The 57,671-nt window shown below is 65.9% G+C and carries 26 protein-coding genes and 1 riboswitch (1 of these 27 running past the window's edge); of the genes, 14 read left to right on the top strand and 12 right to left on the bottom strand.

What is annotated here, in order from left to right; all coding sequences use genetic code 11:
• Positions 1–300 precede the first annotated feature (300 nt).
• Positions 301–1,092: a histidinol-phosphatase gene (gene hisN, locus ACLEJW_RS03425; protein WP_313303144.1), complete on the bottom strand. Its 792-nt coding sequence runs from the start codon at positions 1,090–1,092 to the stop codon at positions 301–303.
• Between the two features lie 220 nt (positions 1,093–1,312).
• On the opposite strand from hisN, the gene ACLEJW_RS03430 reads away from it, so the two are divergent.
• The gene (locus ACLEJW_RS03430; RefSeq protein ID WP_313303146.1) at positions 1,313–1,951 is read left to right on the top strand and encodes a helix-turn-helix transcriptional regulator; all 639 of its coding nucleotides are present in this window, start codon (positions 1,313–1,315) and stop codon (positions 1,949–1,951) included.
• A gap of 15 nt (positions 1,952–1,966) precedes the next feature.
• On the opposite strand, the gene ACLEJW_RS03435 is transcribed toward ACLEJW_RS03430, so the two are convergent.
• The 5 genes from ACLEJW_RS03435 to ACLEJW_RS03455 form a co-directional block, all read right to left on the bottom strand.
• Positions 1,967–3,970, bottom strand: coding sequence for a MacB family efflux pump subunit (locus tag ACLEJW_RS03435; protein WP_440776976.1), 2,004 nt, complete (start codon positions 3,968–3,970; stop codon positions 1,967–1,969).
• A 2-nt stretch (positions 3,971–3,972) separates the two neighbouring features.
• The gene (gene macA, locus ACLEJW_RS03440; protein WP_440776977.1) at positions 3,973–5,127 is read right to left on the bottom strand and encodes a macrolide transporter subunit MacA; all 1,155 of its coding nucleotides are present in this window, start codon (positions 5,125–5,127) and stop codon (positions 3,973–3,975) included.
• A 90-nt stretch (positions 5,128–5,217) separates the two neighbouring features.
• Positions 5,218–16,533: an amino acid adenylation domain-containing protein gene (locus ACLEJW_RS03445; protein WP_440776978.1), complete on the bottom strand. Its 11,316-nt coding sequence runs from the start codon at positions 16,531–16,533 to the stop codon at positions 5,218–5,220.
• Complete coding sequence (locus tag ACLEJW_RS03450; RefSeq protein ID WP_440776979.1) at positions 16,530–38,798, bottom strand: non-ribosomal peptide synthase/polyketide synthase; 22,269 nt, start codon at positions 38,796–38,798, stop codon at positions 16,530–16,532. The genes ACLEJW_RS03445 and ACLEJW_RS03450 overlap by 4 nt, the downstream gene beginning before the upstream one ends.
• Before the next feature lie 966 nt (positions 38,799–39,764).
• Positions 39,765–39,941: a hypothetical protein gene (locus ACLEJW_RS03455; protein WP_440776980.1), complete on the bottom strand. Its 177-nt coding sequence runs from the start codon at positions 39,939–39,941 to the stop codon at positions 39,765–39,767.
• A gap of 141 nt (positions 39,942–40,082) precedes the next feature.
• Between ACLEJW_RS03455 and ACLEJW_RS03460 the strand changes: the two genes are divergently transcribed.
• From ACLEJW_RS03460 to ACLEJW_RS03475, 4 genes are read left to right on the top strand one after another with little or no spacing between them, the layout of a single operon-like run.
• Complete coding sequence (locus tag ACLEJW_RS03460) at positions 40,083–40,538, top strand: (2Fe-2S)-binding protein (protein WP_313294935.1); 456 nt, start codon at positions 40,083–40,085, stop codon at positions 40,536–40,538.
• Positions 40,538–42,787, top strand: a complete 2,250-nt coding sequence (locus ACLEJW_RS03465; protein WP_440776981.1) for a molybdopterin cofactor-binding domain-containing protein — start codon at positions 40,538–40,540, stop codon at positions 42,785–42,787. Before ACLEJW_RS03460 ends, ACLEJW_RS03465 begins: the two co-directional genes overlap by 1 nt.
• Positions 42,788–42,805: 18 nt before the next feature.
• Positions 42,806–44,152: a c-type cytochrome gene (locus tag ACLEJW_RS03470; protein WP_440776982.1), complete on the top strand. Its 1,347-nt coding sequence runs from the start codon at positions 42,806–42,808 to the stop codon at positions 44,150–44,152.
• A gap of 41 nt (positions 44,153–44,193) precedes the next feature.
• On the top strand, positions 44,194–45,207 hold the full coding sequence (locus ACLEJW_RS03475) for an XdhC family protein (protein WP_440776983.1): 1,014 nt from the start codon (positions 44,194–44,196) through the stop codon (positions 45,205–45,207).
• Between the two features lie 9 nt (positions 45,208–45,216).
• Here the strand turns inward: ACLEJW_RS03475 and ACLEJW_RS03480 are convergent, their stop codons facing one another.
• A complete protein-coding gene (locus ACLEJW_RS03480) occupies positions 45,217–46,026 on the bottom strand; it encodes a substrate-binding periplasmic protein (RefSeq protein WP_440776984.1) in 810 nt (269 codons plus the stop codon).
• Between the two features lie 179 nt (positions 46,027–46,205).
• Complete coding sequence (locus ACLEJW_RS03485; RefSeq protein ID WP_145186463.1) at positions 46,206–46,526, bottom strand: hypothetical protein; 321 nt, start codon at positions 46,524–46,526, stop codon at positions 46,206–46,208.
• A 182-nt stretch (positions 46,527–46,708) separates the two neighbouring features.
• On the opposite strand from ACLEJW_RS03485, the gene ACLEJW_RS03490 reads away from it, so the two are divergent.
• The 3 genes from ACLEJW_RS03490 (at position 46,709) to ACLEJW_RS03500 (ending at position 49,616) form a co-directional block, all read left to right on the top strand.
• Positions 46,709–48,226, top strand: coding sequence for an MDR family MFS transporter (locus ACLEJW_RS03490; protein ID WP_313294930.1), 1,518 nt, complete (start codon positions 46,709–46,711; stop codon positions 48,224–48,226).
• Between the two features lie 128 nt (positions 48,227–48,354).
• Positions 48,355–49,056 carry a DUF3053 domain-containing protein gene (locus ACLEJW_RS03495; RefSeq protein ID WP_145186469.1) on the top strand — a complete coding sequence of 234 codons (702 nt, stop codon included), beginning with the start codon at positions 48,355–48,357 and terminating at the stop codon, positions 49,054–49,056.
• A 173-nt stretch (positions 49,057–49,229) separates the two neighbouring features.
• A complete protein-coding gene (locus tag ACLEJW_RS03500; RefSeq protein ID WP_440776985.1) occupies positions 49,230–49,616 on the top strand; it encodes a hypothetical protein in 387 nt (128 codons plus the stop codon).
• An 18-nt stretch (positions 49,617–49,634) separates the two neighbouring features.
• Here ACLEJW_RS03500 and ACLEJW_RS03505 read toward each other — a convergent pair whose 3' ends face one another.
• Complete coding sequence (locus ACLEJW_RS03505; RefSeq protein WP_440776986.1) at positions 49,635–50,399, bottom strand: hypothetical protein; 765 nt, start codon at positions 50,397–50,399, stop codon at positions 49,635–49,637.
• A gap of 98 nt (positions 50,400–50,497) precedes the next feature.
• Positions 50,498–50,986: a cysteine hydrolase family protein gene (locus ACLEJW_RS03510; protein WP_313645864.1), complete on the bottom strand. Its 489-nt coding sequence runs from the start codon at positions 50,984–50,986 to the stop codon at positions 50,498–50,500.
• Between the two features lie 195 nt (positions 50,987–51,181).
• Between ACLEJW_RS03510 and ACLEJW_RS03515 the strand changes: the two genes are divergently transcribed.
• Entirely contained in the window at positions 51,182–52,117 is a 936-nt protein-coding gene (locus tag ACLEJW_RS03515; protein WP_440776987.1) for a LysR family transcriptional regulator, read from the top strand.
• Here the strand turns inward: ACLEJW_RS03515 and ACLEJW_RS03520 are convergent.
• Positions 52,114–53,304, bottom strand: a complete 1,191-nt coding sequence (locus tag ACLEJW_RS03520; protein WP_440776988.1) for an MFS transporter — start codon at positions 53,302–53,304, stop codon at positions 52,114–52,116. The genes ACLEJW_RS03515 and ACLEJW_RS03520 overlap by 4 nt on opposite strands.
• Positions 53,305–53,465: 161 nt before the next feature.
• Here ACLEJW_RS03520 and ACLEJW_RS03525 point away from each other — a divergent pair, with 161 nt between their 5' ends.
• The 5 genes from ACLEJW_RS03525 to ACLEJW_RS03545 all read left to right on the top strand — a co-directional run bounded on the left by ACLEJW_RS03525 (position 53,466) and on the right by ACLEJW_RS03545 (position 57,632).
• The gene (locus ACLEJW_RS03525; RefSeq protein ID WP_313455234.1) at positions 53,466–53,633 is read left to right on the top strand and encodes a DUF2986 domain-containing protein; all 168 of its coding nucleotides are present in this window, start codon (positions 53,466–53,468) and stop codon (positions 53,631–53,633) included.
• A 36-nt stretch (positions 53,634–53,669) separates the two neighbouring features.
• Positions 53,670–53,866, top strand: a riboswitch (cobalamin riboswitch).
• Between the two features lie 119 nt (positions 53,867–53,985).
• Positions 53,986–54,996 (top strand): ABC transporter substrate-binding protein, encoded by a 1,011-nt coding sequence (locus tag ACLEJW_RS03530; protein WP_440776989.1) that lies wholly within the window; start codon positions 53,986–53,988, stop codon positions 54,994–54,996.
• A complete protein-coding gene (locus ACLEJW_RS03535) occupies positions 54,993–55,433 on the top strand; it encodes a pseudoazurin (RefSeq protein WP_145186496.1) in 441 nt (146 codons plus the stop codon). Before ACLEJW_RS03530 ends, ACLEJW_RS03535 begins: the two co-directional genes overlap by 4 nt.
• A 155-nt stretch (positions 55,434–55,588) precedes the next feature.
• A complete protein-coding gene (locus ACLEJW_RS03540; protein ID WP_145186499.1) occupies positions 55,589–56,575 on the top strand; it encodes a DUF1852 domain-containing protein in 987 nt (328 codons plus the stop codon).
• A 28-nt stretch (positions 56,576–56,603) separates the two neighbouring features.
• On the top strand, positions 56,604–57,632 hold the full coding sequence (locus tag ACLEJW_RS03545; RefSeq protein WP_145186502.1) for a methionine synthase: 1,029 nt from the start codon (positions 56,604–56,606) through the stop codon (positions 57,630–57,632).
• A gap of 9 nt (positions 57,633–57,641) precedes the next feature.
• On the opposite strand, the gene ACLEJW_RS03550 is transcribed toward ACLEJW_RS03545, so the two are convergent.
• On the bottom strand, positions 57,642–57,671 hold the 3' end of the coding sequence (locus ACLEJW_RS03550; protein WP_313455241.1) for a hypothetical protein. The gene runs 849 nt beyond the window's last position; only the last 30 of its 879 coding nucleotides appear in the window; its start codon lies off the right edge, out of view; the stop codon is at positions 57,642–57,644.

The following is a 57,671-nucleotide window of genomic DNA, read 5'->3' on the forward strand; positions in this document are numbered from 1 at the left end:
GCACAGCTCGCGATGCGCCGCGCGAGCGGCGCTTGATCGCACAGGCCCCGGTCATCGATGCCTACATGGCAGCGCGGCTCGCCATTCGGCGGCTGCGCCGCGAATCGGTGCGGCCTGGCCTCGCAAGAACCCGAAACCACGGAACAGCGCGGCGGTTTCATGCTTGCCTTGGGATATTTGCTGCCTGTGCGATCGAGCGCCGCCCGTGCGGCGCATCGCGAGCTGCGCTCGCTCCTACGCGGCCAGTAACGCCGGTGTCCGCCCGCATCGACCGTGGCGCGCGATCGCATGGGCCGACCTCTACATGGCAGCGCGCAGCATCTGCACCACCTGCGCATGCAACGCCGGATCACCGCAGGCCACTACGCAGCCGCCATGCTGCGCGCTGCTGCCGTCCCAGGCCGTGATCACGCCGCCTGCACCCTCGATGATCGGCATCAGCGCCTGCACATCGTACGGTTGCAGGCTCGCTTCGACGATTACATCGACGAAGCCCGAGGCGAGCATGCAGTAGGCATAGCAGTCGCCACCATAACGCAGCAGCCGCGCGCGGCCGGCGACGGCTTCAAAGGCCGCTTTGCGTTCGGCGGTGTCGAACATGTCAGGCGTGGTGCACATCAGGGTCGCACTGGCCAGGTCCGCGCAAGGCCGCGTCTTCAGCGGCGTGCCGCTGCGCCAGGCGCCTGCTGGCGTGCCGACGAAGCGTTCGCCGGTGAATGGCTGGTTCATCACGCCAAGCAGCGGCCGGGTACCGTCATTCAGGGCAATCAGCGTGCCCCACAACGGCAGCCCGGTAATGAATGCACGGGTACCGTCTATCGGGTCGAGTACCCAGGTCAGCGGGCTGCTGCCCACGGCGATACCGGCCTCTTCACCCAAGATGCCGTGTTCTGGGTAGCGCCGCGCAATCAGCGCGCGCATGGCGTCTTCAGCGGCCTTGTCGGCGATGGTGACCGGGTCGTACAGACGCCCACCCTTGTCCTCGACCGCCAGGCTAGCGCGGAAATACGGCTGAATCGCCGCTGCCGCAGCATCGGCCAACTGCTCGGCGAACGCTTGGAATTCGCCGATCTGATCAGCACTCAGGGACATGGCACAGGCCTCATGGAGAAATGGGCCTGCATGATACCCGACATCAGCCAGGACGGTAGACGCCTGGCGCTTGACGCCATTATTCTGCCATTATCACCGTTTCATTTAACCGTCACTCAACCGTTGTACTAGGATATCGAGTAGCGCCCGCGGCAAGACGCCCAGGCGCGTGGCCGACTGCCCGGCGCACCCTGCGCCACCGAAACTCATGGATGACACAATGAATTCGCACCTGCTCTACCCGCAAATCGGCAAGGTCATTGCCAGCACCGGCAGCCGCCAGTTTCCGCGCATGCTGCACAGCCTGATCCAGGCGCACCTGACCATCGATGCCATGCAGATACGCCACGCTGCCACTGCCGCGTGCAGCGACGAATCGGCGTTGATAGACGAAACCGTGTTCACCGACCAGCGCGGCCTGGACGCCGATTTCAGTGACCCGTCGCGGCTACACCGAATCCGCCGCAAAGACGATTCGCGCTTTGAAATCCAAGTGCTGCGAGCAGGTTCGACCTATGGCTTTTCCGCCCACGAACGCAGCCGCCTGGACGACATCTCACCGCTGTTGCTGCCTATGCTGGAAAAGCACATCGACGCCCTGCAGCCGGTCGTCCAACCTAGCCTGCCAGAGAGTCTGGAGGAGCGTTTTCAAGAGCGTCTTGCCCAGTCCGGGCTCAAGCTTTCGCAACGTGAAGCCCAGGTGTGCCTTGGCCTGCTGGCCGGGCACACGGCGCCTGAGCAGGCCGAGCGCCTGGCCCTACGGGTCAATACGGTGGAAAGCTACCTGCGCCGGGCGGCCATCAAGCTTGGCATCAGCGGGCGCCATTCGCTGATGCGCTGGATGTATGCCGTGGGCTAGGTGCCCTGGCATGCCTCAGTCACGCGCCAAGGCCTCGATGGGGTCCAGCCGCGCCGCATTGCGCGCCGGCACGAAGCCGAACACCACACCGATCAGCGTCGAGCAGGCGAAAGCCATGACGATCGAGGCCGGCGAGAACACCATCTCCCACTGCTTGACGAACAACTCGAACAGATAGCCAATGCCGTAGGACAGGCCGATGCCGACCAGACCGCCGAACAGACAGACCATCACCGCTTCGACCAGAAACTGCTGGCGGATGTCGGCCTGACGTGCCCCCACGGCCATGCGAATGCCGATTTCACGGGTGCGCTCGGTGACCGACACCAGCATGATGTTCATCACCCCGATGCCACCGACCACCAGCGAGATCACGGCGATCAGCGATAGCAGCAAGGTCAGTGAGCGGCTGGTTTTCTGCACCGTTTGCATGATGCTGTCGAGGTTGTTGGTGAAAAAGTCCTTGCTGCCGTGGCGCTGCAGCATCAGCTTGGTCACTTCCTCTTCCACGCGCTTGCTGGGCACGCCGTCCTTGATGCGCACGCTGATGCTGTCCAGATGACGCTGGCCCAGCACGCGCCCTGCAGCGGTTTCATAGGGCATCCAGATGTTCAGCTGGTTGCTGGCGACGAACAGGTTCTTGTTCTCGGCGGTCACCCCGATCACCGTGCACGGCAGATTGCCCACCAGAATGATCTGCCCCAATGGCTCGACGTTGCTGCCGAACAGGCGCTGGCGCGTGTTGTGGTCGATCACCACCACCTGCGCCTGGCGCCGAGCATCATCGGCGCTGAACACGATGCCGGCGGCCAGGGCGATGTTACGCACCTGAAAGTAGCGTTCGCTGACGCCATTGAGCTGCACGTCCACGTCCAGATTACGGTAGCGCACCAGGGCGCTCTGGCCGATCACCGGGGTGGCGCTGTCGACGTAGTACAGCTCGTTGAGCGCTGCCACATCGGCCGGTAGCAAGGTCTCGATGGTCTTGGCCCGGCTGTCGCCGAAATTGCTGCCTGAATAAATATCGATGGTGTTGCTGCCAATGGCCTGGATGTCCTTGAGCACATAGCCCTTGGCGCCCTCGCCAATGGCCGAAATCGACACCACCGAGGTAATGCCGATGACGATGCCGAGCATGGTCAGCAAGGTGCGCATGCGGTGGGAGATCAATGCGATCCAGGCCATCTTGAAGGCTTCGCCGAACATGCCCAGGCTTGCGAACCAGCGCCTGGCAGCGGACACCTGCGGCGCCGCTTCGGTGACCGCAGCAACGGGTGCCCGGCGGGCGCTGCGCTGGTCGCTGACGATCTGCCCATCGCTGACTTCGATGATACGCTCGGCGTGCGCGGCGACTTTGGGGTCGTGGGTGACCAGGATCACGGTGTGACCGGCGCGGTGCAGTTCCAGCAGAATATTCATCACTTCCTTGCCGCTGGCGGTGTCGAGCGCACCGGTCGGCTCGTCGGCGAGGATCACCTGGCCGCCATTCATCAACGCCCGGCAGATGCTCACCCGCTGCTGCTGGCCCCCTGATAGCTGGCTGGGGCGGTGGCCGAGGTGGCTGGCCAGGCCCAGGCGCGTCAGCAACGCCTGCGCCCGCTCATGCCGCTGGCCCTGGCTGACGCCTGCATAGACGGCAGGAATCTCGACGTTGTGCAGGGCGTCGAGGTGCGGCAGCAGGTGGTAGCGTTGGAAGATGAAACCAAAATGATCGCGCCGCAGCGCTGCCAGGGCGTCGTCGTCAAGCGCCCGGGTTTCCTGGCCGCTGACCTGATAGCTGCCGCTGCTGGCGTGGTCCAGGCAGCCGAGGATGTTCATCAGGGTCGACTTGCCAGACCCCGAGGCGCCGATGATGGCCACCAGCTCGCCACTGTCGATGCGCAGATCGATCCCCTTGAGTGCATGAAACTCACGGTCACCGGCAAGAAAACTACGGGTCACCCCCTGCAGGTGCAACAGCGGCAGGGCCTGGTCTTGAGTCAGGTGCGCATGGGCGCGCAGCTCGACATTCATGTTCATGCTCAAGCCCCCGCTTCGCCCGACACCGGCTCGCCGATCACCACGCGGTCACCTTCGGCCAGGCCGTCCTTGATCTGCACCTTGACGTTGTTGTTGATCCCAGCCTGCACGTTGCGCACCTGGGCGAAGCCCTTGGCATCGAGCACGCGTACCGGGAAGCTGCCATCGGCGTTACGCAGGCCCAGCGCCGCGACCGGCACGGTCAGCGCCTGGGCGGCGGTTTCAAGGACGATGTGTACCTGGGCGGTCATGGCAATACGCAGACGATGTTCGGGGTTGGGTACCTCGAACAGGGCGTTGTAGAACACCGCGCCACTGGGCTTGCTGCTGGCTTCGCTCTTGTCGCTGCTGTGGGCGTAGTCCTGCGGCGCAGGTTCGGTCCCGCGCAACTTGGCGTAGTAGCGCTTGTCCTCGCCAAGAATGGTGAAGTACAACGGTTGGCCGGGGCTGATGTGAATCACGTCAGCTTCCGAGACCTGGGCCTTGACCGTCATGGTGTCGAGGTCGGCCAGCTTGAGCAGCACCGGTGCCAGTTGGTTGGCGATCACCGTCTGCCCCTCCTGGGTGACGATACCCACCACGTGCCCGGTGATGGGCGCGTTGATGCGCGTATAACCCAGATTGACCTTGGCCGTGTCGATCTCGACGCGGGCGCTCTGGATCTGTGCATCGAGCGAGCGCACCGCCGCTTGCTGCACTTCATAGTCGGACTCGGCGTTCTCGAAGTCCTGGCGCGACACCGACTCGTCTTCCTGCAACGCTCTGTAGCGCTCATAAACGCGCCGGGCCTGCTTGAGCTGGGCCAGGGCCGAGCGCTTTTGCGCCTGCAGTTTGTCTTCGTCGACCTCGGCCTGGCGCAAGGTGTTACGCAGCACCAGCGGGTCGATCTCGGCCAACCACTGGCCCTCGCTGACCTTGTCGCCCAGCTTGACCTTGAGCGACTTGAGCTGACCGGATACCTGCGCGCCGACGTCGACCTGCCTGACCCCTTCGAGCATGCCGGTGGCCAACACCGCGTGTTCGATATCGCCACGTTCGACCGTGGCTGTGATGTACTGCGGCGCCTTGGCCGGGGCCTGGACGGCATACAGGGTGATGCCGACAACCAGGGCCACGGCGGCGCCAAGGCCGAACTTGCGCAATCTGGGCTTATCCATGAACACTCACTTCCATTGAAATCACTTGTTTGCAGCCAACTGCGACCGTGAGCACGGGGTCACCGTGCCCACGTCCCGCCGCGCCCTGGCTCACGGCATGACCTTGCCCATCTGCAAGGCCTGCGCGTCCTGCCACCATGCCGCCAGGCTGAACACATTCGGCGTTTTCAAGATGCTGAAGTGATCGCCAGGGCCGCGCCACAGCGACAGCTGCGGCATCAAGGCCTGCCAGCCGGCGTGCATCGCCGCCTGTTCCTGAGCGTTTGCAGCGGGGTCCAGGTTTGCATCGTCGACCAGCACCAGCCCCACCGGGCCGCGGTAGCTGAGCGTGGGCTGGTAATGGCTGCGCAGCGCCGTGGCGAAGGTGCGCAGGGTGCCGTCAAGGCTGCGTGGCGCGGAGCGCGCCGGCAGCAGACCGATACGCACCATCGCGCCATGCAACAGCTCCACTTGCTGTGCATCGCTGGCGGCGGCGAAGGCCTGCGCTTCGATACCCAGCGCCTTGCCGGTCGACAACTGCAGCGCCTGGATCAGCTTTTCCAGCGCTTGGGTGAAGGTATAAGGCTGACCACAGGTGCCGCCCTGCCCCGGCGCTTCGCTGTCGATCAACGTCAGCGAACGTACCTCACGCCCCATGCCCTGCAGACGTGCGGCCAAGGCATGGGCGACCCACCCGCCGAACGAATGGCCGACCAGGTTCAGCGGCCCTTGCGGGTAGAGCGCCTCGATCGCTTGCGCATGGCAATTGGCGGCCGCCTCAACGGTGCTGTGCGGCACCAGGCTGCCCTCCAGCCCACGCGCCTGTAGCCCATACAATGGCCAGTCGGGGCCCAGGGCCTCGGCCAGGCCGATGAAGCTGGTGACGCTGTCGCCCGCACCGGGTACGCAGAACACCGGCGCATGGCCGTGCTGGCCGGTCTGGATGGCCACCAGCGGCTGATAGGCGGGCGCCTCTACAGGTTGTGCAGCCGCCTCAAGGGCGCGGGCCAACGCCGTGCCCAGCGCTGTTACATGGGGTACCTGCATCATGCTGCGGTGATCGCCCGGCACGTCGATGCCGCGCAATTCTTGGCCCGGCAGCGCCTGCTCCCAGCCGAGGCTCGCCAGGTCGGCGCTGCCTGCTTCTGCGCGCAGCACATGCACCGGGATAGTCAACGGTGCCGGTCGGTAATGGGCCATGGCGTAGCCATGGGCCAGCTCACGGGTGAAGTAATGGCGCAGCTGGTCGTCGCTCATGCTCGACCACAGGCCATAGAGCAAGTGATGCTCGCGGCAAGCTGCCAGCAGGCTGGTGAAGTCCAGCTGGGCCGCTGTCAACTGCTCCAGGTGGGCCAGCGCTGGCGCGCCGGTTTCGCCTTGGGTGCTCCAGAAACGTTCGCAGTTGAGCAGGAGCTGCTTCTCCAGCGCCTGCGGCCCTTCCCAACGCGCCTTGCCTTGGTCGGCCAGGCGCGGGGCATAGGTGTCGATCAGGCCAAGGAACTGCACCGTTTCGTCCTCACCGAGTAGCTGATTGGCCATCTCGAAGGCCAGTACGCCACCGAACGACCAGCCGGCCAGGCGGTAGGGGCCACGGGGCTGAACCTTGCGCAGCTGTGCGATGTGGTAGCGCGCCAGGCACTCCAGCGTGCGCGGCTGCGCTTGGGTCGCGGGTACGCCCGGCAAGCCATAGATCGGGTAATCGCCGGGCAGGTGCTGGGCCAGGACCGGGAAGTAGAAGTCCAGGCCGGTGAACTCGTGCACCAGGAACAGCGGCACGCCGCTGGCGCTGCTACGTACGCTGATCACGCTGGAGGCCCCGGCGCTGGCGCTTGCGCCCAGGCAGCTGGCGAGCGCAGCCACGCTTGGCTGCTGGAAAACATCATTGATTGCCACTTCGAGGCCAGCCTTGTTGAGCCGGTCGATCAAGCGGATGGCTGCCAGCGAATGGCCGCCCAGCTCGAAGAAGTTGTCATGGCGGCCGACCTGCTCGACACCGAGCAATTCCTGCCAGATGCTGGCCAGCAGGGTTTCGGTTTCGCCCTCCGGTGCTTCGTAGACGCGTGCCTCAAGGGCGCCCGGCTCGGGCAATGCCTTGCGGTCGAGCTTGCCGTTGGGGCTCAGCGGCAGTGCTTCGAGATGAATGAACAACGCCGGCACCATGAACTCCGGCAGGTGCGTGAGCAGTGCCGTGCGCAGGGTCTCGGGCGCGCTTGGCTCGCCGGTGTAGTAGGCGATCAGCCGTTGCTCGCGGGCGATCACCACGGCCTCCTTGATGCCGTCGATAGCGGTCAGCCCGGCCTGGATTTCGCCCAGCTCGATACGCAGCCCGCGCAGCTTCACCTGGTCGTCGTTACGGCCCAGGTATTCGAGGTTGCCGTCGGCTAGATGCCGCGCCAGGTCGCCGGTACGGTACAGGCGCCCGCCAGGGCGGAACGGGTCGTCGATGAAGCGTTCGGCGGTGAGTTCGGCGCGGTTGAGGTAGCCACGAGCAACCTGGACGCCACCGATGTACAGCTCACCCGGCACGCCCTGCGGTACCGGCTGCAGATGGCCGTCCAGCACGTAGAGCTGGGTGTTGGCGATCGGCTTGCCGATCGGGGTGTTGTCCGGTGCGGTCTGGCAGTGCCAAGCGCTGACGTCCACCGCGGCTTCGGTCGGGCCATAGAGGTTGTGCAGGTCGCTGCCTGGGAGCTGGCTGTGGAAGCGCCGAACCAGGCTGCCCGGCAAGGCTTCGCCGCTGCACAGCACGCGCAAGCCGGACTGGCTCAGTTCACTGCCAACGGCCGAGAGGAACACGTCGAGCATCGAGGGCACGAAGTGCAGCGTGGTGATGGCTTCGTGCTCGATGACTTGACGCAGGTACTCGGGGTCGCGGTGGCCGCCAGGACGCGCCATGACCAAGCGCGCGCCGGTTTGCAGGGGCCAGAGGAATTCCCACACCGAGACATCGAAGCTGAACGGGGTCTTTTGCAGGACCACATCAGTGCTGTTCAGGCCGTAGGCATCCTGCATCCACAGCAGGCGGTTGACCACGCCGGCGTGCTCGTTCATGACGCCTTTGGGCAGGCCCGTGGAGCCGGAGGTGTAGATCACGTAGGCCAGGCTATTTGGCGTCAGGCCATCGACAATCGGATTGCTGGCCGGCTGCCCTGCCCAGTCAAACTGATCCAGATCGATCACCTGCCCCGCGTCCGGCACATGCCGAGTTGGCGCATGCACCAGCACCGCCACAGGCGCGCTGTCACTGAGCATGTGACGCACGCGTTCGGCCGGATAATCCGGATCGACTGGCACATAGGCGCCGCCGGCCTTGAGGATCGCCAGCAGCCCCACCACCATCGACAGCCCGCGCTCGACGCAGATCGCCACACGGTCATCGGGTTTGACCCCCAGGCCGATCAGGTAATGCGCCAGGCGGTTGGCCTGTTCATTGAGCTGCCGATAGCTCAGCTCGCCTTCGTCGGCACGGACTGCCAGCGCCTGCGGCGTACGCGCGACCTGGGCCTCGATCAGCCCGTGCAGGGTCTGATCGAGGTCATAGGCTGCCGCCGTATCATTGAAGCTCAGCAGCAAGCGCTTGCGCTCACAGGCATCCGGCAATCCAGTCTGCATCGGCAGGGCAGCGGCGCCTTCGGCGAAGGTCCACAGCACCTGCTCCAGATAGCCGGCAAAGCGCTCGACGGTCGATCGCTCGAACAGCGCCGTGGCGTACACAATGCCGCCGGCCAACCCCTGGGGGCCCTCACCCATGCTCAGGCTCAGGTCGAACTTGGCGATAGGCGCTTGCGCGGCGACTGGGCTCACCTGCAGGTCAACGAACTGCAGGGCACGGTGTTCGGGCGTGGCATCCCAGTCCAGCGACACCTGGTACAACGGCGTGTGGCTCAGGCTGCGTGGCGGGCGTACCGCCTCGACCACCTGCTCGAATGGCAGGTCCTGATGCGCCTGGGCCTGCAACACCGCTTGCTTGACCCGTGCCAGGAGCGTGGCCACGCAGGGTGCGTCGCGGGTGTCCACCCGCACGGCGACGGAATTGACGAACATGCCGATCAAGCCATCGACCTCGGCCTGCCGACGGTTGGCCAGCGGCGAGCCGATCACCACCTCGTCTTGCCCGGCCAGGCGCGCCAGCAGCACCGCCCAAGCCGCCATGAACAGCATGTACGGGGTAACGCCCTGGGCCTGGCACAAGGTCTTGAGCGCAGTGCCAAGGCGCGGGTCGAGGCGCAGCGCCACGCTGTCGCCGGTGTAGTCCTGGCGCTCTGGCCGTGGATGGTCCCAGGGCAGGCTGAGCAGCGTCGGCGCGCCGTCGAGCTGCATGCGCCAGTAGTCAGCCTGGGCCTGCAAGGTTTCGGCGCCGAGCCAGCGCCGTTGCCACAGGGCGTAGTCCAGGTATTGCACCGGCAACGCCGGCAATGGATCGTCCTGCGCCTGGCAGAACGCCCGGTACAGCGTCCCCAGCTCGTGCACCAGCACGCCCAGCGACCAGCCATCGGCCACCAGATGGTGCAGGGTCAGCAGCAGCACGTGATGCTCATCGCCGCGCTGCAGCAGGCAGGCACGAAGCGGCAGTTCGCGGTCCAGGGCGAAGGGTGCGGCGGCCTGGGTGGCGATCAGCTGCGCCAGGGCAGCCTCGCTGAGGCCGCGGGCATCCTGCTGCAGCCACTGCAACGCTCGCGCATCGCCCGCCAGCAACACCCGTGGCTCGCCGGCCTCGGCGACGAAGTGACTGCGCAGGCTCTCGTGGCGCTCGACCACCCGACGCAAGGCACGCTCCAGGGCAAGGCGCTGCAGCGGGCCGCGCAGGTGCAGGCCGATCGGGATGTGATAGGCCGCGCTGCCCTCGCTCATCTGCGCCAGGAACCACAAGCGCTGCTGGGCGAACGACAACGGCAGGCTGCCCAGCCGTGGGCCTGACTGGATCGGCGGCAGCCTGCGGGCTGGATGCCCGTCGAGGCTTGCCGCCAGCGCAGCCAGGCTGTCGTCGGCGAACAGCTCGGCCAACGGCAGTTCCAGCCCCAGGCGCTGTCGCACCTGGGCCAGCATGCGCATGGCCAGCAAGGAATGGCCACCGAGTTCAAAGAACCGGTCCTGCCGCCCGACCCGCTGCAGCTGCAGCAATTCGCACCACAGCTCGGCCAGGCACGTTTCACGCTCGCCCTGCGGGGCCTCGTAGGCCGCTGCAGCCAGGTCTTGCGCAGCGGGCAGCGGCAGGGCCTGGCGGTCGACCTTGCCATTGTTGGTCAGCGGCATGCGCTCGAGCGCGACATAGGCCGTGGGCAGCATGTAGTCGGGCAGGCGCCCGCGCAAAAAGCGCCGCAGCGCCGCAGCGTCCAGCGCCGCATCCTGGCGCGTGTACCAGGCCACCAGGCGCAAGGGGCCCTGCCCGTCTGCCAGCGCGCTGACCTGCACGTCGCCGATGCCTGGGCACAGCGACAGTTGCTGAGCGATTTCCCCGAGTTCGATGCGAAAACCGCGAATCTTCACTTGATCGTCATTGCGCCCGAGGTATTCGAGCTGGCCGTCGGCCTGCCAGCGCACCAGGTCGCCGGTCCGATAGAGCCTGGCGCCGGGGCGCTGGCTGAACCGGTCGTTGACGAAGCGCTCGGTGCTCAGCTCAGGGCGGTTCAGGTAACCCAGGGCCACGCCATCACCGCCGATGTACAGCTCGCCGGCCACGCCGCGCGGGGTCAGCTGGCCGAAGCTATCGAGCACATAGACCTCGGTGTTGCCGACCGGACGGCCGATTGGCACCTGCCCGGCAGCCAAGTCGGACAACCGAACGGCGCAGGTCACCGCGAAGGTCGTGGTTTCAGTCGGTCCGTAACCATTGATCAGCTGCAGGTTCGGTGCCCGTTCGAGCAACGCGCGAAACGCAGCAGGCTCGGCGCGCTCGCCACCGCTGATGAGTATGCGCACGGATGCCAGCGCTGCGGGGATCAGTTGCACGTACTGGTTGAACAGCGCCGTGGTCAGGAACAGCACGCTGATGCCTTGCTCGGCCAGGGCATGGGCAAAACGCTGCGGCTCGACCAAGGTCGCGTGATCGATCACCCGCACCTGGCCACCGTTGAGCAGCGCGCCCCAGATTTCCAAGGTGCTGGCATCGAACGCGGGATTGGACACGAAGGCGATACGGTCCTGGGCGTTCAGATCAGCGTAGCCGTTGTTCAAGACCAGCCGGGCGATGCCACGGTGGGCCACGCATACGCCCTTTGGCGCGCCGGTGGTGCCGGAGGTATACATCACGTACGCCGCGCTGTCGGGCGCTGCTGGCAGCGGCAGGTCACGGGCTGGAAGGTGCTCGGCCGGCTGGCGGTCGAGGTCCAGGCGCGGCAGGTCGAAATTGGCGTGGATGTCGCTGTGGCTGAGCAGCATCGTCGCCTGGCAATCCTCGAGCATGAAACGCTGGCGCTCCGCGGGCGCGTGAATGTCCAACGGTACGTACACCGCCGCGCATTTGAGCACCGCCAGTTGCGCCACCAGCAGCGCCAGTGAGCGTGGCAACAGCAGCGCAACGCAGGCGCCCGATGCCAGGCCTTCGGCGATCAGGCATTGGGCCAGGCGGTTGGCCTGGCGGTTCAGCTCGCCGTAGCTCAGGGACTGCTGCCCGTGCACGGCGGCCACGCGCTCGGAATGACCGGCCGCGCACTGTTCGAACAGCTGCGCAACGTTGACGTCGCGCGGGTACGCGGCCGCCGTCGCATTGAGGTCGCTGAGCAGGGTCTGGCGCTCGGCGGCGCCGACCAGCTCGACTTGCGCCAATGGCGCCTGGTCGTCATCGGCCAGCGCCTGCAGGAGGGTGGCGAAGTAGCCCAGGTAGCGTTTGACGGTGGATTCATCGAACAACGCGGTGGCGTAGTCGAGGCTCCCTGCCACGCCTTCGCCCTGCTCGCCCAGGTTCAAGGTCAGGTCGAACTTGGCGACGGCCGCCGCTTGCGCCACCGCCTCGAGTTGCAGGCCTTGCAAATGCAGGGCCTGGCCCTGGGTCGCCTGCCAGTTGAGGGTGGTCTGGAACAGCGGCGTGTGGCCGAGGCTGCGGGTCGGTCGCAGCAGCTCGACCACGTGCTCGAAGGGCAGGTCCTGGTGGGCCTGGGCCTGCAGCACCTGCGCCCTGACCTGGGTAAGCAATGCCTGGCCGGTCGCTGCCGCAGTGCTGTCGATGCGGATGGCCAGGGTATTGACGAACAGGCCTACCAAGGTTTCGAGTTCTGCATGGCCGCGCCCGGCAATCGGGCAACCGATCACCACCTCCTGCTGCCCCGACAATCTCGCCAGCAGCGTCGCCCAGGCACCCAGCACAATCATGTACAGCGTCACGCCGTGGCGCTGCGCCAGGCCGCGCAGCCCAGCCACCAGCTGCGGGTCCAGCTGCACCGGCAGGCTGGCCCCAGCAAAGTCCTGGCGCTCTGGGCGAGGTCGGTCGGTGGGGACTTTCAACAGGCTCGGAGCGCCTTCAAGTGCCTGACGCCAGTACTCAGCCTGGCGTTGCAGCTGCTCGCCCACCAGCCAGCGGCGCTGCCACAGCGCGTAGTCTGCGTATTGGATCGGCAGAGGCGCCAGCGGGTCGCCCAGGCCTTGGCACAGCGCGGGGTACAGCGCGCTCAGCTCGGCGGTCAGCACCCCCAGCGACCAACCATCGGCAACGATATGATGCACGGTCAGCGCCAGTACATGGTGCTCGGGCTGCAAACGCAGCAAGCGCGCCCGCAGCAGTGGCCCATGGGCCAGATCGAACGGCTGGCTGGCGTGTGCCTGCAGCGCCTGCGGCAATGCCTGTGCCGTGATGTCCTCGCGCTGGAACCAGCCCGCCCCGGCAGTGGCACCAATCACCACTTCGGCGCCGTCTTCGCGCGGCACGAAGTGGCTGCGCAGAATCTCATGCCGCTCGACGATGCGCAGCAGCGCGCATTCTAGGGCGTCGGCGTCCAGCGCGCCGCGCAGGCCCAGGGCCAGCGGCACGTTATAGGCCTGGTTGCCACCTTCCATCTGTGCCAGAAACCACAGCCGCTGCTGGGCGAACGACAGCGGCAGCGGTTGCTCGCGCAGCACTGGCACAATGGCCGGCAAGGCGCTGCGCGCGGCCCCGGCCAGCACCTCGGCCACTGCCGCCAGCTCGGCATTGGCGAACAGCTCGGCCAAGCTCAGCTCCACGCCCAGGCGCAAGCGCACCTGCGACACCATGCGCATGGCCAGCAACGAGTGCCCGCCCAGCGAGAAGAAATGATCGCGGCGCCCGACCCGCTCGAGGTGGAGCAGCTCTGCCCAGATCTGCGCCAGGGCCTGCTCCAGCTCCCCCTGCGGCGCTTCATAGCCTTGCTCGAACAGCGCCGAGCGTTCGGGCTTGGGCAAGGCGCGGCGATCGAGTTTGCCATTGGCGGTCAACGGCAGGGCCGGCAGCTCGACGAATGCCACCGGCACCATGTACTGCGGCAGGTGTGCCTGCAACTGCGCGCGCAGGTCGTGCGCGGTGGCCGCCTCGACATCGGCCTGCGGGGTGAAATAAGCCACCAGGCGCGGCTGGCCTGGCTGATCTTCACGGGCCAGCACCACCGCCTCGTTGATGCCTGGCAAGCTCGCCAGGCGGCTTTCGATTTCGCCCAGTTCGATGCGTACACCGCGGATCTTCACCTGGTCATCGTTGCGCCCGAGGTACTCGAGGGTACCGTCGGCCTGCCAGCGCACCAGATCGCCGCTGCGGTACATGCGCCCACCGGCGTTGAAGGGGTCGTCGAGAAACCGTTCTGCGGTGAGCGCCGGGCGGTTCAGGTAACCACGCGCCACCCCGGCGCCGCCGATGTAGAGCTCGCCCGGCACGCCCAGCGGCACCGGCTCGCGGCGCTCGTCGAGCACGTACAGACGCGCATTGTCGACAGGTTTGCCGATGTGCAGCACGGCGCCGGACTCGACCAGCCCGGAGCTGGCCACCACGGTGGTCTCGGTAGGCCCATAATTGTTGACCACGGCAAAGCGCTGGGTGCGGTTGAACTGACGCAGGCGATCGCCGCCGATCAGCAGGGTACGCAACGTCGGGTGTTCAAGCTGGTGGCTGAAGGCGTACTCGGCCACCGGTGTGGGCAGGAAGCTCACGTCCAACGGCTGGCTGCGCCACCAGGCGAGCATGGCGTCGAGGTCTTCGTTGCCTTCGGCGGGCGGTGCCAGGTGCAAGGTGGCGCCGGCGCACAGCGCTGGCCACACCTCCCAGGCCATGGCATCGAAGCCGAAGCCGGCCAGGCTCGACGTGTGGCGGCCATGGCACAGGTCGAAGGCGCGGCAATGCCAGTCCACCAGGTTGTTGACGCTGCGGTGCTCGACCATCACGCCCTTGGGTTGGCCGGTGGAGCCGGAGGTGTAGATCACGTACGCCAGATGGCCGGCATGCAGGCCGGGCACCTGGGGGTTGTGCAGCGCAGCCGGCCAGTCGGGCTGGTCGAGCAACAGCACCGGCACTTGAATGCCGCCCAGGCGGGCGCGCAGGGCATGTTGCGTGAGTACCGCCACCGGTTGGCTGTCGCCCAGCAGATAGCGCACGCGCTCGTCAGGGTGTGCGGGGTCGATGGGCACATAGCCTGCGCCAGCCTTGAGCACGGCCAGCAGACCGACCAGGGTTTGCAGGCCTCGGCGGGCGAGCACGGCGACTCGGTCATCGGGGCCGACGCCCTGATCGATCAGGTGTTGGGCAAGCGCGTTGGCTTGCTGGTTGAGGGCGGCATAGCTCAGGGTCTGGTCGGCGCAGGTGGCCGCGATCGTGTGCGGATGGGCGTGGGCCTGCTGCTCGATGCGTTGCGGCAAGGTCAAGCGGGTTTCGAAAGGCACGACGCAGTCATTGAAACGTTCGAGTACCTCATGGCGTTCGTTGTCGGGCAGCAACTGTAGGCTTTGCACCTGCGCCGAAGGCGCCTGCAGCACGCTGTGCAGGACCTGCTGCAAATAGGCGCAAACCCGTTCGCCCGGTACCTGGGCGCTGGCCAGCAAGGTCAGTCGAAACGCCTCGCCCAAGTCATCGACGCTCAGCGTCAAGGGGTAGTTGGTGGCCTCGACGGAGTCGACCACGTCGATGCCGGCCACTGCAGGGCGATGCGCCGCTGCAGCGCCAGGCGCGCTGTGGCGATAGTTGAGCAATGCATTGAACAGCGGGGCCGGCGCCGCGACGCCACTGCAGCGCTGGGCCAAGGCCAACGGCGCGTGCTCGTGGCGCATCAGCGCGCTCAAGCGCTGGTGAGTGGCGCGAATCGCCGCGTTCAGGTCGCAGGCTGCAAGGTCCACGCGCAGTGGCAGCGTATTGATGAAGATACCCAGCGCCCGATCGGTGGCCTCGGCGCCGAGCAGGCGCCCCATCAGTACCGTACCGAATACCACCTGGTCGCGCCCGGTCAGCCCGCCGAGCACCCGGCCCCAGGCCAGGTGAAACAGGCTGGCGACACTCACGCCCAGGCTACGGGCATGGGCGCGCAGGGCCTGGCACAGCGCGGGCGGCAGGTCGATGGTGTGCTCGGCATGGCTGGCGCCTTCACCTTGCAGGTCCTGGATGCCGTAGGCCAGGGTCGCCTCATCGATGTCGCCGAGCATGTCGCGGAAAAACGCCTCGTGTTGCGCTTCGCTGATGCCGAGCACCGCCTGCGCCACATAATTGCGAAACGGCACCGGCGCGCCCAACAGGTGCTCCTCGCCGGCCAGGAACGCAATCAGCTCGTGACGCACCACCTCCAGGGCACTGTGGTCCATGGCGATATGGTGGAACTGCAAGGTCGCGCCCAGCTTGCCCGTGGCGGCGGGCGCGTCGCGCAGCACCCGCATCAACGGCGCTTGGGTCAGGTCTAGCCAGGCGTGCCCCGGGGCATCGGCAGGTAGTTCCAGCACAGGCAGTTGCGCTTCGCGCCAGACCACTTGCAGCGGCATCGGCAAGCCTTGCCAATGCACCGAGGTACGCAGGATATCGTGGCGTGCCACCACCCCGCGCAAGGCGCCGACAAAGGCCTGCAGGCGTGCTTCGCTGGCGAACTCGAAGCGCGCCTGCATCACGTAGGGGTCATGTGCGGTGGCGCTGGCGTGGTGGAACAGCATGCCCTGCTGCAGCGGCGCCAAAGGGTAGATGTCCTGCACGTTGGCCGCCCCGCCGGGGACCTGGGCAACCAGGCGGTCGAGGGTGTCCTGATCGAGTTCGACCAGGTTGACCAGCTCAGGGGTGATGCGCGTGCAGCCCGGCGTAATCAGGTTGCCCGGTGCCTGCACGGCGCCGTGCTTGACGGCCACATAATCACCGCGTTCGATCAGCGCGATCAGCGCGGGCTTGTGCTCGCGCAGGCGCGCCACCAGGACGGCGTCGGTCAAGGCCTGTCGGTTGCCCTGGACCAGCAGCTGGCCATCCTTGAGCGCCAGCTGGACGTTGTTGGCCGCCAGTGTTGCCAGTAGTTCATTGATGCTCACAGGACGATCTCCATTCTGTCTGTGATGGCTGCATAGCCGGCCAGGGTCGGGTGGTCGAACAGTGCGCGGACATCGGCTTCCAGGCCCTGTTCACGCAGGCGCGAGGTCAGGGTCACGGCCAGCAGCGAATGGCCGCCCAGCTCGAAGAAGTTGTCATGGCGACTGACCTGCTCGACGCCGAGCAACTCCTGCCAGATGCTGGCTAGCAGGGTTTCGGTTTCGCCCTGCGGTGCTTCGTAAACGCGAGCCTCAGGGGCGTCCGGCTCGGGTAATGCCTTGCGGTCGAGCTTGCCGTTGGGGCTCAGCGGCAGTGCTTCGAGGTGGATGTACAGCGCCGGCACCATGAATTCCGGCAGGTGCGTGAGCAGTGCCGCGCGCAGGGTCTCGGGCGCGCTTGGCTCGCCGGTGTAGTAGGCGATCAGCCGTTGCTCGCGGGCAATCACCACGGCCTCCTTGATGCCGTCGATAGCGGTCAGCCCGGCCTGGATTTCGCCCAATTCGATACGCAGCCCGCGCAGCTTCACCTGGTCGTCGTTACGGCCCAGGTATTCGAGGTTGCCGTCGGCCAGGTGCCGCGCCAGGTCGCCGGTGCGGTACAGGCGACCGCCGGGGCGGAACGGGTCGTCGATGAAGCGTTCGGCGGTGAGTTCGGCGCGGTTGAGGTAGCCGCGAGCCACCTGGACGCCGCCGATGTACAGCTCGCCCGGCACGCCCTGCGGGACCGGTTGCAGATGGCCGTCCAGCACGTAGAGCTGGGTATTGGCGATCGGCTTGCCGATCGGGGTGTTATCCGGCGCGGTTTGGCAGTGCCAGGCGCTGACGTCCACCGCGGCTTCGGTCGGGCCATAGAGGTTGTGCAGGTCGCTGCCTGGGAGCTGGCTGTGGAAGCGCCGAACCAGGCTGCCCGGCAAGGCTTCGCCGCTGCACAGCACGCGCAAGCCGGACTGGCTCAATTTGCTGCCAACGGCCGAGAGGAATACGTCGAGCATCGAGGGCACGAAGTGCAGCGTGGTGATGGCTTCGTCCTCGATGACCTGACGCAGGTACTCGGGGTCGCGGTGGCCGCCAGGACGTGCCATGACCAAGCGCGCGCCGGTTTGCAGGGGCCAGAGGAATTCCCACACCGAGACATCGAAGCTGAACGGGGTCTTTTGCAGGACGCCGTCAGTGCTGTTCAAGCCGTAGGCGTCCTGCATCCACAACAGGCGGTTGACCACGCCGGCGTGCTCGTTCATGACGCCTTTGGGCAGGCCCGTGGAGCCGGAGGTGTAGATCACGTAGGCCAGGCTATTTGGCGTCAGGCCATCGACAATCGGATTGCTGGCCGGCTGCCCTGCCCAGTCGAACTGATCCAGATCGATCACCTGCCCCGCGTCCGGCACGTGCCGAGTTGGCGCATGCACCAGCACCGCCACAGGCGCGCTGTCACTGAGCATGTGACGCACGCGTTCGGCCGGATAATCCGGATCGACTGGCACATAGGCGCCGCCGGCCTTGAGGATCGCCAGCAGCCCCACCACCATCGACAGCCCGCGCTCGACGCAGATCGCCACACGGTCATCGGGTTTGACCCCCAGGCCGATCAGGTAATGCGCCAGGCGGTTGGCCTGTTCATTGAGCTGCCGGTAGCTCAGCTCGCCTTCGTCGGCACGGACTGCCAGCGCCTGCGGCGTACGCGCGACCTGGGCCTCGATCAGCCCGTGCAGAGTCTGATCGAGGTTGTAATCGACAGCAGTAGCATTGAACTCGACCACCACTTGCTGCCGCTCTGCGGCCTGCAAGACAGGTATGCGCTGCACCGGCAACTGCGGTTCATGTTCGAGCGCCTCGACCATGGCCGCGAGCACCTGGTGCATCTGCCCACAGATGCGCGCCGCGCCGACCTCGGCGGGGGTCATGGCGACCAGGCGGAAGCCTGCCCCGGTATCATCCACGTTCAAGCCCAGCGGGTAGTTGCTGCGTTCCTGACTTGCCAGGTTTTCGATACCTGCGGTTGCCTGCTGCTGATCCGCTGTGGCCAGACTGCTGTGGCGGTAGTTGAGCATGGCGCTGAACAGCGGCAGTGGCGCGGCCACGCCGCTGCAACGTTGCGCCAGGGCCAGGGAGGCATGTTCGTGGGCCAGCAATGCGCTGAGGCGCTGATGCGCGGCATGGGCAGCGTCCTGCAGGCCGATACCCGCGAGGTCCAGGCGCAGCGGCAATGTGTTGATGAACATGCCCAGTGCCCGCTCCGCGCCCTCGCCGCCTTGCAGGCGGCCCAGCAATACAGTGCCGAACACCACCCGATCCTGACCACTGGCGGCGCTCAGCAGACGCGCCCAGGCCAGGTGGAACAGGCTGGCGACGCTGATGCCCAAGTGCCGCCCCTGCTCGCGCAGGCGCATGCCAAGGTCGTCGTCCAGCCACAGCTGGGCCTCTTCGATAGCGCGGCCATCGCCTTGCACATCGCTCAGGCCGAACGGCAAGGTCGGCTCGTCGATATCGCCCAGCTGCGCGCTGAAGAACGCCTCATGCTCGGCCTGGCTGATGCCCAGACGCGCCTGCGCCACGTAGTTGCGGTACGGCACTGATGGGTAAGCCGGCAGGCCCTTGCCGGCGAGCAGGGCAATTAGTTCCTCGCCCACCACCTCCATGGCAGTGTGGTCGAGCACGATATGGTGGAACAGCAAGGTCGCCTCGACCCCGCCCTGGGTATGCCGGTAGTACAAGCGCAAAAGCGGCGCCTGGGCAAGCGGCAGATGCGCTGACTGTGCCTCGCCCTCGATCAGCGCCAGCGGTGCCCGACGCCACACCACCTGCACCGGCTGTGGCAGACCATCCCAGAGCACCGCCGTGCGCAGCACGTCGTGACGCTCGATGACCTTGTCCAGCGCCGCCGCGAAATCCACGAACTGCGTCTGGCTGGCGAAGGCGACACGCGAGTGCAGCACGTACGGGTCGTGCTCGGCCGCGCTGACATGGTGGTACAGGATGCCCTCCTGCAGCGGGGCCAACGGGTAGATGTCCTGTACGTTGCCAGCGCCGCCTGGGACCTGGGCGACGATGCGCTCGATCGCCGCCTGCTCCAGGTTCAGCAGCGGCAGCATGGCCGCCGTGATGTGCTGGCAACCAGCGACGATCAAGTTGTCCGGCACCTGCACCTGGCGGGTTTGGCCCAGGGTGGCCGCCAAGGCCGCGATGGTCGGTTGGCCGAACAACGTTCGTACATCGACGTGCAGGCCTTGCTGGCGCAAGCGGGCCGTCAGGTTGACCGCCAGCAGCGAGTGGCCGCCGAGTTCGAAGAAGTTGTCGTGGCGCCCTACCCGCTCGACCGTGAGCATCTGCGCCCAGACCTGCGCCAGCGCCGTTTCGACCGGCCCTTGCGGGGCCTGGTAGGCCTGCCCGGCAAGCGCTTGCGGATCCGGATCAGGCAGGGCCTTGCGGTCGAGCTTGCCGTGGGCGGTCAGCGGCAGCGCCGCCAGCCGGGTGAAGGCCAGCGGCAGCAAGTGCGCCGGCAGGCAGCTTTGCAGGGCGGCGCGCAAGGCGTCGACCTGCACTGGCGCAATTTCGGTGAACCAGGCCAGCAGACGCTCGTCACGTACCAGCACCACGGCAGCGGCAACCCCTGGCTGCGCCGCCAGCACCGCCTCGATCTCACCGAGCTCGACGCGCACACCACGGATTTTCACCTGATCGTCGTTTCGGCCCAGGTAATGCAGGGTGCCATCGGCATTCCAGCGCACCAGATCGCCGCTGCGGTACATGCGGCCACCCGCTGCGCCACTGAAAGGATCGGCGACGAAGCGCTCAGCGGTCAGTTGTGGCCGGTTCAGGTAACCGCGAGCGACCCCTGCGCCGGCGATGTACAGCTCACCGACCGCACCCACCGGCACTGGCTGGCGCTGCTCATCGAGCACGTACACCTGGGTGTTGGCGATCGGCCTGCCGATATGCAGCGCAGCACCAGGCTGCAGCACAGCGGAGGTCGCTACCACCGTGGCCTCGGTCGGACCGTAGTTGTTGACCAGGGCAAAGCCTGGCTCGCGCTCGAACTGGCGCAGGCGGTCGCCGCCCACCAGCAAGGTGCGCAAGGTGGGGTGCTGGCGCTCGCGGCGCAGCGCTTGCTCGGCGACGGGGGTGGGCAGGAAGCTGACCTGCAACGGCTGTTGCAGCCACCAGTCGAGCAGTTCATCGACGTGCTCGCCGGCGATGTGCGCAGGTGGCAGGTGCAGCACCGCACCCGCGCACAGCGCTGGCCAGACTTCCCAGGCCACGGCATCGAAGCCGAAGCCGGCGACGCTGCTGGTATGGCAGCCGGCGCCCACGGCGAACGCTTCGCAGTGCCAGTGCACCAGGTTGACCAGGGTCGCATGCTCGACCATCACGCCTTTCGGTTGGCCGGTGGAGCCGGAGGTATAGATCACGTAGGCCAGTCGCTCGGCCGTGAGGCCAGCGACCTGCAGATCGCTGTCGGGCTGCGCCTGCCAGGCCTGGCCATGCAGCGCAAGCTGGGCAGTGGCGCCGACCAGCCCCTGGGTCTGGGGGTCGGTCAGCACCAACGCCGGGGCGCTGTCGTGCAGCAGGTAGGCGATGCGCTCGGCAGGATAGTCAGGGTCCACGGGCACATAGGCGGCGCCGGTTTTCAGCACCGCGAGCATTGCCACCAGGCGATCGACGTTACGTGGCAGGCACACCGCCACCCGCTCGCCCAGCGCGACACCACGGCTCAACAGGTGATGGGCCAGGCGGTTGGCACTGCGGTTGAGTTCGCCATAGCTCAAAACCTGCCCGTCCTGTACCAGCGCAGCGGCCTGCGGCGTGCGCGCCGCCTGGCGCTCGATCAGGGCGTGCACGGTCTGGCCCAGCGGATACGGCCGGGCCGTGGCGTTGAAGGCGTGCAGCACCTGCGCGCGGGCTGGCGCATCGAGGATCGACAGCGCCGCCACAGGGGTATCGTCAGCCTGCTCCAGCGCCTGGGTCAGTTGCGCCAACGCTTCAGCCATCCACTGTGCAATGCGTGCAGCGCCCATCCCTGGTTCAGCCAATACACTGAGGGTGAAGCCCTCGCCCAGGTCATCGACGCTCAGGGTCAGTGGGTAATTGCTGCGCTCCTCGCCGCCGAGCAGACGCACGCCTTGCAGGCTTGCATCGCTGCTCGGCGCCGCGCCGGCACTGCTGTGGCGATAGTTGAACAGGGCGCTGAACAGCGGCAGCGATGCGGCCACCGCGCTGCAACGCTGGGCCAGGGCCAGTGACGCGTGCTCGTGGCTGAGCAGTGCCGAGAGGCGCTGGTGAGTGACGCGCAGCGCCTGGTGCGCCGGGGCGCTCAGGTCGATGCGCAGTGGCAAGGTATTGATGAACACGCCCAAGGCGCGGTCGGCACCCTCGCCGGCTTGCAGGCGGCCCATCAGCACGGTGCCGAAGACCACGTCGCTGCGGTTGGCCAGTACGCCCACCACGCGCGCCCAGGCCAGGTGCGCCAGGCTGGCGGCACTGACCCCCCGGCGCCGGGCCTGCTCACGCAGGCGCCGAGCCAGCGCGGCATCGACCGGCAGCTGAGCCTCCTCGGTATGCGCACCGTCGCTGTGCACATCGGCCAGGCCGAACGGCAAGGTAGGCTCATCGACATCGCCCAACATGTCGCGGAAGAACGCCTCGTGGCCAGCAGCGTCGGAGCCCAGCCGGGCCTGCGCGACGTAGGTGCGGTACGGCGCCGGCGGCTGCAGGCGCGCCTGCTGATCGGTGAGGATCAGGCGCATCTCATTGGCGATCACTTCCATGGCGGTGTGGTCGAGGGCCAGGTGATGGAACTGCAAGATCGCCACCACCTGCTGGTTGTGCGGATCGTCGGCGTACAGCAAGCGCATCAGCGGCGCCTGGGCCAGGTCAAGGCGTTGCTGGCGGGCATCGAAGCGCGCCTGCAGGGCATCGATCACCGAGCCGGCTGGCAAATCGTCGATGGCCGTGACCGCCATGCGCGCATTGCGCCACACCACCTGCACTGGTTGCGCCAGGCCTTCGCTGAGCACGGCGGTGCGCAGGATGTCGTGACGATCGATGACCTGCTGCAGGGCCCCGGCCCAAGTGTGCAGGCGCGCCAGGTTGTCGAACGCCAGGCGCGATTGCAGCAGGTAGGGGTCACCGCGCTCGGCACTGAGGTGGTGGTAGAGAATGCCTTCCTGTAGCGGCGCCAGCGGGTAGATGTCCTGCACGTTGGCGGCGCCGCCCGGCACGCTGGCGACAATGCGGTCGATCTCGGCCTGCTCCAGCTCGATCAGGCTGAGCATCGCCGGGGTGATCTGCTGGGCGGCGGGGTCGATGCGGTTGGCCGGGACCTGCACTTCCCGGCCGCTGCCTACCGCTGCGGCCAGCGCGGCCAAGGTCGGCTGTGCGAACAGTACCCGCACATCGGCGCTCAACCCTGCGCTGCGCATGCGCTCGATCAGGGTCACTGCCAGCAGCGAGTGGCCGCCCAGTTCGAAGAAGTGATCGTCTCGGCCGACCTGTTCGACCTTGAGCACGTCGGCCCAGATCGCCGCCAGGGCGGTTTCCACCGCGCCCTCGGGAGCCTGGTAACCGCGGCTCAGGACGGCATCGCTGCCAGGTGCCGGCAGCGCGCGGCGGTCGAGCTTGCCGTTGGCGGTCAGCGGCAAGGCGGGCAGCTGCACGTAGGCAGCGGGCAGCATGTAGTCCGGCAACTGGGTTTGCAGCTGGGTATGCAAGGCGGCGATTGCCGGCGCATCGGCACTGGCAGTGAAGTACGCCACCAGGCGCTTGTCACCTGGGGCGTCCTCGCGGACCAGCACCGCCGCCTCGGCTACACCAGGGCAGTCACTCAAACGCGCCTGGATTTCGCCCAGTTCGATGCGGAGCCCGCGCAGCTTGACCTGCTGGTCGGCGCGGCCCAGGTAACGCAAGGTGCCGTCGGCCTGCCAACTGACCAGATCGCCGCTTCGGTACATGCGCGCCCCCGCTTGCGCAGTGAACGGATCGTCGAGGAACCGCTCGGCACTGAGTGCGGGCTGGCCCAGGTAACCGAGGGCCACCCCGTCGCCGCCGATGTACAGCTCGCCCACCGCGCCGACCGGCAGCGGTTGCCGACGAGCGTCGAGGACATAGCAACGGGCATTGCCGATGGGCTTGCCGATCGGGATGCTGCCTTCGCCTGCCTGGACGATCTCGAACGTCGTGCTGAAGGTGGTGGCCTCGGTCGGACCGTAACCGTTGAGCAGGTGCGCAGGCTTGCCGCCGCGCAGCACCCGAGCGATCACCGCCGGGTCGAGGACGTCGCCGCCGACCATCAGGTAGCGCAGTTGGGCGAAGGCCGGCAGCAACGCATCGGCAAATTGGTGGAACAGCCCGGCAGTGAGCCACAACACGTTGACTTGCTGCGCCAGCAGGCAGTCGTGCAGGCCTTGGCTGGACAGCACCTGCTCTTGATCGATGACCACCAGTGTGGCGCCGTTGAGCAGCGCCGCCCAGACCTCCAGGGTACTGGCGTCGAACGCCGGGTTGGAGGCGAACGCCACGCGGTCCTGGCTGTTGAAGTCGGCAAAGCCGTTGTTGATGACCAGGCGGGCGATGGCCCGGTGCGGCACTTGCACGCCTTTCGGGGTGCCGGTGGAGCCAGAGGTATACATGATGTAGGCAGGGTCCTCGCCCGCGACCGGCAGCCCCGGTGCGTGGGCCGGGTAACGGTCCAAGGCCAGCTGATCGAGTTCGACCCGCAGGGCCTGCCCCACCTGTGGCTCGCTGCTGTGGGTCAGCAGCAGCCGGGCCTGGCTGTCGGCAATCATGAACGCCTGGCGCGCGGCCGGCGCGTTGCTGTCCAGCGGCACATAAACCGCCCCGCACTTGCTCGACGCCAGCTGCGCCGCCAACAGGTCGATGCCGCGTGGCAGCAACAGCGCCACCCGCTCGCCAGGCTGCAGACCGAGCGCCAGCAGGTGATGGGCCAGGCGATTGGCGTGCTGGTCGAGTTGTGCGTAGGTATGGCGTTGTTGCTGGTGGACTACCGCGATGGCGTCTGGGGTCAGCGCGACATGGGCGCCGAACAGCGTGTGCACGGCGTGCTCGCGTGGGTAGTCACGGCGGGTCGCATTGAAGCCCTGCAGCACCCGCTCGCGCTCGGCCGCAGCCAGGCAGTCGAGCTGCTGCAGGGGCGTTGCCGGGGCGTGTTGCAGGGCCTGGGCCAGGCGCTCCAGCGCCGTGGCCAGCAGGCGGCAGACCTGGGCGCCGTCCACGCTGTCGACGGCTTGCACGGTCAGCACCAGGGCCTGGCCCGTATCGTCGACGTTGACCACCAGCGGGTAGTTGCTGCGCTCATGGGCTTCCAACTGCTCGATGCCCCGCCACGCTTGGCGCAGCTCGCCAGGGCTGGCCGCGCTGTGGCGGAAATTCAACAGGCTGGTGAACAGCGCCTGGCCGGCAGGCACCGCGCTGCAGCGCTGCGCTTGCGCCAGCGAGGCCTGCTCGCAGGCCAGCAAGCGCGCCAGGCGCTGATGGGTCAGGCGCAGCCCGTCGCAGGCCGGGGCGCTGCCGACACTGACGCGCAGCGGCAAGGTGTTGATGAACATGCCCAGCGCCCGTTCGGCGCCCTCGCCGCCTTGCAGGCGACCGAGCAGCACGCTGCCGAACACCACCTCCTCGCGCCCCGACAACTGCGCCAGCACCTGGCCCCAGGCCTGGTGCACCAGGCTGGCCAGGCTGACGCCTGCCTGCCGCGCCTGCTCGCGCAAGCGCTGGCCCAACGCCGCGTCCAGCGTCTGGCGGCTGTCGAGCACGCGGCGCCCGTGGGTGTCGGCATCTCGCAGGCCGTAGACCACGGTCGGCTCGTCGATGTCGCTGAGCAGCTCGCGGAACAGCGCCTCGGCGGCCTGCTGGTGATTGCCCAGGCGCGACTGCGCGACGTAGTTGCGATAAGGCACGCTGGCCTGGGTCAGCGCCTGGCCCTGAAGCAGGGCGGTGATTTCCGCCACGAGCTGCTCGACGGCCGCATGGTCGAGGACGATATGGTGAATCAGCAGGGTCGCCTCGACGCGCCCAGCGCAATCGTCCTGCAGCAGGCGCAGCAGCGGCGCCTGGTTGAGGTCGATCACGGCGTCGGCAAGCCGAGGCGCCTCGCGCCAGACCACTTGCACCGGCTCTTCGAGCTGCTGCCAGTGAATGCTGGTGCGCAGGATGTCGTGGCGAGCGACGACCTGATCGAGGGCGTTGGCGAACGCGTCCAACGTGGCCTGGTCGGGGAAGGCGAAGCGTGCCCGCAGCACGTAGGGGTCGGCCCCTTCGCTGGCCAGGTGGTGGTAGAGGATGCCTTGCTGCAGCGGGGCCAGGCCGTAGATGTCCTGAATATTACCCACGCCCCCCGGGATCTGCGCGGCCAGGGTATCGATGGCCGCCTGCGACAGGCTGGCCAACGGCAGCATGGCAGGGGTGATACGGGTGCAACCTGGGGTGATGCAGTTGTCAGGGACCTGTACAGCGCTCGAGGTGCCGACTGCCGCTGCCAGCGCGGCCAGGGTCGGCTGGCCGAACAACACGCGAATATCGGCGTGCAACCCGCGTTGACGCAGGCGTGAGGTCAAGGTCACGGCCAGCAGCGAATGGCCGCCCAGCTCGAAGAAGTTGTCATGGCGACTGACCTTCTCGACGCCGAGCAACTCCTGCCAGATGTCGGCCAGCAGGGTTTCGGTTTCGCCCTGCGGTGCTTCGTAGACGCGCGCCTCAAGGGCGCCCGGCTCGGGCAGTGCCTTGCGGTCGAGCTTGCCGTTGGGGCTCAGCGGCAGTGCTTCGAGGTGGATGTACAGCGCCGGCACCATGAACTCCGGCAGGTGCGTGAGCAGTGCCGCGCGCAGGGTCTCGGGCGCGCTTGGCTCGCCGGTGTAGTAGGCGATCAGCCGTTGCTCGCGGGCGATCACCACGGCCTCCTTGATGCCGTCGATAGCGGTCAGCCCGGCCTGGATTTCGCCCAATTCGATACGCAGCCCGCGCAGCTTCACCTGGTCGTCGTTACGGCCCAGGTATTCAAGGTTGCCGTCGGCCAGATGCCGCGCCAGGTCGCCGGTACGGTACAGGCGCCCGCCAGGGCGGAACGGGTCGTCGATGAAGCGTTCGGCGGTGAGTTCGGCGCGGTTGAGGTAGCCACGGGCGACCTGGACGCCACCGATGTACAGTTCACCCGGCACACCCTGCGGGATCGGTTGCAGATGGCCGTCCAGCACGTAGAGCTGGGTATTGGCGATCGGCTTGCCGATCGGGGTGTTGTCCGGCGCGGTCCGGCAGTGCCAGGCGCTGACGTCCACCGCGGCTTCGGTCGGGCCATAGAGGTTGTGCAGGTCGCTGCCTGGGAGCTGGCTGTGGAAACGCCGAACCAGACTGCCGGGCAAGGCTTCGCCGCTGCACAGCACGCGCAAGCCGGATTGACTCAATTTGCTGCCAACGGCCGAGAGGAACACGTCGAGCATCGAGGGCACGAAGTGCAGCGTGGTGATGGCTTCGTGCTCGATGACCTGACGCAGGTACTCGGGGTCGCGGTGGCCGCCAGGACGGGCCATGACCAAGCGCGCGCCGGTTTGCAGGGGCCAGAGAAACTCCCAGACCGAGACATCGAAGCTGAACGGGGTCTTTTGCAGGACCACATCAGTGCTGTTCAAGCCGTAGGCATCCTGCATCCACAACAGGCGGTTGACCACGCCGGCGTGCTCGTTCATGACGCCTTTGGGCATGCCCGTGGAGCCGGAGGTGTAGATCACGTAGGCCAGGTTATTTGGCGTCAGGCCATCGACAATCGGATTGCTGGCCGGCTGCCCTGCCCAGTCAAACTGATCCAGATCGATCACCTGCCCCGCGTCCGGCACGTGCCGAGTTGGCGCATGCACCAGCACCGCCACAGGCGCGCTGTCGCTGAGCATGTGACGCACGCGTTCGGCCGGATAATCCGGATCGACCGGCACATAGGCGCCGCCAGCTTTGAGAATCGCCAGCAGCCCCACCACCATCGACAGCCCGCGCTCGACGCAGATCGCCACACGGTCATCGGGTTTGACCCCCAGGCCGATCAGGTAATGCGCCAGGCGGTTGGCCTGTTCATTGAGCTGCCGGTAGCTGAGCTCGCCTTCATCGGCACGGACCGCCAGCGCCTGCGGCGTACGCGCGACCTGGGCCTCGATCAGCCCGTGCAGGGTCTGATCGAGGGTGTAATCGACAGCAGTAGCATTGAACTCGACCACCACTTGCTGCCGCTCTGCGGCCTGCAAGACAGGTATGCGCTGCACCGGCAATTGCGGTTCATGCTCGAGCGCCTCGACCATGGCCGCGAGCACCTGCTGCATCTGCCCACAGATCCGCGCTGCGCCGACGTCGGCGGGGGTCATGGCGACCAGGCGGAAGCCTTCGCCCAGGTCATCCACGTTGAGGCTCAGCGGGTAATTGGTCCGCTCCTGGCCATCGAGCACTTCGATCCCTTGCCAGGCCTTGCGCTGCTCGGCATCTGCGAGAGCGCCGTGACGGTAGTTGAGCATCGCGCTGAACAGCGGCAGTGGCGCGGCCACGCTGCTGCAACGTTGCGCCAGGGCCAGCGAAGCGTGCTCGTGGGCCAGCAGCGCACTGAGGCGTTGGTGCGTGGCATGGGCGGCTTCGCGCAGGCTGACAGCACCCAGATCGACCCGCAGTGGCAGGGTATTGATGAACATGCCCAACGCCCGCTCGGCACCCTCGCCGCCTTGCAGGCGGCCGAGCAGCACGGTGCCGAACACCACGCGATCCTGACCACTGGCGGCGCCGAGCAAACGCGCCCAGGCCAGGTGGAACAGGCTGGCGACGCTGATACCCAAGACGCGAGCGTGGCGCCGCAACGCGGCGGCCAGCGGCGTCGGCAAGGTCAGCTTGACCTCCTGCATGGCCCGGCCGTCACCCTGGACGTCGTTCAACCCGAAGGGCAAGGTCGGCGTATCGATCTCCGCCAGTTGCGCGTGGAAGAAGGCCTCGTGTTCGACCTGGCTGATGCCCAGTCGCGCCTGTGCTACGTAATTACGGTACGGTACAGGTCGGGCAACGGGTGCTGGTAGACCGTGCAGCAGCCCTTGCAGTTCTTCGCCGATCAGCTCCAAAGCCGTGTGATCGAGCACGATGTGGTGGAACTGCAAGGTTGCATCGATGCCCTCCTCGCCTTGGCGGTAAAACAGCTGTAACAACGGCGCCTGGTCGAGCCGCAGGGTTGGCAAGTCGCCCTGCTCCCTACCGCCCAGGACACCCGCCACACGCCGCAGCACCACCTGTACCGGTTGCGCCAAGCCGTCCCACAACACGGCGGTGCGCAGCACGTCATGACGGGCGATCACCTGATCCAGCGCTCCGGCGAAGGCGTGCAGGCGCTCGACGCTATCGAAGCGCAGCCGCGAGTACAGCACGTAGGGATCGTGCTCGGCGGCGCTGAGGTGGTGATAGAGAATGCCCTCCTGCAGCGGCGCAAGCGGATAGATGTCCTGCACGTTGGTCGCGCCGCCCGGCACGCTGGCCACGATACGGTCGATGCTGGCCTGGTCGAGCTCGATCAGGCTGAGCAGGTCCGGGGTGATGTGCTCGCAGCCCGCTGGAATGCGGTTTTCCGGCACTGCCACCTGCTGGGCCTGGCCCAGGGTTGCCGCCAAGGCGGCAATGGTGGGCTGGCCGAACAGGGTGCGCACATCCACTTGCAGGCCTTGCTGACGCAAGCGCGCGGTCAGCGTGACCGCCAGCAGCGAATGGCCGCCCAGCTCGAAGAAGTTGTCGTGCCGCCCCACCTGCTCGACTCCCAGCAGCTGCGCCCAGAGCTGCGCAAGCAGCTGCTCGGTGGCACCTCGCGGCGCCTCGAACGGACGCTGCAGCAAGGCCGCGTCCGGCGCTGGCAAGGCATTGCGATCGAGCTTGCCGTTAGGGGTCAGGGGCAGCTGCTCAAGGTGGATGTACTGCGCCGGCACCATGTAGTCCGGCAGATCACCGAGCAGCACTTTGCGCAGCTGCTCGGCCGGCACCGGCTCGCCGCTGTGGTAAGCCACCAGGCGCGGCCCGGCGACGCCGTCGTCGAACGCCAGCACCAGCGCCTCGCGCACGCCAGGGATGCGCAGCAGGCAGGCTTCGATTTCGCCTGGTTCGATGCGCAGGCCACGGATTTTCACTTGGTGATCGTTGCGCCCGAGGAACTCCAGAGCACCATCGGCGCGTTGGCGCACCAGGTCGCCACTGCGGTACAGGCGCTCGCCTGGCAACCAAGGGTCGTCAATGAAGCGCTCGGCCTGCTGCTCGGCCAGGCCCAGGTAGCCACGGGTAACGCCGGCACCGCCGATATGCAACTGCCCGGCCACGCCCCACGGCACCAGTTGATCGCGGCTGTCGAGGACATACAGGCGGGTATTGTCGATGCCATGCCCGATCGGCAAGCTGCCGCGCGGTAGCGCTGCGCCGGGGTGCAGGGTCCAGACACTGCAATCGACCGTGGTTTCGGTGGGCCCATAGACGTTGTGCAGGCGCACCGCGGGTAGCCGCTCACGCACCTGCGCCGCCAAGGCGGCGGTCAATTCGCCGCCGCCACAGACGATGTCGCTAAGGCTGCTGCACGCGGCGCTCTGCGGCTGTTCGAGGAACTGCTGAAGCAATGCCGGTACGAACTGCACCACATTCACTTGCTGTTGCTCGATCAACTGCACCAGGTACTGCGCATCGCGCTGGCCATCCGGGCGGGCCAGGACCAGGCGCAGGCCGCTGCACAGCGGCCAGAACAACTCCCACACCGACGCATCGAAGCTGACTGGGGTCTTGTGCAGCACGCTGCCGGCATCTGCGCACAGGCGTTGGCTCCAGCGCACCAGGTTGACCACGTTGCGGTGCTCGACCATCACGCCCTTGGGCACGCCGGTGGAACCTGAGGTGTAGATCACGTAGGCCAGGTGCTGCGCGCTCAAGCCGGGTACGTGCGGATCGCTGACGGGGTTGTCGCTCCAGCTGGGCAGATCGAGGTCGACCAGCAGCGCATGCGCTGCCACGCCGCGGGTCGCACTGTGGACCAGCAGCGCCCGCGGCGCGCTGTCCTCGAGCATGTGCACCAGGCGCTGCGGCGGATAGCTCGGATCCAGCGGCACATAGGCGCCGCCGGCCTTGAGGATGGCCAGCAGGCCGACCACCAGCGCCATGCTGCGCTCGACGCAGATCGCCACGCGATCGTCCGGTCGTACGCCCAGGGCGAGCAGGTGATAAGCCAGGCGGTTGGCCTGTTCGTTGAGCTCGCGATAACTGAGTTCGCCGTCTTCGCCGACCAGTGCGATGGCCTCGGGGGTAAGCCTGGCCTGGGCCTCGAACAGGTGCTGCAACGGCTGCTGCCGCTCGCCGCCGCGAGCGCTCGAGCGGGCCTGCTGCAACAGCTGCGCACGCTCGCTTGCAGCCAGTACCGGCAGCTGCTGCACCGGCAACTGCGGCTGTTGCTGCAGGGCATCGAGCAGCCCACCGAGTACCTGCAGCAATTGCTCGCAGACGCGCTGGGCACCGATCGCCGCGCTGACCTGGGCGGTCAGGCGCATGCCGTCGCCCAAGTCATCGACGTCGACGCTCAGCGGGTAGTTGCCGTGCCCGCCACTGGGCAGCGCTTCGATGCCCTCGAGCGCCTCACGCTGCACGAGTTGTTCATCGGCACTGGCGCCGTGGCGGTAGTTGAGCATGGCACTGAACAACGGCGTCGGCGCGGCCACGCCGCTGCAGCGCTGGGCCAGCGCCAGCGAGGCGTGTTCATGCACCAGCAGCGCTCCCAAGCGCTCGTGGGCCAGGCGCACGCCATCACGCACGCCCAGGCCGTCGAGATCAAGGCGCAGCGGCAAGGTATTGATGAACATGCCAAGGCCACGGTCGGCGCCGGCACCGCCTTGGAGTCGGCCAAGCAGCACGGTGCCGAACACGACCGAGTCCTGGCCACTGGTGGCCGCCAGCAGGCGTGCCCAGGCCAGGTGCAGCAGGCTCGCCGCGCTGACCCCGGCCTGCTGGGCCTGTTGGCGCAGACGCTGATACTGGGCGCTTGGCACCTGCACGGTAACCCGCTCGAAATCGCCGGCCTGGCCCTGCAGGTCGCTCAGGCCGTAAGGCAGCGTCGGCTCATCGATATCGCCCAGCTCGGCGCGGAAGAATGCTTCATGCTCGGCTTCGCTGATGGCCAGGCGGGCCTGGGCCACGTAGTTGCGGTAAGGCACCGCCGGCTGGCTGGGCACCTGGCCACGCAGGTGATCACGAATTTCGCCGAGCACGACCTTCATCGCCGTGTGGTCGAGCACGATGTGGTGGAACTGCAAGGTCGCCTCGATCGCACGGTCGCCGCCTGCGTGCAACAGACGGATCAGCGGCGCCTGGTCCAGCGCCAGCGGCGGTGCGCCCGCCGCAGCACCCTGGGCCGTGTGCAGCAGGACGGGGCCTGGCACCTGGCGCCAGACCACTTGCAGCGGTTGCGCCAGGCCGTCCCAGAGCACCGCCGTGCGCAGCACGTCGTGGCGTTCTATCACCTGTTGCAGGGCAGCGGCGAACGCTTGCAGGCGCGCAAGGCTGTCGAACACCACGCGCCACTGCAGCAGGTACGGATCGCCGTCGGGCGCGCTCAGGTGGTGATAGAGGATACCTTCCTGCAGCGGCGCCAGTGGGTAGATGTCCTGCACGTTGGCGGCGCCGCCGGGCACGCTGGCGACAATCCGCTCGATGCTGGCCTGATCCAGTTCGATCAGTGGCAGCATGTCCGGGGTGATCTGCGTGCAGCCAGCATCGATGCGATTGGCCGGCACCTCGACCTGCCGATTGTGGTCGATGGCAGCTGCCAGCGCCGCCACGCTCGGCTGGCTGAACAGCACCCGCACATCGGTGCCGAAGCCCTGTTGGCGCAGGCGCTCGATCAGGGTCACGGCCAGCAGTGAATGGCCGCCCAGCTCGAAGAAATCATCGTCCCGCCCTACTCGCTCCAGGCCCAGCACCTCGGCCCAGATGGCCGCCATGCGGATTTCACGCTCACCCTGCGGTTCGGCGTGAACCTGTGCCTGCAGCGCGGGCTCGGGCAAGGCGCGCCGGTCGAGTTTGCCGTGGCTGGTCAGCGGCCAGTGCGTCAGGGGTATCAGCGCCTGCGGCAGCATGTGCGCCGGCAGGCTGGCCTGCAAGGCCTCGCGCAGGGCGTCGAGATCAACCGGCGCATCAAAGGTGAACCAGGCCAGCAAGCGCTCGGCGCGCACCAGCACCAGGGCCTGCTCGACGCCCGGCTGAGCGACGATGGCTGCTTCGATCTCGCCCAGCTCGACGCGCATGCCGCGAATCTTCACCTGGTCATCATTGCGGCCCAGGTAGTCGAGGGTGCCGTCGGCATTCCAGCGCACCAGGTCGCCGCTGCGGTACATGCGCGCACCGGGCAGGCGGCTGAACGGGTCGGCGAGGAAGCGCTCCTCGGTCAATTGCGCACGGTTGAAATAGCCGCGGGCGACCTGACTGCCGCCGATGTACAGCTCGCCCGGCACGCCCACCGGTACCGGCTGGCGACGCCCATCGAGCACATACACGCGGGTGTTGGCGATCGGCTGGCCAATGTGCAGGTCGGCTCCGGGCAGCAGCGTGCCGGACGTGGCGACCACGGTGGTTTCGGTCGGCCCGTAGTTGTTCACCACGGCGAATCCGGGGTCGCGCTGGAACGCGCGCAGGCGGTCGCCGCCAACCAGCAGGGTGCGCAAGGTCGGGTGCTGGCGCTCGCGGCGCAGCGCCAGCTCGGCGACCGGAGTGGGCAGGAAACTGACTTTCAGCGGCTGCAACAGCCACCAGTCGAGCAGCGCTTCGACGTGCTCGTTGCCGATGTGCGCCGGTGGCAGGTGCAAGGTCGCCCCGGCGCACAAGGCCGGCCAGACCTCCCAGGCCATGGCATCGAAACCGAATCCGGCGACGCTGGAGGTGCGCTCGCCGGCGCCCAGGGCAAACGCCTGGCAGTGCCAGTGCACCAGGTTGGCCAAGGTGTGATGCTCGATCATCACGCCCTTGGGTTGGCCGGTGGAGCCGGAGGTATAGACCACGTAGGCCAGGTGCTGGGCGTCCAGGCCCGGCACCTGTGGGTTGCTGGCGTCGGCGTGCCAGCTGCCGGCCTGGTCCAGGTCCAGGCGTGCAAGCCCGGCGGGCAGGCCGTCGATGCTCGAATCGCTGAGCACCAGCGTCGGTGCGCTGTCGGCCAGCAGGTAGGCGATGCGCTCCTGGGGGTAGGTCGGGTCCACCGGCACGTAGGCCGCGCCGGTCTTGAGCACGGCCAGCAAACCGATCAGCCGCTCGATGCTGCGCGGCAAGCACAGGGCGACCCGCTCGCCGCCACGCACGCCGTGTTCGATCAGGCGCTGGGCCAGGCGATTGGCCCGCAGGTTGAGCTCGGCGTAGCTTAGCGCGCGCTCACCCTGGCAAATCGCGGTGGTGTCGGGTGTACGCGCCGCCTGGGCCTCGACCATGGCATGCACGGTCTGCCCCTGCGGGTAAACCTGGGCGGTGGCATTGAAGTCGCCGAGCACGTGGTGGCGGGTACGTTCGTCGATGATCGACAAGCTGTCGACGCTGGCGTCCTGCCCAGGCTCGAGGGCGTGCAGCAGCTGCGCGACGGCATTGGCCATCCACTGGGCCACACGCGTCGCCCCGATGCCGTGCAGCGCCAGCACGTTGAAGCTGAAGCCCTCACCCAGGTCGTTGACGCTCAGGGTCAGGGGGTAGTTACTGCGCTCCTCGCCGCCAAGCAGACGCACGCCTGCCCAGATGCCCTCGCCCTCGCGCGGAGCATCGGCGGCGCTGTGACGGTAATTGAGCAAGGCACTGAACAACGGCAACGACGGCGCAACGCCGCTGCAGCGCTGGGCCAGGGCCAACGGCGCGTGCTCGTGCCCCAGCAGCGCAGACAGGCTGCGATGGGTCGCGCGCAGCGCTGCGTGGGCGCTTGCGCTGGTGTCGATGCGCAACGGCAAGGTATTGATGAACATGCCCAGCGCGCGGTCGGCGCCTTCGCCGCCTTGCAGGCGACCCATCAGCACGGTGCCGAACACCACATCCTGGCGGTTGGCCAATACCCCCAGCACCCGCGCCCAGGCCAGGTGCATCAGGCTTGCAGCGCTGACCCCCAGATGCCGCGCGTGGCTGCGCAGGCGCAGGCTCAGTGCGTCGTCCAGTGCCAGCGTGGCGCTTTCGACGTCGCGACCATCGCCCTGCACATCGGCAAAGCCCAGGGGCAGCGTGGGTTCCTCGACATCGGCGAGCATCTCGCGGAAGAAGGTTTCCTGGGCAGCCGGGTCGGCCAGCCGCGCCTGGGCCACGTAGTTGCGATACGGCACGGCGGCCGGCAACTGCTCGCCCTGGCCGAACAGCAATGCGCGCATCTCGCGGGCAATCACATCCATCGCCGTGTGGTCGAGGGTCAGGTGATGGAACAGCAGGATCGCCACCACCTGATGGTGGTCAGGGTCAAGGCTGTAGTAGAGCCGCGTGAGCGGCGCCTGGCCAAGGTCGAGGCGGTGATGGCGGGCATCGAAGCGGGCGTGCAATTGTTCGATGCGCGATGGCTCCGTCGTGTCGAGCAGGTCGTCGATTTCGGTCACGGCGAGCGCGGCGCTGCGCCATACCACCTGTACTGGTTGCGCCAGACCCTGCCACAGCACCGAGGTGCGCAGAATATCGTGGCGATCGATGACCTGCTGCAACGCACCGGCCCAGGCCAGCAGGCGTTCGACACTGTCGAATGCCAGGCGTGTCTGCAACAGGTAGGGGTCGCCCTGCGCGGCGCTCAGGTGGTGATAAAGAATGCCTTCCTGCAGCGGCGCCAGGGGGTAGATTTCCTGCACATTGGCCGCGCCTCCGGGCACCGTGGCGACGATGGCGTCGAGACTGGCCTGATCGAGCTGCACCAGGCTGAGCATGTCCGGAGTGATGCGCGCCGCGCCCGCAGGGACGCGGTTGGCCGGGACGTGCGCCTGGGTACCTTGGCCGCTGACGCTGGCCAGTGCAGCAATGGTCGGCTGCGCGAACAGCACGCGGACATCGATCACCAGCCCGGCTTTGCGCAAGCGTTCGACCAAGGTCACGGCCAGCAAGGAATGGCCACCGAGTTCGAAGAAATTGTCTTGCCGCCCTACCCGTGCAACGCCCAGCACCTCGGCCCAGATCGCCGCCATGGCCGCTTCGGTCTGACCTTGCGGCGCCTCGTAGGCCTGCCCTGGCAACGCTGCAGCGTCAGGCATCGGCAAGGCGCGGCGGTCGAGCTTGCCATGACTGGTCAGCGGCAATGCCTCCAGGCGCAGCAACGCCCAGGGCAGCATATGCGCCGGCAGCCTGGCCTGCAGGGCCTGGCGCAATTGCTCGGGGTCGAGCGGTGCGCTTTCGGTGTACCAGGCCAGCAGACGCTGGTCGTGCACCAGCACGACGGCGTCGGCGATACCCGGCTGGGCGGCCAGAGCGGCCTCGATTTCACCCAATTCCACGCGCACGCCTCGGATCTTCACTTGATCGTCGTTGCGACCCAGGTAGTCGAGGCTGCCGTCGCCGTTCCAGCGCACCAGGTCGCCACTGCGGTACATGCGTCCGCCAGGATTGAAGGGGTCGTCCAGGAAGCGTTCGGCACTCAGCTCGGGGCGGTTGAAATAGCCCCGCGCGACTTGCACGCCGCCGATGTACAGCTCACCTTCGACACCGACTGGCACCGGTTGCAGGCCCTGGTCCAGGACATACACGCGGGTGTTGGCGATCGGCTGGCCGATGTGCAGCTCACCGCCGGGCACCAGTGTGCCGGAGGTCGCCACCACAGTGGTTTCGGTCGGCCCATAGTTGTTGACCACGGCGAAGCCTGGGTCGCGATCGAACTGGCGCAGGCGATCGCCGCCGATCAGCAAGGTGCGCAAGGTCGGGTGCTGACGGTCGCGGCGCAGCGCCTGCTCGGCGACCGGGGTGGGCAGGAAGCTGACCTGCAACGGCTGCGCCAGCCACCAGTCGAGCAGTTCGTCGATGTGCTCGTTGCCGATGCTGGCCGGCGGCAGGTGCAACGTGGCACCGGCACACAGGGTCGGCCAGACTTCCCAGGCCATGGCATCGAACCCGAAGCCGGCGACACTGGCGCTATGGGACCCGGCTTGCACGGCGAACGCCTGGCAGTGCCAGTGCACCAGGTTGGCCAGGGTTCGATGCTCGATCATCACGCCCTTGGGCTGGCCGGTGGAGCCTGAGGTGTAGACCAGGTAGGCCAACTGCTGCGCATCGATTCGCGGCAATTCGGGGTTGCTGTCGTTGGCGGCGAAGCTGGCGGCTTGATCGAGGTCCAGGCGTGGTAGCGATGGCAGGTTGTCAGTGGCGGAATGAGCGAGCACCAGCGCCGGTTGGCTGTCGGCAAGCAGGTAGGCAATGCGCTCGGCTGGGTAGGACGGGTCGACCGGCACGTAGGCAGCCCCGGCCTTGAGCACCGCCAGCAAGGCTACTAGCCGCTCAGGCTCGCGGGGCAGGCACAGGGCCACGCGGTCGCCAACCTGCACCCCTTGCTCTATCAGGCGATGGGCAAGCTGGTTGGCGCGCTGGTTGAGTTGCGCATAGCTCAGCGAATGCTCGCCCTGCACCAAGGCCAGCGCATGCGGCGCGCGGGCCGCCTGGGTCTCAACCAACGCGTGTATGGTTTGCCCTTGCGGGTAGGCTTCAGTGGTGAGGTTGAACGCTTCAAGCACCTGCTCGCGCTCGGCGGGCGGCAACACGGGCAAGCCCTGCAAGGGTGCGTCAGGGTCACGCTCAAGCGCCTCGGCCAGGCTCGCCAGCACCTGCTCGAACTGTGCGCACAGCCGTTCGGCGCCCCACTGCGGCAGGGTTTGCACGGTCAGGCGCAGGTCCTCGCCCAGGTCGTCGACGCTGATGGTCAGCGGGTAGTCGGTGCGCTCTTCGGCGCCGACGATGTCGATGCCGGGTGCTACCGGAATGATCTGCTGGGCATCGCCGGCGTCGCTGTGGCGGTAGTTGAGCATGCTATTGAACAGCGGCGCCGGTGCGGCGACCGCGCTGCAGCGCTGGGCCAAGGCGAGCGATGCCTGCTCGTGACCGAGCAAGGCGCTGAGGCGTTTATGCGTGGCCAGCAGCCCTTGACGCACGCTGTGCTGGCCGAGGTCGATGCGCAGCGGCAGGGTGTTGATGAACATGCCCAGGGCCTGCTCGCTGCCATCGCCGGTGGTCATGCGTCCGAGCAGCACGCTGCCGAACACCACGGCCTGGCGCGCCGACAGTTGCCCGACCAGGCGGGCAAAACCCAGATGCAGCACGCTGGCCGGGCTCACGCCGAGCTGGCGCGCCAGGTTGCGCAGGCGCAGGCTGAGGCTCGCGGGTAAGGTCTGACGGGCCTGCTGCAAAGGGGTGTCGCCAGCGCTTTGCACACCGAAGGCCAGGGTCGGCGCCTCGATATCGCCGAGCATGTCGCGGAAGAAGCGCTCGTGAGCCTGCTCGTCGAGGGCCTGGCGGGCGGCGGCCAGGATGTTACGAAATGGCATCGGTGCCGGCAGTTGCGCGGCCTGGCCTGCCAGGTGCGCTTGAATCTCGCGGCGGACGATGTCGAGGGCGGTGTGGTCCATGATGACGTGGTGGAACATGAGCAAGGCGAGCCACTGCCCGTCTTCGCCTGGGGTGTGCATGAGCCGCATCAGCGGTGCTTGCTGCAGGTCGAAGCGGTAGTGCCGGGGATCGAAGCGCGTGCACAGTTCGGCCAGCGGATCGTCGCCGTGGGTGTCGAGGGCCTCGCGCACCAGGGTCGCTTCGCGCCAGACGACTTGCACGGGTTCGTCCAGGTATTGCCAGTGCAAGGCGGTGCGCAGGATGTCGTGGCGCTGGATCACCCACTGCAGGGACTGGGCAAAGGCTTCGAGGTGGTCTTTGCTGGCGAAGCGCAGTTGCACCTGTGCCAGATAGGGGTCGCCGGCGTCGGCGGCCAGGTGCTGGTAGAGCATGCCTTGCTGCAGGGGGGCCAGTGGGTAGATGTCCTGCACATTGGCGGCGCCGCCTGGGACGGTGGCGACGATACGGTCGATGGCTTGCTGGTCGAGGCTGACCAGCGGCAGCATGTCGGGGGTAATGCGCAGGGCGGGGCTTTGCCAGTCGTCATTGCGTTCGGCGAGCATCTCCAGCAAGGCCGGCTTGTGCCGGGACAGCGCCTCCCACAGGGTGTCATCCAGGGTTTCGTCGCTGCCCTGGACGATCAGGTCCTGGTCTTCGCGCTGGAGTCGGATTGCATGGGTGGAGAGAGCAGCCATCAGTTCGCTGAAGAGCATCGGTAAGCATCCTGCTTTGCCTGGAAAAGGATCGCCGACACGCTAAAGGATCGTGACTGGATGGTCTGACATGGGAAGCAGGGACAATCCGAGTCGCGCTGCGACCCATAGCCAACACCAATCCCCTGCCCAACCCGCACTGCTCTTGCTATTGCAGTTGCTCTGCCCTGCTCTTGCTGTTGCTCTGCTGCTGCAGTTGCTTTGCCCTGCTGTTGCTCTGCTGTTGCTCTGCTGTTGCTTCAAATGCGCGGTAGTTCAGCCAACGCGGATTGCGACCTCAGGAGGCCGAGCGTAGGCGTCTGGAGGGCCCAGGGTGCGTAGCACCCCCGACGGCGTAGCCGGAGGACGCGAGCTGTACGACTTGCGTAGCAAGTTGTGGCCGCGCAGGGCCCGGAAGACGCCGAAGCGAGGGGACCCCGGAGCGCAGCGCAGGGGCCGTATGTGGGAGCGCAGCGTTTTTTGGTTACTTTTTGTCGCGTTTGACAAAAAGTGACTCGCCGTAAGGGCGAAAAGGTGAGTAAGCGCCACCATCGCCAATGAATGCGCGTGGGCTATGAAAGCGCTCACTACGTAGCGTTACTGTCAGGCTTCAGGTTCCAGATTCCAGATTCCAGATTCCAGATTTCAAGTTTCAAGCTAGAAGCTAGAAGCCGTGATGGTTTTGAACACTGCAACAGTATTCATTGACGATGGCGACGCACACTCACCTTTTCGCCCTTACGGCGAGTCACTTTTTGTCAAACGCGACAAAAAGTAACCAAAAAACGCTGGGCTCCTACATACGGCCCCTGCGCTGCGCTCCGGGGTCCCCTCACTCCGGCACCTTGCGGGCCCTGCGCGGCCACAACTTGCTTCGCAAGTCGTACAGCTCGCGTCCTCCGGCTACGCCGTCGGGGGTGCTACGCACCCTGGGCCCTCCAGGCGCCTACGTTCGGCCTCCTGAAGTCGCAATTTGCGTTGCCTGAACTACCGCGCGCTTAGAAGCAACAGCAACAGCAACAGCAACAGCAACAGCAACAGCAACAGCAACAGCAACAGCAACAGCAACAGCAACAGCAACAGCAACAGCAACAGCAACAGCAACAGCAACAGCAACCGCTGCGCTGCGCTGCGTGCATGCACGGTGTCGCTTGCGTATTTCAACGAATTACTTGCCTGATCCTCCGAACCCGCACGCTGCCACAAACCCATGATCGTACCCCTGTGCTAGCGTTCCACAATCGGGGAACAACGCATTCCCTACCTCCATAAAAACGCCCCCAACCGTTAATCAGCAGGTGAGTCATGGAACTTCGTATCAACCAGCAGACCTATCAGGTCGATGCCGACGCCGACACCCCCTTGTTGTGGGTACTGCGTGACGACCTGGGCATGACCGGCACCAAATACGGCTGCGGCCTGGCCCAATGCGGCGCCTGCTCGGTGCTGGTCGACGGCAACGTCGTACGCGCCTGCGTGACCCCCGTCGCCGGCGTGGTCGGTCGCGAAGTCACCACCATCGAAGCCGTCGAAGCCGACCCCGTCGGCAAACGCGTGGTCGCCGCCTGGGTCGAACACCAAGTCGCCCAATGCGGCTATTGCCAGTCCGGCCAGGTGATGGCCGCCACCGCCCTGCTCAAGCATGCACCAAAGCCCACCGACGCGCAGATCAGCGCCGCCATGGTCAACCTCTGCCGCTGCGGCACCTACAACGCCATCCATGCCGCCGTCCACGCCCTCGCCCAAGAGGAGCAGGCCTGATGAACACGCCCCGCGATCTGCCCCCGGAACTGCTCAAGCTGCAACACGGCGAAACCGTCAACCTGTCGCGCCGACGCTTTCTCGCAGGCTCGGCCGTCGGCGCCCTGGTGCTCGGTTTCGGCCTGCCGCTGGGCTCGGCGCGCGTGCAAGCAGCGGCGCCTGCCGCCGCTGAACGCGGTACGCAAGTCCCGGCCTTTCTGGAAATACGCCCAGACGGCAAAGTGCGCCTGCTCAGCCCCTTCATGGAAGGCGGACAAGGCCCCTTCACCGCCATGGCGCAGATCGTCGGTGAGGAACTCGACGTCGACCCGGCCAACTTCCTGGTCGACAGCGCACCGCCGGGCGATGCCTATGTAGTGATGGAAAACGGCATGCGCATCACCGGCGGCAGCATGTCGGTGCGCATGAGCTACCCGACCATGCGCCGCCTCGGCGCGCTGGCCAGAGCGATGCTGATACAGGCCGGCGCTGAACAGCTCAAGGTCCCGATGGGCGAGCTGAGCACCGAACCAGGCAAGGTCATCCACGCAGCCTCCGGACGCTCGCTGAGCTACGGCGAACTGGCCAGCCGGGCCATGGACCTGCCGGTGCCAGACCCTTCCAGCATCGCCCTGCGCGACCCCAGTCAATTTCGCTGGATCGGCAAACCCGTGCCGCGTCTGGACGCCTACGACAAGTCCACCGGCAAAGCCCAGTACTGCATCGATATCAAGCTTGACGGCATGCTTCACGCAGCCGTGCAGCATGCGCCGCGCTTGGGCATGACCGTCGGCGGCCTGCGCAACGAAGCAGAGGTCAAGGCCATGAAAGGCGTGCACTCGGTGCACTCACTGCCCGGTGCCGTGGCGGTGGTCGCCGAGCGCTGGTGGCATGCCAAGCGCGCGGTCGAGGCCATCCAGGTGGATTGGCAAGAACCACCCGCCGATACCCCGCTGCGCGTGATGCCAGCCGATTTCTCCAGCGATGGCTGGCGCGAGCACCTGGCCAGCGTCAATGGCCCGGCCCGCGACGAAGAGAACCAGGGCGACGTCGCCGGAGCATTGGCCAAGGCCACGACCCAGGTCGAAGCCAGCTATCACAACCAGTACCTCAACCACGCGCAACTCGAACCGCCCTCTGCCCTGGCCCGCTTCAACGCCGACGGCACCCTGGACGTCTGGCTGCCCAATCAGGCACCGGACATGTTCCGCGACGACATTGCCAAGCGCACCGGCCTTGAGGCTGCGCAGATCAACCTGCACTCACCGCTGCTCGGCGGCTTCTTCGGTCGCCACTTCCTTTATGACTCGGCCAACCCCTACCCCCAGGCCATTGCCCTGGCCAAGGCTGTGGGTCGCCCAGTCAAGCTGATCTGGAGCCGTGAAGAGGAGTTTCTGCGCGACGTGCTGCGGCCGCTGGCGGTGGTCAAGTTCCGCGCCGGGCTCGATGCCGATGGCCTGCCAGTGGCCATCGAGGCGATCAGCGCCACCGAAGGGCCGACCGAGGCACTGGCCGGCAAGCAAGGCGACAAGGTCGACCCGACGGCGCTCGAAGGGCTGTCGGGCAAGTCCTACGCAATCGCCAACAAGCGCATCGCCCAGATCTACGTCAAAGGTCCGGCCATGCTCGGCTACTGGCGCTCGGTGGGCAATTCGCTGAACGACTTCTTCTACGAGTCGTTTCTCGATGAACTGGCCGACAAGGGCGGCAAGGATCCGTACGAACTGCGCCTGCACCTGCTGCGCGACAACCGGCGTCTGACCACGCTGCTGCAGGCGGTTGCCGAATTGTCGGGTGGCTGGAAGCGTGGACCGTTCACCGCCGAAGACGGCAGCAAACGCGCCCGAGGCATCGCCATGGCGTCGCCGTTCGGCTCGGAGGCGGCAGCGATCGCCGAGGTGTCGATCGAGAACGGCCAGGTCAGGGTGCACGACATCTGGCAGGCCATCGACCCTGGCAGCATCGTCAATCCGGCGATCATCGAGCACCAGGTCAACGGCGCGGTCGCGTTGGGCCTCTCGCAGACGTTGGTCGAGGAGGCGGTGTACGTGAACGGCAAACCACGGGCGCGTAATTACGACCTGTATCCCATCCTGCCCCCCGCGCTGATGGCCAGGGTGCATGTGCGCATCGTCCAGAGCGGGGCGAAGATGGGCGGGATTGGTGAGCCGCCGTTGCCGGCCGTGGCCCCCGCCGTCGCCAATGCGGTCGCCCAGCTCACCGGCCAGCGCGTACGCAGCTTGCCGCTGAGCCGCCATACCTTCAGCTGACCGGACCAGGACCGCCCCATGACCCACAGTCGTTTCAAGAGAACCGCTGCCTGGCTGGTACTGCCCTGCCTGGCGGCCGCTGGGCTGCTGGCCTGGTATGTGACCCGCGAGCCTGCTTCACCGTTCGCCGGCGACAGCAGTGCCAGCTTCGATGCTGCGTTGATCAGCCATGGCGAGTATGTCGCACGCCTGAGCGATTGCGTGGCCTGCCACAGCCTGCCCGAGCACAAGCCCTTTGCCGGTGGGCTGGAGATGGCTACCCCACTGGGTGCCATCCACGCCACCAACATCACCCCGGACCGCGAAACCGGCATCGGCAACTACAGCTTGGCTGACTTCGACCGCGCCGTACGCGAGGGTGTCGCACCCGGTGGTCGCCGCCTGTACCCGGCAATGCCCTACCCGTCCTACGCCAAACTCAGCGACGACGATGTCAAGGCACTGTATGCCTTCTTCATGAAAAGCGTGCAGCCCGCCCGCCAGGCAAATATCCCCAGTGACATACCGTGGCCGTTGAACATGCGCTGGCCCATCGCCGTGTGGAACGGCCTGTTCGCCGCCGATGCCCCCTACGCGGCCAAGGCCGAACAGGATGCGCTGTGGAATCGCGGTGCCTACCTCGTCCAGGGCCCTGGTCACTGCGGCAGTTGCCATACACCGCGAGGCCTGGCGTTCAATGAGAAAGCCCTGGATGAGAACGGCAAGCCGTACCTGGCCGGGGCGCTGCTCGATGGCTGGTACGCACCGAGCCTGCGCGATGATCCCAACACTGGGCTCGGGCGCTGGAGCGAAACGGACATCGTGCAGTTTCTCAAGACCGGGCGTAACCAGCACGCGGTGGTCTACGGCTCGATGACCGAGGCATTCAACAACTCGACGCAGTTCATGAGCGATGAAGACTTGCGCGCCATCGCCCGCTACCTTAAGTCGCTGCCCGGTGACCCGCAGCGCGATGGCGCGCCGTGGCAGTACCAGGCCGTCTCCGCCGCCACCCGCCTGGACCAGCCTGGCGCGCACACCTATGTCACTCGCTGTGCGACGTGCCATGGCCTGGACGGCAAGGGTCAGGCCGAGTGGATGCCGCCGTTGGCCGGTGCCACCTCAGCGCTTGCCAAAGAGGACGCCTCCGCGATCAACATCACCCTCAACGGCTCGCAACGCATCGTCGCCGGCGGCGTGCCGGATGCCTATCGCATGCCCGCGTTCCGCCAGCAGTTGTCAGATCAGGAGATCGCCCAGGTGCTGAGCTTTGTCCGCAGCACCTGGGGTAACCAGGCCAGCGCGGTGGACGCCGAGGCGGTCTCGAAGCTGCGCGAACGAACCGACCCCGCCAGTAGCAGTCCGATCATCTTGCACATGCGCTAGCCGCGCCGCTAGCGATTGAATCAGCACGCTGAAGAGGCTTCATGGAAAGTATTGACCTGTTGGTATTGCGCACCGCCCGAGATTGGCTGCGCGCGGGCGACGACGTGCTGTTGGCCACGGTGGCCCGCACTTGGGGCTCGTCGCCGCGCCCGGTGGGGTCGATGATGGCCTTGCGTGGCGATGGCCGAGTGATCGGCAGCGTCTCTGGTGGTTGCATCGAGGATGACCTGATCCACCGCTACACCACAGCCTATCAAGGCGCGGGCATGCCCAACGGTGCGCCGCAGGTGGTGCGCTACGGCGTCAGCGCCGATGAAGCGCAGCGTTTTGGCCTGCCCTGCGGCGGCACCTTGGAGTTGATTCTGGAGTTCAATCCGGACCTTGCCAGCTTCGAGCGTCTGCTGCCGCTGCTCGACAGCGGCAACTTGGTGCGCCGGCAGGTGGACGTCAACGATGGCCGGGTCGAACTGAGCGCCACGCGCGCGCCAGAGCAGTTCAGCTTCGATGGCCGGCACATGCTCAGTACCCTGGGGCCGGGATTTCGCATGCTGCTGATCGGCGCTGGGGTACTGGCCGAGTACCTGGCCACCATGGCGTTGTTCAATGGATTCAAGGTGGCCGTCTGCGACCCGCGCCCGGAATACATGGACGGTTGGAACGTTGCCGGGGTCGAGAAGATCATCGGCATGCCCGATGACGTGGTACGCAGTTTCGCCCCGGATGTGCGCAGCTGCATCGTCGGCTTGAGCCACGATCCCAAACTGGACGACCTGGCGCTGCTCGAAGCCCTGCAAAGCCCGGCCTTCTACATCGGCGTGATCGGCTCACGACGCAACAATCAGCTGCGCCGCGAGCGCCTGATCGAGCACTTTGGCGAAACCCAGGCGTCAATGCAGCGTCTGCATGGACCGATCGGCATCTACATCGGCAGCAAGACCCCTGCAGAGATTGCGGTCAGTGTGATGGCCGAGATTCTCGCGGTGAAGAATGACGTGGCGCTGCCAGGTGCCGTGCGGGTCAGCGAAGCCAAGCGAGCACTCGAAACCGACGAATGACGCCGCGACTCAGGGGGCGGCTTCGGCCTGCTGGCGCCAACGTTCCAGGTGCTGCTCGACCAGTCGCTCAGGCATGGGCCCTGCTGCCAGTTCTTTCATCTTGCGCGCCAGCTGCTCGCGAAGCTCAGGGGTGTTGCAGGGAGACTCGCGCGACATCGCAAGGTAGAGCCCCTCGCTGGCGACTGCAGGTTCGAGCACCTGCAATTGCGCTTGCCAGCCTTGGGTGCGCACCAGCGCCATGCCCGGGTACTGCTCGTAGATCAGGTAGTCATTGCGTTTGAGCAGCAGCTTCTCGAACGCCTGGCGAGCGCCCGGCACGGCTTCGAGTTGAAGATGGGCCTTGGCGTAGTCGTCGAACTGCTGCCCATGGCTGTTGCTCACCAGCGTCCCGCCGCGGCGCCCCTTGAGGTCGGCCCACTCGCGATAGGCAAACGCATCGTGCTGGCGTACCCAGACCACGCTGTTCACATGCAGGAAGGCCGGTTGGATGAAGTCCATCTGCGCCTGGCGCTGTTGCGTCTGGAAGTACCCGGCCATCAGGTCGATTCGACCGCTGCGTACCTCTTCCTGCGCCCGTGACCATGGCCCGCCGTACAGCACCTCGACCTGCAAGCCAAGCACCTTGCCCACCCGTTTGAGCAACTCGGCGTTGGCGCCAATCAGGTGCTGCGGGTCTTGCGGGTCGCGCCACAGATAAGGAGGATATTCCGGATTACCGGTCGCGGTCAGCCGGGTACAGGGCGGTTGCGCCAGAGCAAGCAACGGCAGCATCAACACCGCGATCAGCGACGAACACTCGCAAGCTCGATACCGGATCATCTGAACCCCTCGCTGGCCGTGGCGTGTGGCGGCCAGGACGGGGGGCGGGGGGTTGCCGCGGATTAGGCCGCGGGCGACCTGCCAGTGGCGCGCTGTTCACAGTTTGGCTGAGGATCGGCCAGACGCCAGGGTGCTCCGATGCATGGGCTTGAACATGATCTGGGGCGCGTGGCGCAGGTTTATCTGCACATACGCTTGATCGCGCGCTCGGCGGCGGCCTGGAAAACCCGGCGCAGCGCTTCGAGCTGATCTTGAGTAAGCGCCTTGGCGCAGGTCAGGCCTTGCAGAAAACCAATACCCCAGCCTTTGGTTTCGGCCAGCTCCTGGCGATCGAGGGCATCGGCGATATCACCAAGGTGCAGTGCCGCAGGGTGTTCGTAACGGTCTTCCAGCGCCAGTTTGCGCAGCTCTTCCAGGGCGACCTTGAATTCGGCAGCGGCAACATCGTCCAGGCCCAGGTGCTCGTACTGCAGCAGGCTCAGACGGTCGGTGGCGGTCATCTTGGAATCTCCGTTTCACAGCAGTTTCAGAAATGCACCGAATGGGCCAAAACGCATCCGGGCGTAGGGCATTGGTGCTGGCGATATAGAACGTGTATATCACACCTGAGGTCTCTATCCCTAGTCTCCTGAGCTATCGGCCAGGCCCACTCGAACGCCTTCCCCAGCCTTCAGGTACTTGAATGCCGCAAATACCCCCTGAAACGACTGCCCCGGCCACGGCCGATACACCCACGCCAGCTTCGCTGCCTCTGCTGTTGGCCGCGCTGATGCTGGTGATGTTCCTCGCGGCCCTGGATCAGACCATCGTCTCCACGGCGCTACCGACCATCGTCAGCGACCTGGGTGGCCTGCGCTGGCTGTCGTGGGTGGTCACGGCCTACCTGCTGGCCTCCACGGTGGTGGTGCCGTTGTATGGCAAGTTCGGCGACCTGTACGGACGCAAGCGCGTGTTGCAGATCGCCATCGGCTTGTTTCTGCTCGGCTCGGCCTTGTGCGGCCTGGCCCAGAACATGACTCAGCTGATCATCTTCCGTGCCCTGCAGGGCTTGGGCGGTGGCGGCTTGATGGTGGTAGCGATGGCGGCCATCGGTGATGTCATACCACCAGCTGAGCGCGGCCGTTACCAAGGCCTGTTCGGCGGCGTGTTCGGCCTGGCCACGGTAGTCGGTCCGCTGGTCGGCGGCTTTCTGGTCGAACAGTTGTCATGGCACTGGATCTTCTTCATCAACCTGCCATTGGGCGTGGTGGCCGTGGCGGTGATTGGCAGCGTGTTTCAAACCCAGGTAGCGCCGGTCAAACATCAGATCGACTACATCGGCGCTGTCTTTCTCACCATCGCCCTCGGTGCGCTGGTGCTGTTGACCAGCCTGGGTGGCAGCCAAGTGCCGTGGGCGTCGCTGGATGTGCTGTGCCTGGTGCTGTTTACGGTGATCGGGCTGGTCGGCTTTGTCCATGAACAGCGCCGCGCGGCCGAGCCGATCCTGCCGCTGCACCTGTTCAGGCACCGCACCTTCGTGCTCGCCGGGCTGATCGGCCTGATCGTCGGCATGTCGCTGTTCGGGTCGGTGACGTTCCTGCCGCTGTACATGCAGGTGGTGAAAGATGCCTCGCCGACCAGTGCAGGCCTGCAGATGCTGCCCTTGATGGGCGGCCTGCTGGTGGTGTCGGCCATCACCGGGCGGCTGATCAGCCGCTGGGGGCGGTACCGGATCTTCCCGATCGCCGGCACCTTGTTGCAGGTGGTGGCGCTGGGTTTGCTCAGTCGCCTGCAGGTGGACACGCCGATGTGGCAGATGAACCTGTACATGGGGCTGCTGGGCGCGGGCCTCGGGCTGGTGATGCAGGTCCTGATCCTGGCGGTGCAGAACAGTGTCGAACGTCGCCACATGGGCGTGGCGACTTCCGGGGCCACGCTGTTTCGTTCGATTGGCGGCGCCGTCGGCGTGTCGGTGTTCGGCGCGCTGTTCTCGCATACGCTGCTGGCGGGCTTGCCTGCGGACTTCGCCGCCCGTGGCGCCGGCTCGGGGGGCTTGTCACCGAGCGCGGTGCATGCCCTGGAGGCGCCGCTGCAAGAAGCCTATCTGCAGGCGTTTTCCGGGGCGATGCAGGGTGTGTTCATGCTGGCCGCAGCGATCACCGCCGTGGCTTTTGCCCTGGCCTGGCTGCTACGCGAGGTGCCGCTACAGGCTGCTCGTTAAGTGACGCAGGCAGTCAGCGTCGGCCGCGCAGACGCTTGGCTTGGGTGCGAGCAGAGGCTATTCTTGCTCGCCGCGCCAGGCGGATCTTCTGCCCGGCGCCTGCCTACCACACAGGAAGAAGCACTGACATGAACGTCTCGATTCGTCCCCACTGGCTGCTTGCCCTAGCCCTGCCCCTGGCGCTGATCGCCTGTGGCGACAATGAACCGAAGCAGCGCGCCGCTTTCAGCGAGTTCCTCCAGACCCGCATCATCGACAAGCCGGGCATCCACGTGCCCAAGCTGAACAACGAGCAGTCCGAGGCATTTGGTCCGTACACCGAGCATTACGCGGTGATCACCGATTTCAACGGCGCCATGGACAACGCCGTGAAGCCCTTGGGCAACCTGCTGCAAAAAGGCGCCGTGCGCTCGCTGGGCGACATCACGGCGCGCCGTGACGATCTCAAGGCGGTGCAGGCCGGCCTCAACGACATGGGCAGCCAGTTGCAAGAGCAGAAGGCCAAGGCCGATAGCGCCCACGCCGCGCTGAAGCAGCCAGAGGACCTGAAGGCGGTGTATGACAAAGCCTATGAGCGCACCGTCACCGCCCCGGCCGATACCTTCCTGCAGGTGCTGCCGCAAATCAACGGCACCCTCGACAGCAGCCTGAACGTGGCCGACTACGTCGAAGCGCACAAAGCCCAGATCGAGATCAACGGTGCCATCGTCAAGGTCAACGACCCGCAGGTCCAGGCCGAGCTGAACACCATGCTGCAAGACCTGACCAACCAGGCCAAGACGGTGCAACAGGCGCAGACTCAGCTGCGCACGGTGATGCTCGGACGTTGAGCAAGCGCTGCCCCCGGCGTGGCGAATCTGCCTGCCATGGACGCTTAAGGTCCTGAGCGGATAGAACTTTTCCCCAATAACTTGTCTATCTGGGCATGCTCTAACGAGCGCTGGCGCCGCCGCAGCAGGCCGCGCCAGCGCAGTCCGATGACAACCTGGGGTTGCCTACGCACATGAAACATACCTTGATCAAACTGCTCGCTGCAGGCCTTGCCTGTGTGGCCCACGGCCAGGCCAACGCGACGCCTATGCGCGCTTTCCCGGCAGATCTGCCCAGCGCCCACACAGCTCAGGCGCCAGGCCACGCAGCAGTCAACCCCTGGCCGGCGCTGGCCAGCACCCGCGCTATCCAGGCTACCCCGCTGCTGGCCCACAACGACCGCTACTGGCATGACGGCCGCTGGCACTACCACAGCGATGATCGGCGCCGCGAACAATGGCGCCGCGCCCAGTGGCATCGCGAGCAGGCGCGTCGCGAAGCAGAACGGCGCCGTGACTGGGAACGCCATCACTCGCGGGCACATCGTCACGACGGCGATCACCGCCACTACCGTCGGTAAATCACCCAGCGCCGCCGCTCAGCGGCGCTGCAGCAGCTTGGCCACAACGAAAGTGGCCACTACTGCCAGCATCACGGCAGCGGTGATGGCTGGCACGGTGCCCCATGGCACGATGGTCATGTTGATCGCCAGATAGAAACCAAGCACACCGATGGCGCCGATAGCATTACCGCGCACGATCGCACCCAGCTCGTCATGGCCGCCCTGGACGTGGGCGAACACTGCCAACGGCCAGGCAATGATTGGAATCGGCGCCAGCAAGCCGCTGAGCACCGGCCCCAGCCACTGGGCGCAGGCGGTGATGACCAGCAGCAGCGCCGTCGCCGTCAACATGCGCATCGGGATGACCCAGCGCGGCAGGCTCACGACTTTGCTCTGGCCGCTGTGCGATGGCTTGGTGGTGACAGCGATGATGACGCTCAGCAACAGCAGCGTCAGCGCCACCGAAACACTCACCTTGCCCACATGACTGATCAGCACAGCGCTGAGCGCATAGACCAGCAGCGCCGCGATGCTGCCGATGAGCGCTCCTGATCGCTTTGTCATCTGATAATAGAAAAGGTAGGTCGCCTGTACCGCAGCCAGGCCCGCCAAGGCCCCAGGTACGGCTTGCAAGGCAAAACCAGGCCCCTGTTCGAGGCTCAGGAACAGCATTACCAGCGCGGACGTGACCGGCAGTCCCGACAGCAAGCCACCGATGTGCGTACCCCAGCGCTTGGCCGCCAGCGAAATGGCCAGCATCAAGGTCGGGGTGATCAAGAACTTGAGGTAGAAAACAGTCATTGGCGTGGGCAATCGCTAGAAATGGCGCTGGTGGATAAAAGAACCGAAGCATCGGCGTGTGCATGCTAAACCAGGCACGCAAGTATGACGCGGTTTCCTCAAGCGTATGATGGGGCGATGTCAGCCATCACCTCGGCCCGAGTGGTAAGGCGGCCGAAATGATGCTGCCAGAGCTCTGTACCCAGTTTGCCGGAGCGGTCCAGCGCCGAACCGACGGTCAGGTCGGTGACCAGTGTCGGGCAAAGGCCTGCGTCGAACAGCGCAAAGCCTGCGGCCAGCACGCAGGTTTCGGTTTGCATCCCGCACACCAGTACACGCGCCACCCCCAGTCGCTTGAGGTATTCGATCGCTGCAGCGGTTTGTCCGTAACCGTGCTTGACGAACACCTGGTCCACCTCGATCAGGCATTCATCTTCGGCGGCCGGGTGCCAGCCCAGTTGCTGTTGAAACGGCGTCACCGCCTCATCGTGCAACTCGATCGAGGCGATCGACGGAATGTTCGCCGAAAACAAGCGGATGCCATCGACCAGCCACTCCGGTGGGCTGAAGGTGGACTGCACATCGACGATCAGCAAAGCTTGCTGCATGAACCGCTCCTGAACACTGCAAATGGACGCGGAGTATAGCCGCAATGCTCGAGCCACTCACCGCTGCGCACGTCATCCATACCCTTGGCACCGGGTTGCTGGAACTTCGCCCAGGTGTCGGGGCTCATTGGCAGTTGCGGTTTGCACCCCATCGTGCGAATAAAACGGCTTTGATGATACTCAAGGAACTGGGTGATGTTTTCGTCTGAACGGCTCAAAGGGCTCGACGTGTTCGTCGCCGTGGCCGATCTTGGTAGTTTCACCGCAGCGGCCGACCGGCTGAACCTGACCGGCTCTGCGGTCAGCAAGAGCATGGCGCGCCTCGAGCAGCGCCTGGGTGTACGGCTGTTCAACCGCACCACGCGGACCCTGGCGCTGACCGAAGCGGGCGTCACCTTCTACCGCACCTGTACCTCGGTGCTGGCAGACCTGGAGCAGGTCGAGCATGCCCTTGGTGCCCAGGGCGACGAGCCCCATGGCAAGGTTCGCCTGGACCTGCCCGCGTCCTATGGTCGCCTGCACGTGCTGCCGCTGGTGCTGGCGTTCATCCACCAGCATCCGCTGCTGCAACCGCACATCTCGTTCTCTGACCGGTTCATCGACCCGGTCCACGAGGGTATCGATATCGTCGTGCGCATCGGTGGGCCGGATACCTGGTCGGCAGCGCTGGGTCATCAGTACTTTGGCGCGCAACGCCTGATCTTCTGCGCCTCACCCGCCTACCTCGCGCAGCACGGATGGCCACGCACCGCGCGGGATCTGGACCAGCACCACTGTGTTGGCTACGGCCATGGCGATGGCCAGGTCACCCCGTGGTTCTTCAAGGGTCGCCAGCCCGGCGAGATGGAACGGCGCACGCTGCAGACGCGTATTGCCGTAGGCGATGGCGAAGGCGAAGTGGCGGCGGTGCTCGCCGGGCATGGCATCGGCCAGCTGCCAACCTGGCTGACCCAGCGGCACATCGATCAGGGCACCCTGGTCGAGGTGCTGCCGGAGCTGGCCACCGATGGCCTGCCCATGCACCTGGTGTGGCTGAAAAGCCGTGAGAACCTGCCCAAGGTGCGAGCGCTGCTCGACTACCTGCTACCCAGGCTGGCGCCGCACGGTAGCCAGCCTGGTGCCCTGCCCTAGCGGCCGGGCTTGAGCCTGCGCACCAGCACGGCCAACAGCAGCGCCAGGGCGGCCACGGCGGCGGCCACGTAGCCGAGCCAGGCAACGCCCAGATTGGCGACTGTCATGCCGCCAACGATCGCGCCGATGCCGATACCGGCATTGGCCGCCGATACATTGGTCGTGCCTGCCAATGCCTGCGCCTGACTGACCGACTGCATGACCCGCACTTGGCTCACCGGATACAGCGCCGTGTTGGCAATCCCCCACAGGCCAAGCGCCACGCAGAACAGCCAGCCGCTGCCAGCCAGGGCCACCGTGGCAGCCATGCCCAACCCCAGCAGGGCCAGGAAACCGATGGTGGCGTTGATCGGCGAACGATCCACCGCCTTGCCGCCAATCCAATTGCCGACCAGGCCGATGGCGCCAAAGCCCATCATCCACCAGCCTACTTGTTGCGGCGCCACCCCCGCGACCCGCTCGAGGATATCAGCCAGGTAGGTGTAGGCGATGAACATCGCGCTGAACACCAGCACCGACAGCAGCACGTTGCCGAGAAACACGGGTTGCTTGAAGATCTGCGCCTGCTTGAGCAGGTCCACCTTGGCCGTGCGCGCAACCGTGGGCATGTACACCCACATGGCCACGGCCATGATCAGCGACAGCCCTGCCAGCAGCCAGAATGCACCGCGCCAGCCAACGGCACTGGCCGCGACGGTGCCCAGTGGTATGCCCAGCAACATGGCTGCAGAAATTCCCAGGTACACCCGCGAAACCGCCCGCCCGGCGCGCTGCGCCCCGGCCAATTGCCCGGCGGTTTCACTGGCAGTGCCCCAGAACACCGGCAGCGCCAAGGCAGGCACCACGCGCGCCAGCGCCAATAGCCAGAAGCTGTTCGATGCGGCGGCCACGGCATTGGATGCGGCGAACAGCAACAGGATGCCAATGAACAGCTTCTTGCGATCCAGGTGCGACAGCATCGCCGTCAGCGGTGGGCCGAAAATCATCACTGTGAACGCGAACAGCGTCACCAACTGCCCGGCAAGCGCGATGGAAATACCAAGATCCCGGGCCAACGCCGGGAGCAACCCGACGATCAGGAACTCGGTGGTGACGATCAGGAATGCGGAAAACGCCAGAATCAAGATGCTGACGCCTGCAGCCCGGGAGGTAGTACTCACTTGGGCGGATGTTTCATAAACAGACATTGAAGGGCTCCGACAGAGGGACACTCAGTTTATTCATTCCCTAAATGATGATTTATGGTGTTTTATCCCAACTGACATGAACTCATTTCATTAATTAATAAACCCGGCTGCGCATCAGGCCCGGGTACAATGCGCGCACCTGTTGCACAGCGAGCCGGAAGATGAACCGCCAGAAGAAACTCAAACAGCTGCTCAAAGCCCACCAGAAGAAAGCCAATGCAAAGCTCGCGCCCAAGAGCAACAAGCCCAGGTACATCAGCAAGGCTGACCGGTTGAAGCTCGATGATCAGACCAGCCAGGCCGGCACCGAGGCAGAGCCGCTGGCATAAAGGGCTTGCACGCCCTTTCCCTGGGCGGCTCGATGCTCTAGGATGCCGCTCGCCGGTTTCCATCACGGAATTAATAGGGAATCCGTCGTTCGCCCCCGGTGAGCCAAACGGAACTGCCCCCGCAACTGTAGGTGCCGAGCCTGCTCCATCAACGCCACTGGATGAATTCCGGGAAGGCAGGAGCCGGGCCATGACGCATCAGTCAGGAGACCTGCCGGCACATATCACCAACCGGCGGGGTGTCCGGGATGGCCATCCTCTGCCCTGCCTGGGGTTCTGTTCCATGTGTCCATGGGGCCTGGCGATGCCTGTCCTGCGTGCCTGCCGCGCACCGCTCGATAGGAGATCGCCCATGTTGCCCCGCCTGTACCTGTTGCTCGCCGCCATCAGCGCCCCCGCGCTGGCCCATGCCCAAGCCACGCACTACCCACTTACGGTGGAGAATTGTGGCGTAGCGCAGACCTTCGGCCAGGCGCCGCAACGCGCAGTGACCATCGGCCAGGCCGGTACCGAGATGCTCTACGCCTTGGGCCTGGGCAGCAAGGTGGCCGGCACTTCATTGTGGTTCAACAATGTGTTGCCTGAATTCAAGGCGCAGGATCAGCAGGTCGAGCGCCTGGCCGACAACGATCCCAGTTTCGAGGCAGTGGTCAACAAGCGTCCGCAACTGGTGACGGTGCAGTTCGAATGGATGGTCGGGCCCCAGGGTGTGGTCGGTACCCGCGAGCAGTTCAGCGAGCTGAACATCCCCACTTACCTGCTGCCTTCCGACTGCGAAGGCAAGGATAACCTGGTCGGCGCAGACGGCACTCGCCTGCAGCCGTTTCGCATCGACACGGTCTATAAAAGCGTCAGCGAGCTAGCCGCGATCTTCGACGTACAAGACCGTGGCGAAGCCTTGAACAACGACCTGCGCAGGCGGCTGGAGCGCGCCAAGCAGCATGTGGCCGGCAAGGACCTGTCGCACACCTCGGCGATGTTCTGGTTCTCCAGCGCGGATCTTGAGATCGATCCGTACGTCGCCGGTCGCCAAGGCGTGGCCGATTTCATGCTGCAAACCCTTGGCGTGCGCAACGTCGTGCAATCCCACGAAGAGTGGCCGACCGTGGGCTGGGAAACGCTGGCCAAGGCCAATCCAACCTGGATCATCATCGCGCGCATGGACCGCCGACGCTTCCCCGCCGACGATTATCACAAGAAGCTGGAATTCTTGCGCAACGACCCGGTCACCCGGCAGATGGAGGCGGTGAAGAATGGGCGCATCGTGATTCTCGACGCCGATGCGATGCAGGCCGGGATTCGCTTGTTCCGCGGCCTGGAAACCCTGTCGACGGCATTTGCCAGCGGTGAGGGCGGTCAATGAACGGCCGTACCACAGGCGCAGTGCTGGTACTGCTCGCGGCGGCCAGCGCTGCCACCGCTGCCCTCGGCGCAACCTTCGAGGTGAAGATGCTCAACCGTGGGGCTGGTGGAGCCATGGTTTTTGAACCCGACCATCTGCGCATTGCGCCGGGTGACAGCGTGCGCTTCGTGCCCACCCACAGCAGCCACAACGCAGCCAGCATGCCATCGCTGCTACCGGCCGGTGCCGAGCCGTTCAAGAGCCAGATCAGCCAACCCTTCGTGCACAGGTTCGCGGTGCCGGGACTGTACGGCATCCAGTGCATCCCTCACCTGGGAATGGGCATGGTCATGCTCATTCAGGTAGGCGCTGCGCAAGCGAAAGCCCCGGCATTGCCAGCAGACCTGCCGGCTCGGGCTGCATCACGCCTGCAACATCAGCTGCAAGCGCTCAAATAATCGCGCAAACAGTACGGCGCAGCCGTTGACGCCAACGATGCGCCGTCATGAACATCATCGAAGTAGCAGTGAAATCAATTCAGTATTAAGTGACAGCGGCCGCCCCTACACTACAACTCACTTTATTGAGCCCGTAAGGATTCGCGGAACTTGTCATGAACAGCCCAGCCTTTGATTTCACGCTCAGTCGCGTAGCGTTCGATGAACACTACCGGCCGGCCGACACCACGCGCATTACCACCAACTTCGCCAACTTGGCGCGGGGCGAGCACCGGCAAGAAAATCTACGCAATACGCTGGCCATGATCAACCACCGTTTCAACGCCCTGGCGTGCTGGGATAACCCCAAGGCAGAGCGCTTCGCGCTTGAGCTCGAGATTGTTTCCGGCGCTGTGCAGTTGGATTCGAACAGTGCTGCTGCGCCCCTGCCGCTGATCGAGATACTGCAAACGACGATTATCGATCGGCATACCCAGACGCGCACTGCTGGCATGCTCGGCAATAACTTCTCATCTTATGTGCGTGATTACGACTTCAGTGTCTTGTTGGCGCAGCATAATGAGCAACGGCCTAACTTCAGCGCACCGGAAAACTTCGGCGTGCTGCACGGGCAACTGTTCAAGCAGTTCGTCAACTCGGCGGCCTATCGTGAGCAGTTCGCCAAATCACCGGTCATTTGCTTGAGCGTTTCAACCAGCAAGACTTATCGACGCACCGACAATCACCACCCGGTACTGGGCGTCGAATACCGCCAGGATGCCCACTCCCTGACCGACCAGTACTTCGCTCACATGGGGTTGCAGGTTCGTTACTTCATGCCCACCGGCTGCGTCGCGCCGCTAGCCTTCTATTTCGCCGGCGATCTGCTCAACGACTACAGCAACCTCGAGCTGATCAGCACCATCAGCACCATGGACACCTTCCAGAAGATTTACCGCCCGGAGATCTACAACGCCAACGCAGCGGCGGGCGCGGTGTTCCAGCCCAGTTTGCAGCATGCGGACCACTCCTTGACGCGCATCGTCTACGACCGCGCCGAACGCGCGCGCCTGGCCGTCGAACAAGGACGCTTCGCCGAAGCGCACTTCATCAAACCTCACCAGGCACTGCTGCAGCAGTGGCTCGCCCGTCACGCTGCCTGACTCAGGCACTTCAACAAGGCTACTTTCCATGAACACATTGCTTCCTACCTCCACGGCCGGCAGCCTGCCCAAGCCTGCCTGGCTGGCGACCCCTGAAACCTTGTGGGCACCCTGGCAGTTGCAGGGCCAGGCACTGGATGACGGCAAACATGACGCGTTGCGCCTGGCCCTGCTGGATCAGCAACAGGCCGGGCTGGATATCGTCAGTGACGGCGAGCAGACCCGCCAACACTTCGTCACGACCTTCATCGAACATCTGCATGGGGTCGATTTCGACCGGCGCGCGACCGTGAGAATCCGCGATCGCTATGACGCCAGTGTGCCTACGGTGGTCAGCAGCGTGGCGCGGCAACGACCGGTGTTCGTCGAGGACGCCAAGCGTCTGCGACAACTGACCGGCCAGCCGATCAAGTGGGCACTGCCCGGCCCCATGACGATGATCGACACGCTGTACGACAGCCACTACAAAAGCCGCGAAAAGCTGGCCTGGGCATTTGCCGAGATCCTCAATGAGGAAGCCCGTGAATTGGAAGCTGCGGGGGTGGACATCATTCAGTTCGATGAGCCGGCCTTCAATGTGTTCTTCGATGAGGTCAACGACTGGGGCATCGCCACACTGGAACGCGCTGCGCAAGGCCTGCGCTGCGAAACAGCGGTGCACATTTGTTACGGCTACGGGATCAAGGCCAATACTGACTGGAAAAAGACCCTGGGGTCTGAATGGCGGCAGTACGAACAGGCGTTTCCCAAACTGCAGACATCGGCCATCGACATCATTTCGCTGGAGTGCCACAACGCGCGGGTGCCCATGGAGCTGCTCGAGTTGATCCGCGGCAAGAAGGTCATGGTTGGCGCCATCGATGTCGCCAACCATGCCATTGAAACGCCTGAGGAAGTCGCCGACACCTTGCGCAAGGCGCTGGCATTCGTCGATGCCGACAAGCTGTACCCCTGTACCAACTGCGGCATGGCACCGCTGCCCCGGCAGGTGGCCAGGGGCAAGCTGGAGGCACTGGTCAAGGGCGCCGACATCGTCCGCCAGGCGCTTGCGGGCTAGACGCTCGGCTCAGCGCTGCGCGTCGGTCGGCTGGTCAGG

The sequence above is a fragment of the Pseudomonas sp. SMSB3 genome (assembly GCF_052041965.1).
In the GTDB taxonomy this organism is placed as follows: domain Bacteria; phylum Pseudomonadota; class Gammaproteobacteria; order Pseudomonadales; family Pseudomonadaceae; genus Aquipseudomonas.

Bases quoted from the DNA above. Each gene is read 5' to 3' on its own strand.
- ACLEJW_RS03450 (WP_440776979.1), bottom strand. From the start codon at position 38,798: ATGCTCTTCAGCGAACTGATGGCTGCTCTCTCCACCCATGCAATCCGA.
- ACLEJW_RS03495 (WP_145186469.1), top strand. From the start codon at position 48,355: ATGAACGTCTCGATTCGTCCCCACTGGCTGCTTGCCCTAGCCCTGCCC.
- ACLEJW_RS03515 (WP_440776987.1), top strand. From the start codon at position 51,182: ATGTTTTCGTCTGAACGGCTCAAAGGGCTCGACGTGTTCGTCGCCGTG.
- ACLEJW_RS03430 (WP_313303146.1), top strand. From the start codon at position 1,313: ATGAATTCGCACCTGCTCTACCCGCAAATCGGCAAGGTCATTGCCAGC.
- ACLEJW_RS03520 (WP_440776988.1), bottom strand. From the start codon at position 53,304: ATGTCTGTTTATGAAACATCCGCCCAAGTGAGTACTACCTCCCGGGCT.
- ACLEJW_RS03435 (WP_440776976.1), bottom strand. From the start codon at position 3,970: ATGAACATGAATGTCGAGCTGCGCGCCCATGCGCACCTGACTCAAGAC.
- ACLEJW_RS03525 (WP_313455234.1), top strand. From the start codon at position 53,466: ATGAACCGCCAGAAGAAACTCAAACAGCTGCTCAAAGCCCACCAGAAG.
- ACLEJW_RS03460 (WP_313294935.1), top strand. From the start codon at position 40,083: ATGGAACTTCGTATCAACCAGCAGACCTATCAGGTCGATGCCGACGCC.
- hisN (WP_313303144.1), bottom strand. From the start codon at position 1,092: ATGTCCCTGAGTGCTGATCAGATCGGCGAATTCCAAGCGTTCGCCGAG.
- ACLEJW_RS03480 (WP_440776984.1), bottom strand. From the start codon at position 46,026: ATGATCCGGTATCGAGCTTGCGAGTGTTCGTCGCTGATCGCGGTGTTG.
- ACLEJW_RS03500 (WP_440776985.1), top strand. From the start codon at position 49,230: ATGAAACATACCTTGATCAAACTGCTCGCTGCAGGCCTTGCCTGTGTG.
- ACLEJW_RS03475 (WP_440776983.1), top strand. From the start codon at position 44,194: ATGGAAAGTATTGACCTGTTGGTATTGCGCACCGCCCGAGATTGGCTG.
- ACLEJW_RS03470 (WP_440776982.1), top strand. From the start codon at position 42,806: ATGACCCACAGTCGTTTCAAGAGAACCGCTGCCTGGCTGGTACTGCCC.
- ACLEJW_RS03535 (WP_145186496.1), top strand. From the start codon at position 54,993: ATGAACGGCCGTACCACAGGCGCAGTGCTGGTACTGCTCGCGGCGGCC.
- ACLEJW_RS03530 (WP_440776989.1), top strand. From the start codon at position 53,986: ATGTTGCCCCGCCTGTACCTGTTGCTCGCCGCCATCAGCGCCCCCGCG.
- ACLEJW_RS03490 (WP_313294930.1), top strand. From the start codon at position 46,709: ATGCCGCAAATACCCCCTGAAACGACTGCCCCGGCCACGGCCGATACA.
- ACLEJW_RS03510 (WP_313645864.1), bottom strand. From the start codon at position 50,986: ATGCAGCAAGCTTTGCTGATCGTCGATGTGCAGTCCACCTTCAGCCCA.
- macA (WP_440776977.1), bottom strand. From the start codon at position 5,127: ATGGATAAGCCCAGATTGCGCAAGTTCGGCCTTGGCGCCGCCGTGGCC.
- ACLEJW_RS03485 (WP_145186463.1), bottom strand. From the start codon at position 46,526: ATGACCGCCACCGACCGTCTGAGCCTGCTGCAGTACGAGCACCTGGGC.
- ACLEJW_RS03505 (WP_440776986.1), bottom strand. From the start codon at position 50,399: ATGACTGTTTTCTACCTCAAGTTCTTGATCACCCCGACCTTGATGCTG.
- ACLEJW_RS03545 (WP_145186502.1), top strand. From the start codon at position 56,604: ATGAACACATTGCTTCCTACCTCCACGGCCGGCAGCCTGCCCAAGCCT.
- ACLEJW_RS03465 (WP_440776981.1), top strand. From the start codon at position 40,538: ATGAACACGCCCCGCGATCTGCCCCCGGAACTGCTCAAGCTGCAACAC.
- ACLEJW_RS03540 (WP_145186499.1), top strand. From the start codon at position 55,589: ATGAACAGCCCAGCCTTTGATTTCACGCTCAGTCGCGTAGCGTTCGAT.